This window comes from Salinibacter sp., assembly GCF_036626415.1.
Taxonomy (GTDB): domain Bacteria; phylum Bacteroidota; class Rhodothermia; order Rhodothermales; family Salinibacteraceae; genus Salinibacter.
Genome location: NZ_JAZKRW010000007.1, coordinates 1 through 48157, shown reverse-complemented (window position 1 = coordinate 48157; position 48157 = coordinate 1). Strand labels below are relative to the sequence as shown.

The following is a 48157-nucleotide window of genomic DNA, read 5'->3' as shown; positions in this document are numbered from 1 at the left end:
CGAAATACTCGGGAACGCCAGTGCCCCCTTCCCACCACCCGTTTCGTAGTCGTTTGGCAACCTCCCCCCTGTGTTTTTGCACGAAATGGAAGAAGTCTCATATGAAGGTACGAACCTCCATCCGGTCTGAATGTACTTATTGAATGGTGTTCATCCGCGCTCAACTGATCAAAAACAGCTAGTCTATGCCGACTGCTCGAAAGAAGAAGACGGATGTGAAAGATCAACTCCGTGCCCTGGTCCGGCTCCAACATATTGACAACCGGATCGACCAAATCCAGAAGCTCCGCGGCGACCTCCCCGCCGAGATCCGCGACCTGGAGGACGAGAAGGCAGGCCTCGAGACGCGCCTCGACAACTACGAGGAGGAGGTACAGGAGCAGAAGGTGGCCAAGCGGCAGGCCGAGCTCGACATCAAGGAGGCGGAAGGCCTCATTGACAAGTACGAAGAGCAGCAGCTCGAAGTCCGCAACAACCGCGAGTTCGACGCGCTCACCAAGGAGATTGAAAGCCAGGAGGAGCGCATCGCCGAGGCCGAGGAGACGATCGAGGAGGCCGAGGAGACAATCGAGTCGAATGAGGGAGCCATCGACGACACGCAGGAACGCCTCGACGAGCTCGAAGAGCTTCTCGACGAGAAGCAGGACGAGCTTGAGGAAGTCGTCGAAGATACGGAAGACGAGGAGAAAACCCTCGAGGAACTCCGAGAAGAGGCCGCCGAGAAGGTGGATAGCCGCTACATCAAGGCCTACTCGAAGCTCCGCGACCGCCTCCGCGACGGCCGGGCCGTCGTGCCCCTCAAGCGAGGCGCCGCCGCCGGCTTCGCCGTCCCGCCGCAGCGACAGGTCGAGATTCGGAAGCGAAAGACCGTCGTCGCCTGCGAGCACACCGGACGCATCATCGTCGACCAGGATCTCTACAACGAGACGGTCGACGAAATGAAGGAAACGCTCGACCTTTAAAGCGCAGCTGCCCGCCGAGGCCGCTGCGCTTTTTTGCGTGGCCCCCGGGGTGCCAGCGCGAGCGGGACCTTCCCCCGCCGGCACGGATATACATTAAAGGATGTGCGAATCGGGCCATCGCTCCGTCGCGTCCCGGCTGTACGCTGCTGGGCCGGCGGTGAGGAAAGTCCGAACACCACAGGGCGCCGCACTTCCTAACGGGAAGGCGTGCCGACGGTCCTCGGCACGACGGCCTGTGCAACAGAGAGCAGTCCCGCCCCGACAGCCGTTGGGGTCAGGGGTGCAAGGGTGCGGTAAGAGCGCACCGGCGCTTCGGGCGACCGGAGCGGCCCGGCAAACCCTGCGGGGTGTAAGGCCAAGCAGCACCAGCCCCGGCCGTCGGGGCAGAGGTTGCCCGCCTCGTTGGTGCAGGTAGGCCGCTTGAGGCGACCGGCGACGGTCGTCCCAGATAGATGATGGCCTCGTCGTCCTCCGGCCACGGTGCCGGGGACGAACAGACCAAATTCGGCTTACAGATTTGCACGATCCGCCGGAATACGAGCGGCAGTCCCGGCCTGGGACTGCCGCTTTTTGTTTTGACGAGCCGCCCGCGGCCATACAAAAACGGCGAGGGGAGCGATGTCCCTCGCCGTTCTGTCACATCGGTCTTGGTCGCAGGGTGCCGGGCGGTCAGTTTCCGCCGCCCCCACCGCCGCCTTGGCCACTACCGCCCTGGCCTCCACCCTGACCGGGAAGAGGGGCGGCCCCGTCTCCCTGGCTTGGAGGCGTCTGCTCTTGCTGGGCCGGATTGTCCTGGGCCCGCTGCTGGATGACGCTCTCCTGCTCACCGGTGTCGATAAAGAAGTTGGTGATGACACACAGGGAGATAAAGACCGCCGCGAGGGTCCACGTCGCCTTCTCAAGCATGTCGGGGGCCTGACGCGTGCCGAGCACCTGCCGCGTGGCGCCGCCGGAGGCGATGCCCGAGAGGCCCTGGCCCTGGCCGCTCTGCATGAGGATGATGAGAATGAGAACGGCCGCGATCAGCGCGATGAGGACGACCATGAAGGAAAACATGTGAACCCGTCCGCTTTGTCAAAAGGGCGTCGATGGCGTGGGGATTTGAGGACCACAGCAACGCCATACGCTACGAGGCCGCGGATGATTCGTTCTGGTGCGCCGCGGCGTATACGAGCGCCGTCACTGTTTTCATGTCTTTTAGGTCTCCGCGGCGGGCCCGGGCGAGCGCCTCTTCGAAGTCCATCGCGACGGCCTCCACGAACTCGCCGTCCGCGAGGGCCTGGGTGCCCCGTTCCAGGTCGTGCGCCGTAAAGACGTGAATGCGCTCGTTGCTGTACCCGATGCACGGGTAGGCGGCCCCCACGTGCTCGAATCGACCGGCGCGCCACCCCGTCTCTTCCTCCAGTTCCCGCGCGGCCACCTCCTCGGGCGGCTCTCCGGGCACGTCCAGCTTGCCGGCCGGCACCTCCAGAAAGGTGCGCCGGGGCGGGTACCGGAACTGTCGGACGAGGAGCGTGCGGCCGTCCTCAAAGATCGGCACGATGGCGGACGCGCCCGGATGATCGATCCATTCGCGGACCGAGCTCTCGCCGTCGGGCAGCCGCACCTCATCGCGGAAGGCCTTCAGCAACACGCCATCGACGAGTCGTTCGGAGGAAAGTTGGGTTTCGGTCAGGTCGCACATGGGCGATGTGTAGCTTTCGTGGTCCAGAGGTGTTGCTGGTCCTTGGGAGACGTGATGAGTGATCCGTGATGCGCGAGAAAAATTGCCCGCAATCACACCTCAGGGTTTCCGCTTCACGAATCACATTCCAGGCTACGGGCCGTCGGGGACTATGCTCCCTTCCGTTCTGGCCATCACGAATTTCCCCCCACAAGTTGGGCTCTCCGCCTCCACGCGGTCACGGCTCTTCAGCCATTCTGGTGCGCGTCTACGACAGCATGAAGCGCCGCGAGCCCGGCCGTTTCGGCCCGCAGCCGACGCGGCCCAAGCGACACGGGCGCACATCCGTTTGCCCGAGCCGCCTCGACCTCCGGGGGCGCGAAGCCTCCCTCCGGCCCCACGAGCACGAGGGCCGATGCGGCCGGCCCCGCTTGGCCCATCGCCCGCTGGATCGGCACGGACGCGTCTCCGGCGTGGCACACGAGCCGCACGTCGCCCCCCGACTCAGCGAGCAGATCCGCCGTCGACTGCGGGGCCGCCAGGGCTGGCAGCCGGCTGCGACGACACTGCTTCATCGCGGCCACCATCACGTTGCGGAGCCGCTCTTCTCGGATCGACGCGCGCTCGGCTCGGCTCGTCCGCAGTGGCACGATGCGCCGTACGCCGAGCTCGACCGCCTTCTCCACGAACGTCTCGAAGCGGGTGCGCTTCTTGAGAAGTCCGAGGGCCACGGTTGCGTCGATCGCAGGCTCGCCGACGTTGTGCCGGCGCTCCACGATCGTTCCTACCACCTGCTCGTCTCCCACGTGGTCGATCCGTGCACGGTACCACCCCCCGTGTCCGTCGACCACCGTCATCTGGTCGCCCTGCTTGCCCCGGAGGACCGTTCGCAGGTGCCGTGCCTCGTCCTCCGGCAGCACGACGCGGCCGGCCCGAATGGCGGAGGGCGGAGCGTAGAAGTTTGTGGTCATCACGTGTGTGACGTCTGTGGGGGTCATGTTCCGCCGTTTCACCAAATGCGACACGGCAAGCGACGGTTCTATGCGGGGAGGAACGCCCTTCAAAGCCCGACCGAGAGCCCCAGGTGCACCCGCCCGTCGGCCGGACTCTGCACCTCCGGATTGAGGGCATAGGTGGCCGAAATGCGCCCGAGGGCCGTCTGCAGCTTCACCCCCAGGCCGTACCCCGGATGCCAGCCCTCCGTGCCCGTCGCGGCGTCCAGCGCCGGACGCGCGGCATACCCGAGGTCGAAGAACGCATGGGCGTACGAGGCGCGGTCGAGTTGCAGCCGGTACTCGACGAGCGCGCGCGCCACGACATTTCCGAGGAATCGGTCTTCGTCGTAGCCCCGGAGCGAGGTCGCCCCCCCGAGCCGAAACAGGTCGCTCCGGTCGTAGTCGCGGCTGAGCAGCACCGAGCCCTCACCGCCCACGGCCAGCACCTGCCGATCAAAGAGCGGAAGATACCCCCGCACGTGCCCCTGGAGACGCTCCTGTCGGAACGCATCGGCAGTTTGCGTCGTGTCCCCGCTGGCCTTGATGCGCTGACGCCGGCGCTCCTTGCGGCCCTGGGCAACCTGCACGTCGACCGAGAGGCCCCGCCGCGGGTTCTGGGAGCGGTCAAGCTGGTCGTAGCGCACGCCCGCCCCGTAGAACAGGGTGGTAGACCGAGGAATCTGCTGGCGGGTGTCGACGAACTGCGTGCCTGCCGGGCCGGGGCGCACCACCTCACGGCTCAGGGCGGCCGTCACCTCCAGTCCATTGCCCAACCGGTACCCGGCGTCGAGCTCGTAGACCCGTTCGCCGTATGTCGAGTCGCGTTGCTCGCCCCGAAAGTGCCCGCCGATCCGCAGCGGGAGGCCGAACAGGTACGGGTCCGAGAGAGACACGTCGAAAATGCTCGTGCGTCCGGGGCGGCGGTCGAGCGTGAACTCGGCCGTGCGCCCGCCCCCAAACAGATGCTTCAGGAGCAGGTGGCCGCTGCCGACGAGCTGCCCGGTGTCGCGGGCCCGGGACGGGGGCAGGTAGCCCAGGACCGCATCGAAGGCCCCCGGCGCAGCCTCCTCGACGGGAATGTGGAGGACCGCCCCGCCGTCGTCCGCGACGCGAAGCTGAGGCGCCTCCACCCGCTCGAAGAGGTCGTCGTGCTCTTGGAGCCGGCGCTGAATGGCGTCGGGGTCGTAGCCGCGCAGGGACTGCCCCCCCTCCAGGCCGGCCAGGTGTGCCAGGAGCTCCGCGGTGGTGCGGGCGTCGTCCGGGGCTTGCACCCGTTGGAGCCACAGGGCAGGCCCCTCCTCCACCTGGAGGGTGACCCGGAGGGCGGCGGGCTGGCCCGGCGAGAGCCGCGTCTCTGTCACGCGAATTTGAGCGAGCGGACGGCCGATCTCTTCGTACCGATCGAGGAGCCGCTGGATGTCTGCCTCCAACCGGGGGGGGCGAAGAGGGGCGCCCTCTTCGGTCTTCATGAGTGCCCGCAGTTCGGTCGCCGCCACGGCACTGTCTCCTTCGATGCGGAGCTTGCTGACTTGCACCCGCGGCCCGCGGCGGGCGTAGAACCGAACACCGCCCCCGATGCCGCTCGTGTCGACGGAGACCGAATCGAGTGTCGCGTAGTAGTATCCGTTGCGGCGAACGTGCCGCAACAAGGATCGACCCACTGCTCGTACGCGGTCAGGGGGCCCCATGGCTACCGTATCGGGCCATGCCACGCGCGTCCCGTCCAGGACAAGCCGCCACTGTTCCGCCGTCGGGGCAGGGCTGGACGCCGACGTCTGCGCCCGGGCGGACCGCTGCGGCCCGACGCAGAGCAGCCCCCACAGGACGAGCAACACCGTCCCGGCCATTGGGTATATGATGTGTCGCCGGTGACTGCTCATTGTGAGGCGCTGCGCCATGACGCTCCTTCATCGCGTCCTCCTCCCTGCCCTTGCGGCCGGATTGCTCGGCGGGGCAGGACACGAGGGTGCTTCCTCATCAGCGTTTCTCCAACCCGAAAGCGCTCCATGGGTTGCGCCGGGGCCCCGTTCCGTGCCCGACACCGTGCGCACCGCCACCCGTACCGGCACGCCCCTCACCCTCTCTCTCCCGGACGCCTTGGATGGACGCTCGGTGGCCCGCTACTCGCTCCTCCGCGGCCCGGCCCTGAGCGGCGTCGCCGGCCGCTCCTTCACCTGGATCCCCGAGGGCACCGCCCCCGGCGTACACCACGCACTGCTTCGTGCCGAGTCCACAAACACATCTCCCGACACCCTCGTCGTCCAGATTCGTCTTCGGCCGTAGCGCCCGGCCCGAACCCCCGCCCGTACTCTCGCATTCCCCCGCTTCTACACTCCCATTCCGACGCTTCCCCTGTCCCCCACCGACCGCCAGCGCCACGCCTTCCGCGACGAGCTTCTCGACTGGTACAGCGAGCACAAGCGGTCGATGCCCTGGCGCGAGACGGACGATCCGTACCGCATCTGGGTCTCGGAGATTATGCTCCAGCAAACGCGGGTCGACACGGTGCGCGACTACTATCACCGCTTCCTGGAGGCGTTTCCGACCGTCGACGCCCTCGCGGACGCCGAGCGAGACACGGTGCTCAAGCACTGGGAGGGCCTCGGGTTCTACGCCCGGGCCCGTCATCTCCACGAGGCCGCCCGGCACGTCGTCGACGAGCACGACGGAACCGTCCCCGACACGATGGACGCGATCAAAGACCTGAAGGGCGTGGGCCCGTACACGGCGGCCGCGGTGCTCTCGATTGCGTACCAGAAGCCCCACGCCGTCCTTGACGGCAACGTGACGCGCGTGCTGAGCCGCGTGTTTGCGGTGGACGAGGACGCCACCACGAGTTCTGCCCAGGGCCACCTCCGCGACCTTGCCAACGCGCTCCTCGCCGACGAGCGGCCCGGCGACTTCAACCAGGCCCTGATGGAGCTCGGCGCGCTGGTCTGCACCCCGAGCACGCCCCACTGCGACCGGTGCCCCCTCAATGCAGTGTGCCGCGCCCACGACGCCGGCACGGAGGAGGACTACCCCATCACGCCCGAGTCGGAGCCGGTGCCGCACAAAGACATCGCCGTGGGCCTCGTGTTCGACGAGCGCGACCGACTCCTCATTCAGCGCCGCCCCGACGAGGGCTTGCTCGGCGGCCTCTGGGAGTTTCCGGGCGGGAAGCAGGAGGGCGACGAATCGATGGAGGCGGCGTGCCGGCGGGAAGTCGAGGAGGAGCTCGGCGTCGGGATGACAGACGTGGAGCCCTTCTACACCCTCTCCCACGCCTATTCTCACTTCAAGATCACACTCCACGCCTTCCGCGGCCGCCTCGCCGACGGCCCACCCGAAGCCCGCGAGGACCAGCCGTTCCGCCGGGTGAGCGTCGACGAGCTGGACGACTACGCCTTTCCCCGAGCCAACCGGCGGCTGATCGAAGAGCTGGAGCGGCGGCAGACCGAGCCCTCCCTTTTCGACTGAGCTTTCAACTGAGCGGGACGGGCCTACTCGTCCACCACGTCGGCCTCGACGGTCTGCGCGGCTCCGGTCCCACCCGCCTCGTCGCCTCCGAACAGTGTGGTCCCCAGGGCGCCCCCGATGGCCCCGAAGACGGCAAACACGACGACGTTCAGCAGCAGGAGCGCAATCCCCGTCGCGGACAGCAGGCCGGGCGCGTCCCCCTGCATCTGCTGCATCATCTCCGGGGACATCCCCTGCTCGCCCATGCTCCGCATGAACTGCTCCTGTATGTTCTGCTGAACCGCCTGGGAGTCGAGCCCGAGCGGGCGCAGCATCACGTCGAAGAGGGCGGAGAGCACGGCCCCGGCCGCCCCGGCAGACGCCCCGAGCACCGCCCCGTCCCCCGACGCAATGGCGCCGGGGCTGTAGGCGGCGTACTGCTGCGTCGTGACTAGGCCGCCGACGATGACGCCGAGGCAGCAGATGGTGTTGATGAGCCCGAGGTAGGACGTGCTGAGGATTCCGGTGACGACGGCACCAACCAGGATCGACTGCTGTCGGGGGGTCATGGGCGTCAAGGAAATCTGTTGTCCAGATGAGCGAACGGGGCCCTGCGAAGATGCTACGTGCCCCGGAGAAAGGTCGCACGAAAATACACAGAAGTGCCGCCAACCGAAAGGACAGCGCGCCTACTTGGGACCACCCGCGCCGGAGGCGCGTGCCTTCCGACGGAGCAGCCGGATCGTGACGTAGCTGGCCGCGACGATCCCGAAGAGAAGCCCCGTGAGAATGCGACTGGCAGGGCCGTTTTCCCACAGATGCAAAAGCGGCCCCGCCCAGTCGAGTCCGACGGGGACGATCGCCCCGAGGAAGACGTACCGACCGTAGGCCCCGATCATGCCCCACAGGTCGCTCCCCCAACCGGTCCCGGCCACGCCCAGCACGAGCCCAACATAGATTCCGGTGCACCGGTCACACAGCGCGACGGGGACGCCGCCGACATGGAGCGAACGTGCCGGCATCTGATGGCACACCGGGGCAAAGCCGTCCCGGACCACGGCCTGAAGCGGGGCCGACAAGACGGGCGGGAGCATTGCGAGGGCCAACACTCCGCTCGTGATTGCCAGCAGGCCGTACCAGACGAGCCGAACGCGGCGGCGGTTCGTTTCCATTGCGGGCAGTGAAGCAGCGTCAGGACTGAGCTTTCTTCCAAGCAGGAGTTGCTTCACACTTCAGTCCGCCCCGGATGTTCGGCGCCGCGATCCACCGCAGGTCTCGTCCCGCGAGGGTCGCTAGACGATCTTCACCCGCATCCACCGCCCCTCCAGGAACACAGATTGGGGGGCTGTGTTAGCTGGAGTGAAGTTATTATCACTCGCCATCGGTGAGTGATAACAGTTTCCGAAGCCTCATCTACACATCCCTCACAAGGCATTCCGAACAAATCATGACGAGCATCAAACCTCTCGGCGACCGCGTCGTCGTCCAGCCGAAACCGGCCGACGAAAAGACCGAAAGTGGTCTCTACATCCCGGACTCGGCGAAGGAGAAGCCCCAGGAGGGAACGGTCGTCGCGATCGGCCCGGGCCGTGTCGAAGATGGCACCCGGATCGACATGACGGTGGAAGAGGGCGATGACGTCCTCTACGGCAAGTACGCCGGCACCGAGGTGACGCTTGACGGTGATGAGTACCTCATCATGCGCGAGAGCGACATCTTCGGCGTCGTTGAAGGATAACGACCCGGCCGTTTCCGTGGCGCTCGACGCTGCGGTTGCACGACCGACTTCCACTCCCGAACGAATTCCCCGAACGAAACCCTTTATACGCAACCATGGCGAAGCAGATTAAATTTGATTCCGACGCACGAAGCGCCCTCCAGGAGGGCGTGGACCAGATGGCGAAGGCCGTCAAGGTCACGCTCGGCCCCAAGGGTCGCAATGTCGTGCTGGAGAAATCCTTTGGCGCCCCGACGATTACGAAGGACGGCGTCACAGTCGCAAAAGAAATTGAATTGGAGCAGCGCCTCCCGAACATTGGCGCTCAGGTGCTGAAGGAAGCCGCGTCGAAGACCAACGACGACGCAGGCGACGGCACGACGACGGCCACCGTGCTGGCCCAGTCCGTCATCAACGCCGGCATGAAGAGCGTCACGTCCGGCGCCAACCCGATGGACGTGAAGCGCGGCATTACCGCGGCGGCCGAAGAGGTCGTGACGCACCTTCGCAACCAGAGCGACCCGGTCGAGGGCAAGGACCGCATCTCGCAGGTCGCGACGATCTCGGCCAACAACGACGACGCGATTGGCGACCTGATTGCCGACGCGTTTGAGCGTGTTGGGCAGGACGGTGTGATTACCGTTGAAGAGGCCCGTGGCATCGAGACGTACCTCGACGTGGTTGAGGGCATGCAGTTTGACCGCGGCTACCTCTCGCCCTACTTCGTGACCGACTCCGAGGAGATGGAGGCGGTGCTCGAAGATGCCTACATCCTCATCTACGACGACGAGGTTGGCAACATGCAGGACCTGCTGCCGATCCTCGAGAAGGTCAGCCAGACGAACAACCCGCTGCTGATCATCGCCGAGGACGTGGAAGGGGAAGCCCTGGCCACGCTCGTGGTGAACAAGATGCGCGGCACGCTGAAGGTGTCCGCCGTAAAGGCGCCCGGATTCGGCGACCGTCGCCAGTCGATGCTCGAAGACATCGCTGTCCTGACCGGCGGCACGGTCATCAGCGAGGAGAAGGGCTACCGCCTCGAGAACGCCACGCTCGACTACCTCGGGCAGGCCGACCGCATCACCATCGATCAGGACAACACCACGATCGTTGGGGGCGAAGGCTCCGAGGAGGAGATCGAGGCCCGGGTCAACCAGATCCGGCAGCAGATCGCCAACTCTACCTCCGACTACGACCAGGAGAAGCTGCAGGAGCGCCTCGCGAAGCTCGCCGGCGGTGTGGCGGTGCTGAACGTGGGCGCCGCGACCGAGCCGGAGATGAAGGCCCAGAAGGCGCTCGTGGAGGACGCACTCAGCGCAACCCGCGCGGCCGTCGACGAAGGCGTGCTTCCGGGTGGCGGTGTGGCCTACCTCCGTGCCCTTGAGTCCATCGAAGAGGTGGAGGTCGAGAACGAAGATCAGGAGATCGGCGTCTCCATTGTGCGCGAAGCCCTCGAGGCTCCGCTGCGCCAGATCGCCGAGAACACGGGCCACGAGGGCTCGATCGTTGTCCAGAAGGTGAAGGAAGGCGAGGGCGACTTCGGCTTCAACGCCCGCTCGGAAGAGTACGGGGACCTTCTCGACGACGGCGTGCTCGACCCGACGAAGGTCACGCGCTCCGCGCTCGAAAACGCTGCGTCCGTGGGCGGCATGCTGCTGACCACCGAAGCTGTGATCGCCGACCTCGAAGATGAGGACGACGACGACGGCGGTGGCGGCGGTGGCGGCGGCGGAATGCCCGCTGGCGGTGCCGGCGGCATGGGCGGCATGGGTGGCATGGGCGGCATGGGTGGCATGATGTAACGCCCCTCTGCACGCTCGCGCCCATCGGCGCGCGCCCCTGCAACCGAAAACCAAAAGGCTGCTCCTTCCCAATGTGGGAGGGGGCAGCCTTTTTTCTTTGTCGCCTTTATTTGTCCCCTCCAGTTCTCGCGTCGGGAGGGCCTTCCCCCCGGCCTAACGAGAGCCCCCGTCAGAGCGTTTTTACGGCCTGTACCATTTCGCGACCGTCGCCCCGCACGAGCTCGAAGCCAAGCTTCTCACAGACCCGCTGCATGGCGTGGTTCTGCTGCAGGATGTCGGCCGTGATGCGGTTAAGGCCCTCGTTCTCCCCCACCTCCACGAGGCGACGGAGCAATTCGGTCCCAATGCCTTCCCCCTGGTACTCGTCGACCACGAGCATCGCAAACTCCGCTTCGCTGCGCCCGGGCTGCTGGGTGAGGCGTCCGACCCCAATGATTTGATCGTCCCCCTCGTCCGTGGGCCGTTCGGCCACCAGCGCCATCTCGCGGTCGTAATCGATAAAGCAGATGCGAGCCAGTCGCTCGTGGGCCACCCGCTGCCCCAGCTTCATCAGGTTGGCGTAGCGCAGGTACACGCTCCGCTCAGACAGCCGCTCGTGGAAGGTCACCAGCTTGGGCTCATCCTCGGGACGGATGGGACGAATCGTCACCGCGTCGCCGTCGGCCATCGCGTGTGTGCCGACATACTGCCGCGGGTAGGGGCGGATCGCGGGCGTCGGCAGCTCCTCATCGTCCTTCGTGTACGGGTGCAGCACCACCCGGGCATCGAGGGCCAGGAGGCCGTCGTCCCCGGGCCGGGCCAGCAGCGGGTTCACGTCGATCTCCTTCACGCGCGGCTGTTCCACCACCAGCTGGCTAAAGCGAACCAGCAGGGTCTCCAGGGCATCGAGGTCCACCGGCGCACGGCCCCGCACGCCCTGAAGCGCCTCGTAGATCTGGGTCTGCTCCATCATGCGGCGGGCCAGGGTGCGGTTTAGGGGCGGCAGGCCGAGGGCGCGGTCCTTGTAGACCTCCACCAGTTGGCCCCCAGAGCCGAAGAGCAGCACGGGCCCGAACTGATCGTCCATGCTGCTGCCAATGATGAGCTCATACCCGTCGCTCCGGTCGATCATGGGCTGCACCGTCACCCCGTCGAACCCCTCCCCCACGTTGCTCTCAATCTGGGTGAAGGCGGACTCGACGTCCTCCTCGCTCGTGAGGCCGAGGTGCACGCCGCCCACATCCGACTTGTGCGTGATGGAGGTGGAGTGCAGCTTCACCACCACCGGATATCCGATCTCTTGCGCCGCCGCCACCGCCTCGTCAGCGGTCTCCGCCACCGGCGACTCGACGGTGGGGATGCCGTAGGCCGCAAGCAGCTCCTTGGAGGCGTGCTCGGTCATCAGCACGCGGCCGGACTCGTGGGTCTCCTGCACGATGCCGGCGGCCGCCTCGCGGTCGGGAAGCCCGGGCTCGTCCTCCGGCAGGCTCGGCGTCTCGTAGAGGGCGCGCAGGTTGTAGCTGTAGCGCCACATGTGGTTGAACACGCGCGCCGCGGTGTCCGGGTACGCAAAGGTCGGCAGGCCGCTCTCGTTGAGAATGTTCTCGCCGGAGGCCACCGCGTCGCCCCCCATCCAGCTGGCCAGGATGGGCTTGTCGTTGTCGCGGGCGTAGGGCCGCAGGTGCTCGGCCGTCTTCGTGGGCTCGGTCATGGCCTGCGGCGTCAGCACGACCAGCAGCCCGTCGCTGTTCTCGTCGTTGGCCGCCACCTCCAGGGACTCCGCGTAGCGCTCCGGGTCGGCGTCGCCCAGGATGTCGACGGGATTGCCGTGGCTCCAGGCCGGCGGGAGAATCTCGTCGAAGTCCCCCATCGCGTCCTCGGAGATCGGCGTCAGCTCGCCGCCGCCCCCAATCAGGGCGTCGGTCGCCAGCACGCCGGGCCCGCCCGCATTGGTAAGGATGGTGAGGTTGCGTCCCTCCGGACGGGGCTGCTTGCTGAGCACCTCGGCCATGTAGAAGAGGTCGTTGATGTCGTCGACCCGCAGCACGCCGCTGCGGCGGAAGGCCGCGTTCAGCACGGCGTCGCTGCCGGTGAGGGTGCCGGTATGGGAGGCCGCCGCCTCGGCCGCCGCCTCGGTGCGCCCCGCCTTGATGACGATGATGGGCTTGCTCTGCGCCACGTCCCGCGCCGCCGACAGGAACGACCGCGCGTTCCCAATCGACTCCATGTAGAGCACGATGCTTTCGGTCTTCGGGTCGTCGCCCAGGTACTCAATCATGTCGCCCCAGTCGACGTCGAGCATCGAGCCGATGGAGACGAACGAACTGAAGCCGACGTTCTCGCGGAAGCTCCAGTCGAGAATTGAGGTAAGGAGCGCGCCGCTCTGGCTGACGAACGCCACGTCGCCCTCGTTGGCCATCGACCCGGCGAAGGTGGCGTTGAGGCCGTTGGGCGGTCGCATGATGCCCAGGCAGTTGGGCCCCACGATGCGGATGTCGTGCTCCCGGGCAATCTCTTTGATCTCGCGCTCGAGCTCGGCCCCCTCCTCGCCCACCTCGCGGAAGCCGGCGGAGACAATGACGAGCCCCTCCACGCCTGCTTCGCCGCACTGCTCCACGATGCCAGGCACAGTGGGGGCGGGGGTGGCGACGACGGCCAGGTCCACGTTCGCCTCTACCGCCTTAATGTCCGTGTACGCCTCAATGCCGAGCACGCTGTCCCGCTTCGGGTTGACCGGAAAGACCGTGCCGCCGAACGGGTTGCTCACAAGGTTCCAGAGGAGGGTGCGCCCCACACTGCCGGGCGATTCACTGGCCCCGATCACCGCGACGTTCTCCGGTTCGAAGATGGCGTCGAGCGGCTGGCGGCGGGAGCCTACGAGGTCATAGGATGGGTCGCTCGTGGGAGTGGTGTCAGGAGAGACGTTCGACGAGTCAGGCATAAGACAGAAGGGACATCGTTGGAAAAGGCATTCCCCCGTACAAGCGAGGCCGGGACTACCGAAAGTACGAGCACGACCGGGTCGTTTCAACTCGAGATATGCCCCGTCTCGATTTCGTCCAAACTCCGCATCTTGCGCTCTTTCCTCTCGTCTGTCTTTTTCTGTTTTGGAAACGATTCGGGCGGCCTACACGCCTGGCACACTGTTTGTTGTAATTGAAGACAGAGCAAGATTTCCACAAAACACCGCCCACGGTGCCCTTCTGGTTTCCCTTTTGACCCAACCTCCCTTCTGCCATGAATGACCGTCTGCCGTCCCTTTCCGTTGAGGCCCGAGAGCGCCACCCCTATCGCAGCCTCTACGCCGCCCTCTTGCTGCAGAGCTTCCAAGATGCCGTTTCCGACGCACTGACGGAGGACTCGTCGGGCAGCGACGATGGAGCGGCGGCGCTCTCGGAGACGCCCGCTTCTGCCGTCTCCCAGCCGTCGATGCGCCGGGCATAGCCCTCCATTTGTGCAGTCCCGGACGGGGTGTCCACTGTGATCGTCCGGTGTGCTCCGTTTTGGACGGCGTCCCGGCCTCCGCACAACTCACCGGCCGCGGGTTGAGACGTCCGTAGTGGGGTTCCCCCCTTGAGTAACCCCGCTAATTTGTTTAGTAGAAGAGGTCTTCCATCTCTTCGTCCGGGTCGTCGTCTCCGTCGGCACTTCTCGTCGCCGGGTGAGTGCGGAGCGCGTCGTAGAAGTCCTGGTCGTAGGTGCGCGTCTTGACGACGATGGGCATGGGCACGGCGTGACCGAGCAGGAGGGCCTGCTGTTTCGCGTCGAGGGAGGCAAGGATTTCGCGGAGGGACGACGCGTCGCTCGTGCCCACGAGGGCCGCGCCAATGTCTTTGTCGTCGCTCAGCTTGGCGACCATCTTGGTGCCAATCTGGCTGAGCACCTCTTCGTCGATCGCGCTGGGCCGCTGGTCTACCACCAGGAGGCTGACGAAGAACTTCCGCATCTCGCGCGCAATCTTGCCGAACGGCGTCTCGTGCGCGATGTCCGGCGACAGGAATTTGTGCGCCTCCTCAATCGTGATCATGAGGGGCTGGGGCTTGTCGGCCTCGTTCTGGGTCTGCCGGTAGCGGTTCGTCTTCTCCTCGTAGGCCCGCCGGATGCGGCGCGTGAGGGCGTTGGCCACCAGCAGGTACACCCGCAGGTCGTCGTACTGTCCAAATTCGAGCACGACAGACGTGCCCGAATCCAGGGTTTCGAGAAGCGCATCGAGGACGTCGTAGTCGTCGGGCGACGGCTGGGTGGTGAAGAAGTCGTACTCCTGGAACGGGGCGAGCTTGCGGCGCAGCGCTTCGATCGAGTTTTTGTGGGCGCCGGTCTCGCCGGCCAGCCGCTCAAAGTCGTCGCCGCTCTGGGCCTCCAGGAGGGTCGTAAGCCACTGGTCGCCGTACTGGTTTTTGAGGAGGTAGCTGCTCTCGGCGGCAGTGGCGTTGAGGTTGAGCGTGTCGCGCAGCGGGAGGATGTCGGCCGGCTGGATCTGGTCGGCGTGCAGATGCACCTCGTAGTCCGGCGTGTGGCCGCGCTGGCGGGTGGTGGAGGGGTCCAGCGAAAAGAGGCTCACCCGGCTTGGGAAGAGGTCCCGCAGCCCCTTCACGAACTGGGCCTGCCCGTTCTCTCCCTCCGCCTGGCTCCCGTAGCCGTACTCGGAGTGCATGTCGAACACGAGGTTCACGGCCCGTCCGGTCACGATCGTCCCCGCCAGCAGCAGGCGCGTAAGGAAGGTCTTGCCCGTCCCCGTCTTGCCGAAGATCGCGTTCGAGCGCTCGGCAAACTTCGACAGGTCGACGCACACCGGGCTCTCCTCCATCCCGATGGGGTGGCCCACGTGAAAGTACGTCTGCCCGCCCTCCAAGGCCTCGTCGCCAAAGACCCGCGCCACGTCGTCGGCCGCCGCCGGCGCCACCGGCGAGAAGTGGGCCGGGATGGTTTTCACCGACGCCGGCTCCTCGTCCGTCAGCTCCGGATGGTCGGCGTTCGGCATCATGAGCATCGGCTTCAGCTGCACGGTGACGTAGGTGCCGGAGCCCTGCATCACCTCGCGCAGCAGGTCGTCGGACGGGCCCGGCGGGTGGAGCAGGATCTGCTCGTTGGCCGCCTCGATCTCGATGTCCGTGATCATGCAGAAGAAGTCGTGCTTCTCCCCCTGAATCACGACGAACGTCCCGGCCACCACGTCCTCCACGGACTCCGCCGAGTCGAGCTTCATCTCGATGCCCTCGTTCAGCGACCCGTGCGTGATGACGCCGAGCCGTTCCGGTCGAACGCTCGTCTCTTCGAACATGGCAGGGGGAGATAATGCGCGATCGCTTCGAAAATCAATCGGCCCCGACGGCCCGGCCGCCACGAGCAAATCGCTACGGGGCCGTGTCTCCTTCATGGCCTCCCGGTTCTCCTGCACGCCCGGTTCGGCGCCTCTTCTCCCCGGACGCGGTGTCTCCGGACGTGGGGCCCTCGGTGGCCCGACGGGTGAGGAAGAGCCCGAGGGCAACGAGCAGAATTTCGCCGATGAGTCCGAAGAGGAAGCGGCGCGTCATGCTTTTCAGCACGCGCGGCAGGAGCCGGACGGCGGCGTAAAAGCCGAGGATGCCGAGGAGCCCCTGCACGAGGCGGGTGAGCCAGCCAGGCGTGTTGGAAGAAGAGACCATGGCCAGAAGCGGAATAAACGGTATGGACGTGCGGTGGATCTTGAGGGTCGCACAGCGTGAGGCCGTCCGCCGGCCTTTCGCGTCTTTTCGCGTGCACCCTGGCCCCCAACCCTCTACTCTCGATCTTCGTCGTTGGCCAGCTGCCCACACGCCGCGTCGATGTCCTGCCCGCGGCTGCGGCGCACCGTCACGGTCACCCCTTCCTGCACGAGCACCTGCACGAAGCGGTCGAGCTGCTCCTCGGACGTGCGCTCGAAATTCAACCCTTCGACCGGATTGTACATCAGCAGGTTCACCTTGCTCGGCGCCCAGCGGCTCACTTCGGCGAGGTTGCGGGCGTCGGCTTCGCTGTCGTTGACGCCGCGGAACAGGCAGTATTCGTAGGTAATCTGACGACCGGTTTTCTGAAAGTAGTACCGGAGCGCCTCCTTCAGCGCCGGGAGGCTCGTCTTTTCCGCCTCGTTCACCGGCATGATGCGGCTGCGCGTCTCGTTGTCCGGCGCGTGCAGCGAGACGGCCAGGTTGGTGCGGAGCTGGTCGTCGGCCAGGTCCTTGATGCGGCGGGCGAGGCCGACGGTGGACACGGTGATCTTCTGGGCCGACAGGTTGAGGCTGTCCTCGTCGGTGAGAATCGAGATGCTGTCGAGCACCGCGTCGTAGTTGAGGAGCGGTTCGCCCATGCCCATGAACACCACGTTCGTCACCGGTCGCCCGAAGCGCTCGTGGGCCACCTCGTTCATGTGCCACACCTGGTCGAAGATGGCCCCGGGCGTCAGGTTCTCGCGGAAGCCCATGAGGCCGGTCGCACAAAACTCGCACCCCATTGCGCACCCGACCTCACTCGACACGCACACCGTGAGGCGGCGCGCCTCCCCCCGCTCGTCGATGGCGGGGATGAGCACCGTCTCCGCCTCGCGCCCCGACGGCAGCTCGAAGAGCGCCTTCACGGTCTGGTCGGCGGCCTGCTGCTGCTCGACGACCTCAATGCCCTCGACCGTCGCGTCGCGGTGCAGGCCGCGCCGCATGCGCTTCGGGAGGTTCGACATCTGCTCGAAGTCGGAGACGCCCTTCCCGTAGATCCAGTTGAAAAGCTGGTCGCCGCGGTAGCGGGGCGCGCCGTGCTCGGCCACGAAGTCTTTCAGGGCCGCGCGGTCCATCGTCTTGAGGTCCACGCGGTCCCCAGCGGTGCCAACGGTATGAGAAGCAGTCTTGACATCAGGCATATCAAAAGGTCGAACGCTACACACGAGCCGGACGTTTCGGCGATGCCTCACTGAGAACCGCCTCCAGCCTGTTATCCGACGCCCTCACCTTCGATCCCTTAACCTTCCGACCTTCAACGTTCCAACCTTCCAACGTCCACCGGAAAACATTCCCCCCGCTCGAAAATAGACCTACCCGTCTGATTCGAATACCACACACCTCCGACATTGATGATCCCACTCATCACGCCCGACGACACCGCCCGCCTCGACGCCATCATGAGCCGGGGCGGCACCTTTAGCGACGAGGTCGACGCCACGGTCGACGACATCCTGGCCCGGGTCCGCACGGAGGGCGACGCGGCGCTGCTCGATCTGACCGAGACGTACGATGGGGTGCGGCCGGACCCCGTCAAGGCTCCCGCGTCGGCCCTCGAGGGGGCGGCCGATGCGCTCGACGCGGATCTCCGAGGCGCACTCGAGGAGGCCGCCGCCAACATCCGCCGCTTCCACGAGAAGCAGGTTCGGGAGTCGTGGTTTACCGAAGACGGCGACGGGGTGGTGCTGGGCCAGCGCGTGGTACCGATGGAACGGGCCGGGCTGTACGTGCCGGGCGGCACGGCCTTCTACCCGTCCAGCCTGCTGATGAACGCGATTCCCGCCCAGGTGGCCGGAGTCGACGAGATCCACCTTGTCTCGCCGCCGCAGGCGGACGGGCGCCCGCACCCCCTCGTGCTCGCCACCGCCGCCCTGCTGGGCCTCGAGCACATCTACGCCCTGGGGGGCGCCCAGGCCGTCGGGGCGCTCGCGTACGGCACCGAATCGGTCCCGGCGGTCGACACGATTGTGGGGCCCGGCAACGCGTACGTCGCCGCCGCCAAGAAGAAGGTGTTCGGGCGGGTGGGCATCGACTCCGTCGCGGGCCCCAGCGAGATCGGCGTGCTGGCCGACGCCACCGCCGACCCCGAGTTTGTGGCCGCCGACCTTCTCTCGCAGGCTGAACACGACGAACGGGCCTCCGCGATCCTTCTCACCCCTCACCGCCCGCTCGCCGAGGCCGTCCAGACGCACGTCGAGCAGATGGTTCCCGGCCTTCCGCGGGCCGACGTCATCGAACGGTCGCTGGCCGACTACGGGGCCTGCATCGTGACCGACACGATGGACGCGGCAATCGACCTCATGAACGAGCTCGCCGTGGAGCACCTGGAACTTCACACAGACGATCCGTGGCGAACCATGACCCGCATCCGCCACGCAGGGGCAATTTTCCTGGGCGAGCACTCCTCCGAGCCCGTGGGCGACTACTTCGCGGGCCCCAACCACGTGCTGCCCACCGGCGGCACGGCCCGCCACGCCTCGGCCCTCGGGGTGGACGACTTCGTGCGCACGCAGTCCGTCCTCTCCTACTCGCAGAAGCGCCTGAACAAAACCGGGCCGCAGATTGCGACCATCGCCGAGGCGGAGGACCTGCAGGCCCACGCCGAGGCGATCCGGACACGACTCGACCGCGGCACCGACGATGGACCGGGTTCGAAAAAGCCGTGACCCCGGAGACATTGTGCCTGCCCGCTGGTACTTTGGTGCCCCTTGTTCGCTTTTCCCTTCGGTTCGCTGTTCCCTTCGATACGTCCCGCCGGGCCCATGGCCGTAGACCCTGACTCTCCGTCCCTCGACGACGTGCTCCAGCACATTCGGCCGGCCGTACGGGCCCGGAGTGAGTACATCGTGGACATGCCGGAGGGGATTGACGTGAAGCTCAACCAGAACGAGAGCCCCTTCGACCTTCCGGAGGGCCTCAAGGAGGAGCTGCTCGACGCACACGCGCAGGTGGCAATGAACCGCTATCCCTCCGAACAGCCGGAGGACCTGCGCCACGCACTCGCGGAGTACGATGGGGTCGCCCCCGATCAGATCCTCGTCGGCAACGGCTCCAACGAAATCACCTACACCTTCGGCCTTGCCTTTCTGGACGCGGGCGATCCGGTGGTCCTGCCCCGCCCCATGTTCTCTCTCTACGAAAAGGTGATGCGCCTACAGGAGGCCGACCTTACCATCGTGCCTCCCCGAGACGACTTCGGGTTCGACGCAGATGCCCTGGCCAGGGCCGCGGCGGAGACCGACGCCGTTCTTACGATCCTCACCACCCCCAACAACCCGACGGGGCTGGCCATGACGCTCGACGAGCTCGAGCAGGTCGTGACGGCAAGCTCCGGATTCGTAGTCATCGACGAGGCGTACGTCGAGTTCAACCCGGAAGGCACCGCCCTCGACCTGCTCGACCGGCACCCCAACGTACTCATTCTTCGCACACTCTCAAAAGGGTTCGGGCTGGCGGGCGCACGGCTCGGGTATCTTCTGGCCCACCCCGCCGTGGTGACAGAGCTCATGAAGGCGCGCCTGCCCTTCATGGTGGATCGCTTCGCTGAGCAGACGGCCCTCGCGGTGCTCCAGCGTCCAGACCTGATTGCAGACCGTGTGGCGCGCATCGAAACGTCGATCACACGTCTCACCGAGGCCCTCCAAGCCCTGGGCGCGGTCGAGGTGGTGCCGTCGGCGGCAAACTTCGTGATCTTCACAACGCCCGTGCCGGCCGATACGCTGCAGGAGCACCTGGCCAACCGCGGCGTCCTGGTCCGCAACATGGGCGGGTACCCGGAGTTGGACGGGTATCTGCGCGTCAGTGCGGGGACCGAAGAAGAGAACAACGCGTTTTTGGACGCGTTGGAAGTGTCGCTTGAAGAGGCGGGGGTCGTCTCCAGCAGGTAATCCCCTCCTGCAGATCGGCGAGGGGCGCCGGCGCTTTACTTTCGGGCATTGAGCACTCTCTCCGAATTCACTGAGTTCGCGATGGATTTTACTCGTGTAGATATCATTGGTCTCTCCACCAGCCCTTCCAGCGGAGGGGCCTACGCCCTCGTCTTGGGGGAGGTGGAAGGCAATCGACGCCTGCCGATCATCATCGGGGCGTTTGAGGCCCAGGCGATCGCGCTGGAGCTGGAAAAGATTCAGCCCCCGCGCCCGATGACGCACGACCTGCTGCGCGACTCCTTTGAGGCGGTGGACGTGGACGTGACGGAGGTCGTCATCGACGAGCTCCGAGAGGGCACCTTCTTCGCCAAGATCCGATACCGCCACGACGGGGAGGAACACCAGCTCGACTCCCGGCCCAGCGACGCCGTGGCGCTCGCCGTCCGGGTGGATGCCCCCATCTTCGTCGCCCCGGCGGTGTTGGACGAGGCCGGGATCGTCGCCGAGGACGAATCGGACATCTCCTCCCTCGCTGAGCAGGCGGAAGAAACGTCCTCCTCGGAGGAAGAAGAGGGGACCGAGCTCGAACAGATGCAGAAGCAGCTTGAGGAGGCCGTCGAACAGGAAGACTACGAGCGCGCCGCCGAGCTCCGCGACGAAATCCAGCGCCTGGAGCAGGAGCAGCAACAGAACCAGAATTGACGCCTCCTGGTCGGCCGTTCGCTCCTGGCGAAGCCCTGCGGGATTTGTGCCCGCGGCTTCGCCTTTTTTATTGCCCGTCGTTCCCCCTTCCCATCGCGCATCTGCTCTCCGCACCTCCGGGCCCCCGCCTCACTCTGACCATCGCCGCTCGCCCGCATGCCGTCCTCCATCGACACCGCCGCTCGCCGGGTCTCCCCAGCCTCCCTCGGCGCCTTTCCCGACCTGTTCATCGACTACTGTACCGACTTCGACGCCGTCGCGGACTTCTACCCGGGCGACTGGCAGTCCCGGACGGCCCGGCGGACAGCCGCGGAATCCGCCGCCCAGCGCCCCGCGGACCGCGACGTGCTCGCCGAGACACTGCTCGCCCAAAACGAGCGCTGGGGCCTCGACGCCAGCACCCGCTCTCACATCGAAGCGCTACGGGACCCGGCCAGCATCGCCATCGTGACGGGGCAGCAGGTGGGGCTGTTCACGGGGCCGCTCTACACCATCTACAAGACCCTCACGACGCTCCAGTTGGTCGAGGAGTGGGCCGACCAGACGGGGCGCCCCGTCGTCCCGGTCTTCTGGGTGGAGGGCGAAGACCATGACTTTGAGGAGATCGCCGCGGCGCACGTCCTCCACCGCAACGAGGTCGTGCCGCTCTCCTACGCCCCTGACGTGGAGGACAATCCCGGGGCGGTCGGGCGACTCGCCCTGACCGACGGAATTCACGACGTGGTCGACCAGCTCGACGAGGCCCTGCCGCCCTCCGACTTCAAGCCGGCGGTGATGGAGCACGTGCGCGCCGCCTACAGGCCCGGCACCCGCCTCGAGGATGCCTTCGCCCAGCTGATGCGCTCTTTCTTCGCGGACGACGGGCTCGTCTTCATAAACCCGGACGATGCGCGGCTGAAGGCATTGAGCCGCCCCCTCTTTCGGCGCGAGATTGAGTCCCCACAGGCCTCCGCCGCGCAGGTGGGCGCGGCCAGCCGAGCGCTCCGTGATCGGGGCTACCACGCGCAGGTGACGGCCCGTCCGACCAATTTGTTCTGGCTCGGCGACGACAGCCGCCGGGCGCTCGACTGGGAAGAACACACCTTCCGGCTTCGTGGCACGGACCGCACGTTCTCCCAATCCGAGCTGCTTGATCATCTCGACGAGACCCCCGAACGCTTCAGCCCCAACGTCGTCTTGCGGCCGCTGATGCAGGACCACCTCCTCCCCACGGCCGCGTACGTGGCGGGCCCCGGCGAGGTCTCCTACTTCGCCCAGTACGGCGGCGTGTACGAGTGGGCGGGCCTGGACATGCCCCTCATCCATCCGCGGGCGAGTGTCTCCCTCGTGGAGGGAAAGGTGCAAACGGTGCTCGACAAGTACGACCTGACGGTTGCGGACTTCCAAACCAACCTGGACCCACTCTTCCAAAATGTGGTCGTCGACACCATGGAGGTCGACGTGGACGCCCTCTTTTCGGAGGCCCTGCCGCAGCTCCACCAGACCCTCAATGCCCTGAAGCCCGAAGTGGAGGCCGTAGACCGGACGCTCGGCGCCTCAACCGAAGCGGCGCGGTCGGCCATCATGGACGAGATGGAGTCGTTGAAGCAAAAGGTCGTGCGGGCCGAGAAGCGACAGCAGGACGAGGTTCGGGCGCAACTCCGAAAGGCCCACGTCAACCTTCGCCCGGCCGGGACGCTCCAGGAACGCATGATCAACGTGCTGTACTATCTCAACAAGTACAGTCCCGCCCTGCTCAACGACCTGCGGCACGCGCTCCAGACCGACACCTCTGCCCACCAGGTCGTGGAAGTATAGCGGGACGAACGCCCGCCGCGACCGCCCGCCGATCGTACCGAACAGACCCGCTCCCCCCTTTTCATGGAGGAAGACTCACCCTCGGAGGCCCTCTTCAGCCCGCTCATCGAACACGCCATCGAGCTATCGGCGCAATGGCACGACGGCACCTACCGAAAGGGCGTCTGGCGCGACCCGGCGTTTGAGGTGCCCGAGGGCGAAGAGATTCAGATTCCGGTCATCGCCCATCTCGCCGCCGTAGCGTCCATTGTGCGCCGGGCGGGGTGGGGAGAGGTGCCCGTGGCCGCCGCCTACCTGCACGACGCGATTGAGGACATAAACCAGCACGGCCAGCGCCTGCGACGCAAGCAGCTCCGGGATGCCGTGGGGGCGGAGGTGGCCCGGCTCGTGGCGCAGGTGTCGGAGCAGAAGCTCGACGACGATGGGGAGATGCGGCCCTGGCGGGCCCGCAAGGAGGACTACCTGGACAGCATCCGCACGGGCTCCCCGGACGCCGCCGCCATCAGCCTGGCCGACAAGATCCACAACCTGTGGTCCATCACCCAGAGCCTGGAGGCCGGCGAGGATATTTTTGCGGCCCTGAGCGGCGCCCCCGAGGCACAACAGTGGTTTCACGGAGCAGTCCTCGACGCCTCCACGCACCACGACGATCCGCGCCTCGATCCGATGCGCGAGCGCCTGCAGACGGAACTCGATCGGTTCGACACCGCCCTCCGCCGCGCGGAGTAGGTCAACGGGAAACCGGTTGGAGCAAGGATGCCCCTCTCCTCTACAGGGCTCTCTCTTACTCGTCTGCCACCCGTACGATGCCCCGCACCAGCTCCATCAGGTCTCCCCGCACCCGCTCACTGACTTCCAGCACCTCGTCGTGGTCGAGGGCCCCAGCGGCCAGGCCCGCTGCCGGGTTTGTGATGGTGGAGAGGCCGAGCACCGTCATGCCGAGCCGGTGCGCCTGAAGGACCTCTGGCACCGTACTCATCCCTACTGCGTCGGCGCCCAGGTGCTCCAGCGCCCGCACCTCTGCCTTGGTCTCATAGTTGGGCCCCAGCGTCCAGGCGTAGGTGCCCCGCCGGGCCTCCAGGCCCAGGTCAACCGCCACCTGCTCGGCCCGGGTCGTCCACGCCGGGTCGTAGAACGCCGCCGCGTTCTCGTGCGCTCGGGCCGGCTCCGCCCCGGCGCCAACCCCCGGACTGGCAAACGCCATGTTGAGGTGGCCGGTGATGAACATGAGCGTGCCGGGCTCGAAGGTGCGGTTGATGCCGCCGGCCGAGTTGGTAACGAGCATGCGATCGGCCCCGAGGGCGTGGACGAGCCGCACCGGCATCGCAACTTGCTGCACCGGATAGCCCTCGTAAAGATGCACCCGCCCCTGCACAAAAACGACCCGGGACGCCTCCAGCGTCCCAAACACGAGCGTCCCACTGTGCCCCTCTACGGTCGACGTGGGGTAGTGGGGGATGTCGGTGGTGGAGACCACCGTCGTGTCGTGCGCCGCCTCTGCCAGGCGCCCCAGTCCCGACCCCAGAATGAGCGCCATCTCGGGGGCCCAGCCGACCTGATCTCGGACCGCGGCCACCGCGGCATCAAGATCTTCGGCGTCGTGCACGGTGGCGTCGGAGCGCAGAGCGGCGGCGGTTGAGCGGGACATGGACGGAGCGATGGGGGCGAGAGAAACGACAACGACACTTCGAAAAACGCCTCGGGGAGGTCCTCGATCCTGTAGGCCTAGCCGGCCCGCAAAATACGGTAGTTGCGGAGGCTCCAGAGCAGCTGCTCCACGATCACGCGCAGCGTCGTGGTGAGGGGAATCGCCATTAGCATCCCCACGATGCCCCCCAACTGGGCCCCCGCCAGCACCACGAAGAGAATCACGAGCGGATGGGTTTGGGCGGCACGCGAGAAAATGAGGGGTTGGAGCAGCACGTTATCGGCCAGCTGGGTGAGGGCCATGGCGAGGGCCACCCCCGGCACGAGCGACACGTCTCCCGTCTGGGCAATGCCCACGAGCGTCCCCGCCAGGAAGCCCAGGAAGGGCCCAAAATAGGGAATGGTGTTGGCCAGGCCGGTAAAAATGGCGATGGCGATGGCCCCCCGCAGGCCGACGATCCACAGGAGGATGGAGGCAATGATCGCAATGGCCGTCCCTTGAACCAGCAGGGCCCGAAAGTACCGGCCAATGTTCATCTCCACCTTCGCAAGGATGGACAGGGTCACCTCAAAGTACCGATTGGGGACGAGGTGGAGCAGACTCCGCCGAATTCTAAGCTCGTCTTTGAGCAGGAAAAACGTGACGAACGGCACGATGACGACGGCGTACACGATGTTCGTGAAGACGCTCACGACGGAGCCGACCGTCTCGGCGACCTGTTGTCCCTCCACCAGATCGCCCCGCATGAGCGATGTGGCCACCTGGCGGACATTTTTTTCCAGTACCCCTTTCTCCAACGGAACGACGCCCTGGACCTGTGCCTCAATGAGATTGGCAACGTACGCGGCCGTATCGACGGTGATGAGCTGCGACAGGTCCTGCACCTGGCGCGTGATGAACGGCACCACCGACGTGACCACCACCACGATCACCCCCAAAAAGACCGTGAACGCCATCAGAATGGCCGGCACCCGTCCTACGCCGAGCCCCTGAATGTAATCGACAGGGGGCCGAAGCACATACGCGAGAAGCCCGCCGACGATGAGATACAACACGATCCCGGCGAAGTACCAGAGCATCCACCCGGCGGTCACAACGGCCGTGGCCCCCAGCAAAAAGCGGACAATTTTGTCGAACGTGAAGGTCCCGGACGCCTCGCCGGGCGGACGTGACGCACCCGCGCGGCCGCCCCTCCGAGGGGAAGAGGGCGTCCGGTCGGAAAGGGCCGTCGATGTCTCCGAGGACGACGGCGCTCCCCCATCGGTGCGTGGGGGCTCGTCGGGCGCAGAAGAAGACGGATTGGATCCGTCGGGCATACGGGCGGGCGAGCCGTGTCGAAGAATACCGTGTCGAAGAAAGGAGTCGCCGGACAGAGGCAACCACGTCGTTCCCGTCCCTGGGTCCCTGGCTACACGGGGGGGTGCCCCCCGTCCCGTTCGAGCTCATCAAGGATGGGCCGGATGGTCTCGGACGTAAAGCCGCGCCGGCGAAGGTAGCGGTACATTTTCTGCCGGCGCCGGCGCGGATCGTCTTCGTCGGCCAGGCGTGGCCACCGGGACTCGGCGTGCTCCCAGGCCGCGGCGGTTGCGTCTTCATCCGCAAAAAGCGTGTCAACCGCCACGTCGGCCAGGTGCCGGTCGATGCCCCGTTCCTCTAGCTCCCGCCGGATGCGCACGGGGCCGTACTTTTTGCTGGAAAAGCGGTTGTGGGCGTAGTCGTGCGCGTAGGCCTCGTCGTCGAGGTACTCCAGTTCGTACAACCGGGCAATCACGTCGTCGATCACGGGCGCCGACACGTCTTTGCGCTTGAGCTTTCGCCGCACCTCTGTCTCCGTACGGGGCTTGTGTGCGAGGTAGTCGAGCGCCGCTTGCTTGGCGTTCACGTACTGCTCATCGGCCTCGATGTCACGTACGTCCTCGGGAGCAAGGGTCATTCCCACCGTCAGGCCGTGCTTCACGACGATGTCCTCGTGCACCCCAAACGCAAACTCCTCGTCCAGAAAGACCGACACCCGGTCTTCGTTGTTGACTTGGGGGTCGAGGCGCGTAATTGTTCTCTCTGGCATCCCCTCAGACATGCGACGGAGTCGGGTTGCGGGATAGCATACACACTGGATGGCCTTCTGTCGGCGTATGGCCACGGTCGTTGTATGCCCGGTCTCCGGTCTGGATTCTCCGCGGTTCCTCTCTTCTACAAACCCTTTTACGGAACGTAGCACTGCTGCTCTCCTGCCGACGTGACCGAACGGCGCAACGAGTCGATCGCGACCGCCGTGGCAACCCCGAGCCCCCCCTCTACGTTTGAAATGGGCTCACGCCGCTCGGGGTCGTCTCGACTCCGAGCGAACGCCGCGAATGCGGTATCGCCCCGGGTAAGCGTTGCGGTAAGATCGTGCCCGGGAAACGCTGAGGTGCTGTCTTCGACGGGCACCGCATAGACCCCCCGCCACGCTCGTTGCCCGTTTTGGGTTCGGAACTGATCCTCCCGCCGCACATCCACCGGCTCCAGGAAAAAGTTGATAAAGCGAGACGAAGACTCGGTGGTGTCCGGGTTGAGCTGTGGCCGTACCCAGTGGGTTGTATCCGCCCTTTCGGGCCCCGTCCCATTCGGCCACGTCAACGATACATCGACTGGATAAAGGTATCCCCGCTCCGCAGGAATGTCGAGCGAGTCGCGGCGCAGCGAATCAACACGGACGGCCTGCACCGGGGCCTCCGGCACCTCCACGCACACCTCCTTCAGATCGATGGGCGGCGGCGTCCGCCCCTGCGCCCGTGCAACCTCGCCCCGCCACCGAGCCGTGAGGGCCCAGGAAACCCCCGCGGGGACCGTCTCCGGGGTCCTTCCAGGAACGTACCGTCCCGGACGCGAGTCGTCCGCCTCGTAGACGACCGTCCGGTTGCCCAGCACAAGCTCAACGGTCGCCCCCTGCGCCGCCTTCTCGTCCCGACGGCCCGGCGCGTCAAGCGGACGGGTCCGCCGAAGCGTGATTGCAGGAAGGGGACGGTCGGTTTTTAGAAACGCCTCGACCACAAGCGGCTGCGGCTCTGTGGGCTCCACCAGGTCGCACCGTCCCAGAATCAGGAAAAGTCCTACCGTCAGGAGCACGCCCCCGAGGGCCCGCAGTATGTGGGTTCCGGTCTCTCGTCTCATCAAAAGACAGTTTGCGCGCTTGATGCCGAGCAGCTCTGCGGCGACCCCTCGTGTCTGGCCAGCGCACACCGTGACAAGCGTGCCATCGGCCTGTCATGTGCACCCGCCCCGTCCACGAACGCCCTACAGCTCCATCTTCAGCTCCAGAAGGGGAAGAATCGGCAGCCCCCGCCGGCGGTTGACGTTGATGCCAGTCTCGGTCGGCCGGTACGTCTGATCCTGAATGTTGTCGCGGTTGAGGACATTGAAGATGTCCGCCGTGGCGGTCCAGTCCGCGGACAGCAATTGGAACTGGTAGCCCACGGTCAGGTCCACTCGCAGGTACGGCGGGAGCCGCCCGTTGTGGATCTGCGGGCGATGCAGGTAGGTGGTGGCGGCGGGGGCCGTGGGGTCGCCCAATTCATAACGCGCCTCGGGGACCGTCACCGGATACCCACTGCGCAACTCCGCAGCCACCGTGGCCCGCCAGTGGTCCCCATCCCACCCAAGCGTGCTGCGGACCGACACGGGCACGTCCAGTCCCGATGGGCGCCAGCGGAGGCCCGATCGGGCCGGGGCCCGGACGAAGGTCCGCCCCGTATTCATCGAGAACCGTGCCCGCCACGGGCCCTGCTCGTAACGCGTGCTGACCTCGATGCCGTAGGCACGCTCGGCCCCCGTCACGTACTGTCCGAGCAGTGCCCCGAGTTCAATGCCGGGGCCGTCGATGCCCTCTTTCTCCTGAAACACGTCGGCCGGGACGAGGGTGTGGCGCGTCTCTCGGGCGTATGCGTCAAGCTCCAGGGTCCAGCCGGGCCGCAGCTGCGTGAACGTTCCGAGGCCCAACTGCCCCCCCGTCGCGGGGCGCACGCGATCGCTCGCCGGGATCCAACGGCTTGACACCAGATCGTACGCCAACGAATACCGGTCGCGGAGGCGCTGCAGGTACTGTACGTGGAGGCCCGCACTCCCCTCAACAACGAGCCACCGCGGATGCACGACATGCTGCACGCTAAGCCGAGGGGAGAGGTGCGCGTAGTTGCCCCCGCTAAAATAGCTGGCCCGCACCCCTGGCTCCACCGTCCACCGCGGCGTCGGGGTCCACGTGTCCTGCACGTATCCAGCCACCTTCGCAGCGGAGACTCGGCTTTCCTGCTGGCGACGGGTGGACGTCCCACTCGACCGCTGCAGATCGCTGTCGAGGGTGCTTTCAAATTGAAGCGTGGAGACCTCCAATCCTGCAGTCAGCTCATGGCTCACCGAGTGGTGATAGTCGGCCTGCACCGTCACCCCTGCGTCGGCGAGCTGAACCCGATAGTCAGACGTGAGCGACGCGGTCGTGGTCGGTTGCACGAGCGACGCCTCCTGGGCCCGGTACCCGGAGTAGTAGCCCGTGGTGGTGACAAACACATCGTCGCCGGCAAGATACCGGTGCTGGCCGCTGACAACCTGATTTTCCCAGTTCTGAGCCACCTCAAACAGAAGGTCGGCCGGGCGAAGCCAAGAGGAGAAGTCCAGGGACAGGTCAAACGGAAGGCGAAGGTCTAGGTCGTCACGCCCGCGGTAATAGCTGAACGAGAGGCGGTGGTTGGGCCCGAAGCGGTGCGTGAGCTTCGCGCTGGTGTCGAAAAAGTAGTATCCTGTGCGGAGGGTGTCGCGGCGTCCATTGTCTCCCGTGACTGGATGCTGCCGCCCGATGAGCTTATCGAGGTACGAGCGCCGCCCCGAGACCATGAATGAGGTCGAGCTCGTGAGGGGCGACTCGACCCGAAACCGTCCACTCAGCACACTGAGCGCCGCCACCGCCTTCGGCTCACGTCGGCTGCCGTCCTTCATCTGTGCGTCGAGCACAGCCGACAGGCGCCCCCCATGCTCCACGGGGAAGGTCCCGCGGTAGAGGTCCGTCGAGCGAAGGGTCTGGGTTTGGAACGTCGAGATCAGGCTGAAGGCATGCCACGGATGGTAGACCGGAGCGCCGTCCAGGAGGTAAAGATTCTGGTCGGGCTTGCCCCCCCGAACACTGAGGCCGCCGCTCGTCACACCCGACTTTCGGATGCCCGGGGTCCACTGGAGGGCGCGGAAGAGGTCCGGCTCCCCGAACGAGGGCAGCCGGTCAAGTCGATTCAGGGCAACCGACTGCATGCCCGGGAGGCGGTCATTGTCCTTGAGGCTCGTGGATCCGGCCTCTACGACGACGCCCTCCGATTGGATGGACGTGCCCGACAGTGAGATGCGGACGGGCTCGGCCCCGGCCGTGAGCGTGGTATCCACCGACCGGTACCCAAGGTACGAAATGCGCACTACGTAGTCCTCCGGGGGGAGGCTAGACAAGACAAAATAGCCGTCCTGGTTCGTCGTCGTCCCGGCCTTAAGCTGCGTAAGGTACACGTGTGCCCCCGGCAACCGCTCGCCCGTCTTTGCGTCCACCACATATCCCTTGAGCGAGGCGCGCGGCGCGGCCTCTTCGCGCCCCTCATCAGAATTCGCCACGAGCACGTACTGCCCGCGGCGCACCCGCTCGGCCCGGACGCCCGTGCCGTCCAGCACACACCGGAGGGCCGCTTCCCGATCCGAGCCGGCATACGAACAGCTCGTCGTACGTCCCTGCACGAGCCGCTCAGCGTAGACGAGGTCGAGATCCGTTTGGGAGCGCACCTCTTCGAGGGCCTCCGTTAAGGAAGCGCCGGGCACGCGGACATTGATGGGCTCTTGCGTCTGGGCCTCCGCCTCACACACGCCCCCCCATACCACCAGGACCCCAATGACGACGTACAGGAAGCGCGGCACAGTCCTCGCTGGGATGAACCTAAAGGGACAGGCAAGGACTGTCCTACTTTCGACAGGGGCCTTCGTTCAGCGACCTCCATATTCGCCGGCCTCTTCAAGAGGGGTGCCCCCCCACGCGCCCTCCCACAAAGACGCTCAGGAAGCGGGTTCGAGCTGGTAGGCGTCCTCTTCCCTGCGCACGTCTGCACCCAGCGTACGGGCGATCGTGTTAAGCACCTGCTCGACCGGCTGGCCCCGCTCAAAGGTCCCCGTTACGGGCTCGTTGGCCAGGGCCGGTGCCACGGTGATGGACACTCCGTAGTGATCACGCAACTGCTCCGCAATGGCGCTCGTGGGCACAGCCCGAAAGACAAAGAGGCCGGTCCAGTCCAGCGTCGCGGTAAGGTCCACCGGGGTCGGAGAGGTGGGGGCGTCTCCCTTTCGGACCATGCTGCGCTCGCCGGGGGCCAGCACCACCGGTTCGGCTTCGTCTTCCTCGTCCGGCCCCACGCGAACTTGGCCATCTACGAGCACAACCTCCGTGGTGTCGGTGCCGGCCGCAACCCCAAATTGCGTTCCGAGCACCTCCGTGCGGGCCGCGGGCGTGGTCACCACAAACGGAGCGCCGTCTCGAGAGACCACGTCGAAGTACGCACGCCCCCGCGCCAAAGTGACGCGACGCTCCTCGGCCGTGCTCATGTCGGGGCTGTAGGACAGGGTGGACGCCCCCACAAGCCGGACCGTCGACCCATCTCCGAACTCCACCTGTCGCTGCTCACCGGCCTCGGCCGTCACGGTCATCCGATTTCCCTCTTCTGGCCCGTAAAAGACGGCCAGCACGGCGGCACCGAGCAGGAGAGCCGCAACAGTGAGGCGCCACACCCAGCGGCGCTCAAGTCCTTCTCCACGGGAGGCGGCAGACCGTCGAGGGCCTCGTTCATTTCGGTCCGACGACACGCGACGCTCCGCACCGGCCCCTGCGTCCCGAATCTCTTCACGGTGTTGCGCCCACACCGTCTCGAAGTCGGCCCGTTCGTCTTGAATCCGCTCCACCACCTGTTGGAGTGCTGGAACAGCGTCGATGGCGTCGGCAATGTCGTCGCGGGCCGCGTCGAGGGCCTGGGCCTCTTCAGGGGTAAGGGGCCCTTCCCCCTCATCGTCCAAGGCATACAAGACGAGAAGGCGCCGGTCGGGAAGAGCCTCCTGCAGATGCTCACGCAGCCGAGCGCGCACCTGTCGCCAGCGCGCCCATCCCTCAGCCAGGGCCGGATCGTCCTCGAGTCGCTCCCGCAGCTCCGCCCGCTGCTCGGGCGAAAGGGGTTCTTCAAATAGAAGGGGAGCGTACGTGTCGTCCATGGTCCAAAAATCATGTCCGTCAGCAAAAGAACCGACTCCGAGGGCGGCCGCCGCACGGGGCACTTCTCCCCCTCGGATTTGTCCACATGTAGTCAGCCGCCGCCGGCACGGGGAAAGTAACAGACCCGGAATTTTGCCTAGAGGCCCAGAACCCACAGAAGAGGGAGCAGCACGCTCAGAGCATCCTTCATGGTCTCGAAGGCGCGCTTCACTTGCATCTTCACCGCCGCCTCGGTGGTGTCCAGCATTTGGGCAATCTCGCGGTACAGGTATCCGTACTCGCGCAGCTCCATAATCCGACGCGCTTTGGGGGTCAGGGTATCGAGGGCCTTCTCCACGTCCACGTGGGCACTCCGGTCCTCCGGATCCGTCGACTGCCCCAGGGGAAGCTCCGGATCGCGGAGGCGCTCCTTCATGTCGTACCGTCCGCGGTAGTAGTCCTGCAGTTCAAACAGGGCCGCCTTCATGGCGAACGACTTCAAACTCCCTGGCTTCTTCAGGTCATCGAGGCTTTCATGAATGCGCACCAGCGTATTCTGGACCAGATCATCGACATCGGTCTCGTCCCCGATGCGCTTGATGAAATAGCCCCGCAAAATGGGCTCCAGGCGACGGAGAAGCCCGTTCCGGGCCTCCTCGTTGCCGGCCTGGGCCTCGCGCACATGATCCGGATCGAACGCAGACTCAGGCATGGCCAGGAGGGAATACGGCAAACGGGCAGGAACGGCGGCAGCGCACACCACTTTTCTCGGACCGAACGGGCGTGGAGCCGCTCCGGCGAACCGATGGGGCCCCGCGTCGTATAAGTGATGGTTCTACCGAGGTCATGGGAGTTGTCAATTCGAAGCAGATGCCTCGACGTTTATGCCATGCTGATTGTCCGGTCGTGCCTTCCGATTTACCCTCCTCTGGACACGACACACGGCCGGACGGCACACGCTCCCGCACCGCATGTCTCGCACACACTGTCCTACCTAAACTCTCAGCACGACTATGAGCCTGTACGACCTGCACGACGCGACGCTTAACGACATGGACGGAGAGGGGTTCGCCTACTCGGAGAAGACCGTCTACGGCAAGGCCTACAAAGGAGTCTTCTTTGGGGAAAACGAAGAGAAAATCGAAGACCTCGCCAGTGAAGAGGACGACGCCACCTTTGAGGGCATTCTCTATGATCGGAGCCGCGAGCGCGAAAAGAGCTTCTCGGTCGAGGTCACGGACGTGGTGAGCACCCCGTCCGGTGAGCGGGCCGACTTCGTGGCAACAGAGAAGCCGTAGGACGCCCGTCGGGTCCATCCGTCGTGTGATGTCCGAACACGGAGGCCGCGCCCGCCAGTCGGGTCGGCCTCTTTTTTATCTCTCGCCTTGAAGATCCGCAAGCACGTCCACCCATCGGCTACCATCCGGCGTTCGGCGGTTCCGGGGGCGGGGGGGACGCCTCCGACGATTCTTGGGCCGAGGGGGCTGTGCCTGTCGGGTACGAGACGACCTCTAGCCGCACCTCCGCAAGCCCATCACGAATCATGTCTAGGCGCCCGGCCGCCGTCTTTGAGAGGTCGATGATGCGGCCCCTCTTGAACGGCCCTCGGTCGTTGATGCGCACGACGACGGACGGCTGAGCAGGGGCGTCGAGTCGGGTAGCACGCACGCGAGTGCCAAACGGCAGGGTGCGGTGGGCGGCCGTGAGTCCCTCGTGCTCGTAGACTTCTCCGTTGGCCGTCGTCCGGCCCACAAACTTGTCGGCGTAGTAGCTGGCGATTCCTTCCACGTCGGGAAGCCCCCGCTCGCCCACGTGCTGCGTCGACCCACACCCTACCAGCAGTCCGCACAGCAGAAGCAGCGCCCAGCGGGGCCCCAGACGGGTCTCCTCTGCTGCTAGACGCGGTCGAATCCTCATGAGAATTTGGGCAAGACGGACACTCAAGGCACATCGTCGTCCATCGGAAAGCAGTGACGGATCCAAGGTTCCTCGTCACGAGTGGCCCCCTCCGGGCCCGAATGCTCCAGGGTCGACGCAACGGGCCGTTCCGCCTTCCTGCCACGCTCGTTCGTTGAAACGTTCGCGTACTAATTTGAAGCGCTCCCTCAAACGCGGTGTGGGACGGAACCGAGCCCACCTCCGCATTTTCAAGAGACTCCGCGTTCTCGCCCAGTTTATTTGCGCGTCTTCATGCTTGGCACGATCGGCGAGTTTCTTCTTCTGAGCGCGTTCGCAGCGTGCGGCGTGTCGGCCGTTGCCTTCTTCTGGGCCGCCCGGACCGACGAAGAAGACCTGCGCGCAGCGCGCACGTGGAAGCAGGCGGGCCGCTGGGCCTGGGGCGCCATGAGCACGGCGGTGGGGGCTGCGTCTGGGGTGCTCTGGTACATGCTTCTCACGCACCAGTACCAGTACGCCTACGTCTACCAGCAGTCGTCCAACGACCTCCCGGGGCACTACCTCTTTTCCACGTTCTGGGCGGGGCAGGAGGGCTCGTTTCTCTTCTGGGTCCTCATGATGTGCGTCGTGGGAGGGCTCCTCATTGGTTATGTCCAGCGAGAGTACGAAACCCCGGTGATGGCCATCGTGGGCCTGTGCCAGATGTTTTTGCTGTCGATGATCGTGGGCCTTCAGTTCGGCCCGGTCGAGATCGGCTCCTCGCCGTTCATGACACTCCCGGAAAAGTTTGCCGACGCGCCCATCTTCCAGCAAAACCCTGGCTTCGTGCCGGCGGACGGGCAGGGGCTCAATGACCTGCTCCAGAATCCCTGGATGACGATCCACCCGCCGGTCCTCTTCCTGGGCTTCTCGGCGATGGTGGTTCCTTTTTCCTTTGCCCTCGCGGCCCTCTGGAAGAAGCGCTACACGCAGTGGGTGCGCCCGGCCCTGCCGTGGACGCTCTTCGCTGTCATGGCGCTGGGCGTGGCCATCGCCATGGGCGGGTACTGGGCCTACGTCACGCTCTCATTTGGCGGATACTGGGCCTGGGACCCCGTCGAAAATTCGTCGCTCGTGCCCTGGCTGCTGGGCGTGGCCGCCTTCCACACAATGCTGGTGCAGAAGAAGAGCGGATCGAGCCAGAAGGCCTCCCTCCTCCTCTCCATCGCCGCGTACCTGTTTGTCATCTATTCCACGTTCCTCACGCGGAGCGGCATTCTGGGAGACGTGTCGGTGCACTCGTTCGTGAGCCTCGGCCTCTACAACCAGCTGCTGCTCTGGATCGTCGTGCTGGGCACCCTCGGCGGGGGCCTGTTTGCGTACCGGTACGGCGAACTGCCCGTGCCCGAGGAGGAGCCGCGCTTCCTCTCGCGAGAGTTCATGATCCTTTGTGGGGCGCTGCTGCTCACCGCCACGGCCGCCGTCATCATCCTCGGCACCAGCGCCCCCATCTTCGGCCAGATCTTCCGCGACAATCCGTCGGCCGTGCCCCAGTCCTTTTACAACCAGTGGACCCTTCCCCTGGCGCTCGGCTTCGTCTTCCTCGCCGGCCTCGGCCAGCTCTTTTGGTGGAAGAAGATGGACGTGGCAACGGTGAACCGCGTTCTGCTGAAGCCGCTCGCCCTGGCCACGGCGAGCACCATCGCTGTGCTGATTCTGACCCCGTTCGCGGAGCAGGCCCTCGTCGTTCCGGCCGGCACCGGGGGCGCCCCCCAGACCGCCTCCGCCAGCCTCACGGGAAGCCTGGCGGACTTCTGGGCGGCGTACGGACAGGCCCTGCAGATGCTGCTCCTGCTCTTCGTGGGCTTCTTCTCGCTGTTCGGCAACGGCGCCGTGCTGTGGCGCATCCTTCGGGGCAACCCCCGCATGGCCGGCGGGGCGCTCTCACACGTCGGCTTTGCCCTCATCATTCTGGGCATCATCGCGTCCAACGGCTTCGATCAGGCCCTGCCCCGCATCGGCGAGCCGACGACTGCGAACGAGGACCAGATGCCGCGCGAGAACTTTGTGGTGGCAAAGGGCCAGACCCGCATCGTGAACGGGTACCAGGTCACCTACGAAGACAAGACGACGACCGACCGGGGCCGCGGCCAGTACCTCCTCGACGTGCGCGACCCGCAGGGACGCACGCACACGTTCGCGCCGGTGGCCTACCAGGGCAGCAACGACCAGTGGTTCAAGCACCCGGACGTGAAGGCGTTCTTGGAGAAGGACCTCTTCGTCGCCGTGACGCCCAAGGAGGCCACGGGCGTCGCGGAGGAAGACGGACCGCCCGGCGGGGAATTTCAACTGGCGGAGAACGACTCGACCACCCTTGGCGACCGCGAGTACGCGGTGGCCTTCCACGGATTCGAGGTCTTGAAGGGGCCGGACGGGGCGATGCAGACGACCGCCTCGGATCCACGCGTGCCGAGTGACGCGCAGATGGCCGTTGGGGCGCGCCTCCGGGTCACGAACCTCAGTACTCAGGAGACCCGGTCGCTCATGCCCATCTACCTCGTGATGAACGACAACTCACAGCAGTACATCGAAAACCGGATCTCGGACTGGGACCTCCGGATGAGCTTTACCGAGATGGACGCAAACAATGGCGAGGCGACCTTCGCCGTAGAGGGGGTCGACGTAATGCCCGACGACTGGGTGGTGGTGCAGGCCTACACGAAGCCGCTCATCAGTGTCCTCTGGGCCGGCATTATTGTGCTCACGCTCGGCTTTGTCGTCTCCATCGGACGTCGCGTGCAGGACATCCGGTTTCGCCGATAAATAGAAAAGGCCGGCCTTCCACCGAGGTCCGATCTGAGACGACACACGTCCGTCTGCATCTGGACCCCCTTGCGCACGGGGCCCCGCCGTCTCCCCATGGCACGCGCAACACCACGGCACGCGCGCCAGGAGAATGGTGCCCCACCTGCAAAGACTCGTCTCGATCTCCTGCAAATCTGTTGAGGGAATAGCCCCCTCCACCGAGCATGGTCACTGTCCGCGAGCACATCGATCTCGACGTCCCGGTGGGCCGGGTGTTTGATTTTATGGATGCGCCCGCCCGCCAGGCCACAATCACGCCGAGCCTGCAGGAGTCCACCCTTCTCGAACGACTGCCCAACGGAGGAGCTCGGGCCCGCTACACCTACCGAATCCTCGGACTGTCATTCTCCGGCGAGGTCCGCGCGACCGACTACGTGCCCGAAGAGCGCATCGTGTGGAGCATGACAGGCGGGTTGCAGGGGACCCTTCGATGGTACTTTGCGCCCATCAACGAAGAGGGGTGCCGATTCACCTACGCGGCAACGTATCAAATCCCCGGCCCGTCCCTGATTCGGCCGTTGGCCCGGTCGCTTGTCCAGCGCTACAACGAGCGCGAGGTCCAAGCCCTCCTGCGCAACCTTCGAAGTCGGGTCGGGGCGTAGTAGCATACCCGTCGTCCCGTCGGACACCAGCGACTTCCCCCCTGCCGCTCCTCTTCAGGCCCCCGTATATGATCATACCATGAATTTAAATTTTCCTTCCATCTTTTCGGGGCAAATTTTTGGGAACCGCTGGGGACTCTGCGAAAAACGTTCGCCTCCAGTTCATCTCTGCTTGATTTTCTTTCTTTCGGAAGCGCTTCTCATCAGAGCATCTTCCGTCTTTGTGCCCCCCTCTTGATTTTCTACGCAGCCCTTGACAGGGAGCCCCGCGTCCTCCTAGTTGGGGGCAGCCTTCAACGGACGACCCATCTGTCATCATGACGTTTCCTGTTCTGCCCACCAGTGTGGCACTCGGCCTGAACCGGTCTCCGGTTCGGAACGGCCGGGTTCTGACGGGTCGTTCAAGCACATTTGAAGGGATGGTCGTGACGAGACGGGTGCCGGATGGACTTCGGATTTCGGCGCTCGTCCTTGTTCTTATTGCGATTCTTGCGGACTGACAACCGACGGCCAATCCCTTCTAAACGATGACACCAGGCATCGTGCGACGCCGAGGGGGTTGGCCCCTCGCACACTCCCCGATGCCCGACGCTTCTTCGACCGTCATCGTGTCCCCCCTTGTGTCCCACGGGATTCGTGTAGGCCGGCCCTTCCTTTCACGGGGAGGTACGGCCTCGGTCCGGGCCGTGAACGTGCCCGTCTGTTCCGCACCGTCCTCGTTGCTCCACACCGCGTTCCCACACACTTGGCCGACCAGCACCGATGCCCACCGACACCCTACAGTCTCCCGACTCCGCGACACCGGCGACAAACGGCGCCCCCGACGCCCCCGTCCTCAAGGGATCTGAGATTTTTGTCCGTGCCCTCGAGGAAGAGGGAGTGGACCGCATCTTCGGCCATCCCGGCGGGGCGGTCATCAAAATCTACGACGCGATGGAGCGCCTCCAGCCGTCGTACGACCACGTGCTCGTCCGCCACGAACAGGGCGGCACGCACGCCGCCGAGGGCTACGCGAAGGCCACCGGCCGCGTGGGCACCGTGCTCGTGACCAGCGGCCCCGGGGCCACCAATACCGTCACCGGCATCGCGGACGCCTATCTCGACTCGGTGCCCATCGTCGTCTTCACCGGCCAGGTGCCCACCCACCTGATTGGGAACGACAGCTTCCAGGAGACCGACACGACGGGCGTCACCCGCAGCATCACGAAGCACAACTTCCTGGTGCGGGACGTGAACGAGTTGGCCTCAACGGTCAAGCAGGCCTACCACATCGCCCGTACCGGACGGCCCGGCCCGGTCGTCGTCGACCTTCCGAAGGACGTGCAGATGAGTGAGGCGCCGTTCGTGTACCCGGAGGAGCCGGGCCTGGATGGCTACTCGGTGCCGGGGGCTGCGGCCCCATCGCAGGTGGACCGCGCCGCGCAGATGATCGAGGAGGCCGAAAAGCCACTCCTTTACTCCGGAGGCGGGACGATCAATGCCGACGCCCCGGAGGCCCTCACGAAGCTCGCCCGTACGGCCAACATTCCGGTGACCACCACCCTCCACGGGCTGGGTGCCTTCCCGGAGACCGACGACTTGGCCCTTGGGTGGCTCGGCATGCACGGCTTTTACCACACCAACATGGCCGTGCAGAACGCGGACCTCATCATCGCCTGCGGCGCGCGGTTCGACGACCGCGTGACGGGCGACGTGGACGAATGGGCACCCAACGCCCAGATCATCCACATCGACATCGACCCGTCGTGCGTCTCCAAAAACGTGTACGCCGACTGCGCCTTGATCGGCGACGCGCAGGAGGTCCTGGAGCAGCTCCTCCCAAAGGTGGAGCCGAAAGACACCGACGACTGGCTCGCACAGATTGACGCGTGGCGGGACGAGTGTCCGCCGTACGAGTACGAAGGGTCCGAGGACGACGAGATCGCCCCGGAGTCCGTGGTGGAGGCGCTCTACGAGAAGACGCAGGGCGACGCGGTGATGGTGACGGACGTGGGGCAGCATCAGATGTGGGTCTGCCAGTACTACAAGTTCGGGCAAACCCGCTCGCACATCAGCTCCGGCGGCCTCGGCACCATGGGCTTCGGCCTCCCCGCGGCGATGGGCGCGGCGTTCGGCATGCGCGAGGGGCGCGACCTGGACGTCGTCTGCGTGAGCGGGGACGGCGGGTTCGTGATGAACGCGCAGGAACTGAGCGTGGCGGCCCGCCACGGGCTGCCCCTCAAGATCGCCGTGCTCAACAACAACTACCTCGGCATGGTGCGGCAGTGGCAGTCCCTCTTCCACGAGGACCGCTTCAGCCACACGGACCTCAAGCCCACGAATCCCGACTTCGTGAAGCTCGCGGAGGCGCACCATTGCGTCGGCCTGCGCGCCCGTTCGCCCGACGAGGTGGGCGACGTGATCGACGAGGCGTGGACGATCGACGACCGACCCGTGGTGATGGAATTTCAGGTGCCAAAGGAGGAGATGGTCTTCCCCATGGTCCCCGCCGGCGCCGCCAGCGACGACATGCTCACGGAAATGTTCAACAAGGAGAAGATGGCGGAGAAGTGATGCGTCTATTGCGTATTTCGTGTTGCGTATTTCGTCGATCAAACCCTGAGATACGCGACACGCAATACGCAATATTCTGCCCCACCTTGGCACTCTGCTCAGCACTACCTCCCTCGCACAATTTAGGCTCCCCATGTCCGAAGAAACGCTGACTCGCCAACAGATCCGCCGCAAACGCAAGTTCGGCGAGCCGATCCTGCCCGAAGAGGAGGCCGAGACCGAGCAGGAGCACCGGCACATCATCGCCGTGACGCTCGAAAATACGATCGGCGCGCTCAACCGCGTCACGAATCTGTTCTCGGCCCGCGGCTTCAACCTGGAGAGCGTCGCCGTGGGCGAGACCGACGAGCCGTCTGTCGCCCGCCTCACGCTCGTCACGGTGGGCAACGACCGCATCGTGGCCCAGATCACGCGCCAACTCGACAACCTCGTGAACACCTACGACGTCACGGACCTGACCGACGCGGAGCACGTGGAGCGCGAGCTCTGCCTGCTGAAGGTGCAGTACACCTCCGAGACGCGTCCGGAAATCCTCGACATCAAGGACATCTTCCGGGGGCGCGTGGTCAATGTGACGCCGGAAACCATGATTTTAGAGGTGACTGGCCCCACGAAGAAGATCACGGCCTTTGTCGGCATGATGGAGGAACACGGGATCGAGGCGGTGGCGCGGAGCGGACAGGTCGCCATGCACCGCGCGCTCGAGTACGAGGCCCCCAATCCCCTCGCCTCCACCGACGCTGCCCAACCCGAAAATGGCTCCGCCGAGACCTGACCCGCGATCATTCTCCCCCTTGCCTTTTCCCTCTTCCCCCTTACCTCCTACTGAACAGATGGACGTACACTACGACGCCGATCCGTCTCTCATCCGCGACACACAGGTCGCCGTCATCGGCTACGGCAGCCAGGGCCACGCTCACGCGCTCAACCTGCACGACAGCGGGGTCGACGTGGCCGTGGGCCTGCGCCCCGGGTCGTCTTCTCGCTCGAAGGCCGAAGACCAGGGCCTCCCCGTGATGAAGGTCGACGAGGCCGCCGCCTGGGGCGATGTGGTGATGCTCCTCATCCCGGACCAGCACCAGAAGGACGTATACGAGGAAAAAATCGAGGCGCACATGACGCCCGGTACGGCCCTCGGCTTCGGCCACGGCTTCAACATTCACTACGGCCGGATCCAGCCGCCCACGGAGGCGGACGTGTTCATGGTGGCGCCCAAGTCGCCCGGCCACCTCGTCCGCCGCACCTATGCGGACGGGAGCGGCGTGCCGTGCCTCGCGGCGGTCGACCAGGACGCCTCTGGCGACGCGATGGACCTGGCCCTTAGCTACGCCGACGCCATCGGGGGCACGCACGCGGGCGTGATCGAGACCACCTTCAAGGACGAGACCGAAACCGACCTCTTCGGCGAGCAGGCCGTGCTCTGCGGCGGCTCGCAGGCCCTCATCCAGGCCGGCTTCGAAACGCTGGTCGACGCCGGCTACCCCGAGGAGCTGGCCTACTTCGAGTGCCTGCACGAATTGAAGCTGATCGTCGACCTCTACTACGAGGGCGGCCTTAAATTCATGAACGAGTCGGTAAGCGACACGGCCGAGTACGGCAACCATACGCGCGGCCCCCGCGTCATCGACGAGCGGGTGCGCGAGGAGATGACGGACATCCTGGACGAAATTCAGTCCGGCACGTTTGCCGATGAGTGGATTGAAGAGTACGAACGGGGCGCGCCGCGGCTTCAGAACGAACGCGAGGCCTTGACAGAGCACCCGATCGAGCAGGTGGGCAAGACGCTCCGTGGCATGATGCCGTGGCTGGAGGGCGAATCGTCGTCGGACGATGGCGAAGTTGCCGCTGACCCTGGGACGGACTCGGCCTGACTTTTGCTCGACGTGTACTGGCGGCGTGTAAGCGGGCAGAAGGGCCGTCTCGTTTAGCGCCCCTAGATCCGGCGGCCGCCCGCTGAATTTCCGACGCGAAACACTCTCCCCAAATCACTCCGGCCCGGAATGGAAGACACGAACACGTACGAGTTTGCTTGGCTCCCCGGAGACGGCATCGGCCCCGAAGTGACGCGAGAGGCGCTGCGCGTGCTCGACGCAGTGGCGTCGGCCCACGGGTTTGCCTTCACCGCCGAGGAGCACCCCATGGGCGGGGCGGCGCTTGACGCGGCTGGCGTGCCGTTCCCGGATGCGACCCGAACGGCCTGCCTCGAAAGCGACGCCGTTCTGCTGGGCGCGGTCGGCGGACCGGCGTGGGACGACGCGACCAGCGACCGCCGCCCCGAGAGCGGCCTTCTGGCTCTCCGCGAGGCCCTCGGTGTCTACGCCAACCTGCGCCCCGTCATTGTGCCGGAGGCGCTGGCCGACGCCTCGCCCCTGCGCCCCAACCGCGTGGGCGGCACCGACATTCTGTTCGTCCGCGAGCTGACCGGCGGCATCTACTTCGGCATCCCCGAGGGCCGGGCCGACGACGGTGCCCGCAGCACGATGGTCTACTCCGAAGACGAAATCGAACGCATCGCCCACGTCGCCTTCCAGCGCGCACAGCGGCGCGACGGGCACGTGACGTCCGTCGACAAGGCCAACGTGCTGGCGGTCTCGGAGCTGTGGCGGGAGGTCGTGACGCGAGTGTGCGACGACCACTACCCCGACGTGGACCTCCGTCATCTCTACGTCGACAACGCCGCGATGCAGGTCGTCCGCGACCCAAAACAGTTCGACGTGCTCCTCACTGGCAACCTCTTCGGCGACATCCTGTCGGACCTCGCCGCGGCCCTGCCCGGCTCGCTGGGCCTCCTCCCGTCCGCCAGCGTCGGGGGCACGGTGGGCCTCTTCGAGCCGGTCCACGGCAGCGCGCCCGACATTGCCGGCCAGGACGTTGCCAATCCCATCGGCACCATCCTCAGTGCCGCGCTCCTGCTCGATGAAGTCGGAGAACCCGAGGCCGCCGACGCGGTCCGGCACGGGGTCGACGCGGCCCTCGACGCTGGACTCCGCACTGCCGACCTCGCGACGCCCGATGAGGAGCCTGTATCCACGTCTACCTTCGGTCGAGAGGTCGCCACCCGCGCCGCCGACCACACCCACCAGAATGCCTCGGCTTCCCTCTCATGACAGGTACTCGAAGGCTCGAAACAACCTCCATCTTCTGAATCAGATTCCAAATGGCCTTGAAGAAATCGGCGTCTCGGCGATCCCGAAACCGAAACGATCGAAATTCGGCATGTTTGAGCACGCTGACTGAAAGGAAGAGCGTGAGTTCGCCGAATTTCAGCGCCCTGACCGAAGGGAAGAAGTAGTCCCTGGGCTGTGGAGGTCGAGGGAGCTCAGCCGACTTCTTCACAGCCTTGACCTTTTCGTCCATTTTGGGTCAAGCCAAAATGGACACTACACCCAGGATAAAAAGGAAGACCTTCGAACCTGCTCCAGAGCAGAAGAACAGAAGTTCGGTTACAGTTCCGAACACCAGACCAGGCCCCTGTGCCATGAAGTACCCTCTTCCCCTTGACGCACCCTTCCCGGAGACCCGCCGTCTCCGAGGACGGGTCAGCCTGCGCCTTATCGAGCGTCCGGACGTGAGAACCAACGCGGCGTCTGGGCGCAGCCTCACGTTGCTTCCTTGCCGCGGTCAGGACGCCCCTCCGACCTCTTTTTCCTTCCGACGACCTGCATTCAGCCCCCAACCACTCCGATGAGCGACCCCATCACGATTTTCGACACCACCCTGCGCGACGGCGAGCAGGCGCCCGGCGCGTCCATGACCATCCCCGAGAAGGTCCGCATCGCCCGGAAGCTGGCGGACCTGAACGTGGACGTGATCGAGGCGGGCTTCCCCATCTCGTCGCCCGCCCAGACCGAGGCCGTCACGCGCATCGCCACGGAGGTGGACGGCCCCGTCACCTGCGCCCTCGCCCGCACGACGGCGGACGACATCGACGCTGCCGGCGAGGCCCTGGCGGACGGGACCGACACGCGCCTCCACACCTTCATCGCCACGAGCGACGTGCACATCGGGGCGAAGTTCGACGCCCTCGGCGACACGATGGCGGAGAAGCGGGAGGCCATCATCCAGCGCGCCGTCCGCGCCATCAAGCAGGCCCTCACCTACACCGACAACGTCGAATTCAGCGCCGAGGACGCCGGGCGCACCGACCGGGCGTTTCTCTGCGAGATCGTTCAGGCGGCGGCCGAGGCCGGGGCGACGACGATCAACATCCCCGATACGACCGGCTACTGCACCCCCTCGGAGTACGCCGAGCTTCTGGGGTCGGTGGTCGACTGCCTGCCAAATCCGGACGCGATCACCCTCTCCACCCACTGCCACGACGACCTCGGCCTCGCGACGGCAAACACGCTGGCCGGCGTGCGGGCCGGGGCCCGTCAGGTGGAGTGCACGATCAACGGCATCGGCGAGCGGGCCGGCAACGCCGCCCTGGAGGAAATCGTGATGGCGCTCACGGTCCGCGCGGATCAGTTCGACGTGGAGACGGCCGTAAATACCAAGCATCTGACGCCCACCAGCCAGCTCGTGTCCGCGGCGACCGGCTTCCCGGTGCAGCCGAACAAGGCCATCGTGGGCAGCAACGCCTTCAGCCACGAGGCCGGCATCCACCAGCACGGCGTGCTCAAGGAGCGGACGACCTACGAAATCATGTCCGCCGCGGACGTAGGGCAGGACGCCGAGCAGATCCGACTGGGCCGCCACTCCGGCCGCCACGGCCTTTTCAACCGGCTGGACGCCCTGGGCTACGAGGTGCCCGACGCCCACCGCGACGAGATTTACCAGCGCTTCCTTGACCTGGCCGACCGCAAGAAGGAGGTCTTCGAGGAGGACCTGGAGCAGATGATGGAGACCTTCGGTTCCGACGCGGTGGCGTCGGCGAAGGGCCTCGCCGACAACGGCGCCGCAACCAACGGCGGTACGCCGGCCTACCGCCTCCATCACCTCTCCGTACAGATCACCACGGACGAGGAGCCACAGGTTTCGGTGCGCCTCCGCCGCGACGACGGCTCAGTGCGCGAAGAGGAGGCCACGGGCGAGGGACCGGTTGAGGCGGTCTACCGGGCAATCGATCATGCGGTGGACGAGCCCCACACCCTGGTCGACTTCGCCCTCCAGGCCATCAGCGAGGGGGCCGACGCGCAGGGAGAGGTCGAGGTGCACGTGCGGTACGGCGAAAACGAGTTTGTGGGCCATGCCCGAGACACCGATGTCGTGCGCGCCTCGGCCGACGCTTACGTTAACGCGCTGAACCGCCTCGCCGCCGCCCGCACCAACGCCGAATCTGTCGAGTTCGTGCGGAACGGCATTATGACTGCGTACGGGGAGTGAGTATTGCGTAGTGCGTATTGCGTATCGAAGCCTACGATCGGGGCAGCCCTTACGGAATACGCAATACGAAATACGCTTCATCAGCACGCCGCCCCTCGTAGCTTCCTCCTTTCAAATACGACTCCCTCCATGTCCACCGGCACCCTCTACGACAACGTCTGGAACCAACACACCGTCCGCGAGCTTCCCACCGGCGAGACGCAATTGTTCGTGGGGCTGCACCTGATCCACGAGGTGACCAGCCCGCAGGCGTTCGGCATGCTGGAGGAGCGCGACCTGTCGGTGGCGTTTCCGGACCGGACGTACGCCACGACGGACCATATCATCCCCACCGCCGACCTGGAGCGCCCCTTCCGCGACGACCAGGCCGAGACGATGCTGCAGGTGCTGGAGGAGAACACCGCGGAGTACGACATCACGTTCTTCGACCCCACCTCCGGCGCGCAGGGCATCGTGCACGTCGTGGGGCCGGAGCAGGGCCTCACCCAGCCCGGCATGACCATCGTCTGCGGCGACTCGCACACGAGCACGCACGGGGCCTTCGGCAACCTGGGGTTCGGCATCGGGACGAGCCAGATCCGCGACGTGCTGGCGACGCAGTGCATCGCGATGGAGAAGCAGGACGTGCGACGGATTCAGGTGAACGGCTCGCTGGGCGAGGGCGTCTACGCGAAGGACATCATTCTCAAGATCATCGGCGAGCTGGGCGTGGAGGGCGGCATCGGGTACGTCTACGAGTACGGCGGCCCGGCCATTGAAGCGCTCAGCATGGAGGGCCGGATGTCGATCTGTAACATGAGTGTGGAGGGGGGCGCCCGCGCCGGCTACGTGAATCCCGACCTTGCGACGTTTGAGTACATGAAGGGGCGGCCCCACGCCCCGAGCGGCGCGGCCTGGGAGCGGGCGATCGACTGCTGGCAGCAGATTCAGTCCGACCCCGGCGCGACGTACGATGACAAAGTGACCTTCGACGGCTCGGCCATCGAGCCGATGGTAACATGGGGCATCACGCCGGGCCAGGCAATCGGCATCTCGGAGCCGATTCCCGATCCCGACCGGATGGACTCCGGCGACCGGGCCACGGCCGAAAAGGCGCTCGACCACATGGATCTACGTCCGGGCCGCACGATGGAGGGGGTGAACGTAGATGTCGCATTCCTCGGCTCCTGCACGAACGCCCGCATCACCGACCTCCGCGAGGCGGCGTCGCTCCTGGAGCGCCTCGGGCGCCCGGTGGCCGACGACGTGCGGGCGATGGTCGTCCCCGGCTCGCAGGGCGTCAAGAAGCAGGCCGAGGACGAGGGCCTGGCGGAGATCTTCCGGAACGCCGGCTTCGACTGGCGCGGCGCCGGCTGCTCGATGTGCCTCGGCATGAACGAGGACCAGCTGCAGGGCCGCGAGCTCTGCGCCTCCTCCTCAAACCGCAACTTCATCGGCCGCCAGGGCAGCAAGGATGGGCGAACGGTGTTGATGAGTCCTGCAATGGTTGTAGCCGCTGCCGTAAAAGGAGAGGTTACCGACGTTCGGCGATTGATGCGTGAAACGTGAGGCGTGATAACGTGAGGCATGAGAATGCGATCTCCCCAATCACGTATTACGTTTTTACGCTGCTAACGGCGCACTACGAGGCAAGAGGAATCTCTTCAGGAAGCTCCTTCTCACTGTACCCAGAAGCACGATACTGCGGGTCCGGCTCCCGAATTTCTCCGCCTCGCTGATCGGGCACCATCACGAGAAGAAGCCGAATGATCTGCGTCATAAAGTCAAGACGATGAGCAACGACGTCCTCGCCGATGACAAACCGACTTTTGTAATACCAGTCTCGACTCTCTCGTGCTGATCCGAGAGCATATTCGTAGAAGCGGGCACGGTCTTTTCCCGTCCCGCGTGAGTAACCCTCCGCGATGTTCGAACTGATCGACCCAACCGCCCGATAAAGTTGATCCGCAAGCGAATACATCTGCGACTCCTCGTGGAGTGTACGGGTGTCCTGCCAGCATACGTCGGATGCAAACAGACCCAGCCGATAGGCTTCTACATCCCAAAGGGTATCCTCCCGGATTGACGGAGGGACTTGATCCTGCCAGTCAGAAAAATTCATCGCTCAGGGAAAGGCGGCCTTACGATTCACGTTTCACGCATCACGAACCTCATCATGAGTGCCACAAAAGACAAAGTTGTCTCCCAGGTTCAGGGACCGGGCGTCCCTGTCCGGGGAAACGACATCGACACCGACCAGATCGTCCCCGCCCGCTTCCTCAAGGAGGTGACGTTCGACAACATGGGCGAGTACGCCTTCTACGACGTGCGCCGCGACGACGACGGCAGCCTGAACAACCACCCGTTCAACCGCTACCCGAACGCCAATATCCTGGTGGTGAACGAGAACTTCGGCTGCGGCTCCTCCCGCGAGCACGCCCCGCAGGCCCTCATGCGCTGGGGCATCGACGGCCTCATCGGCGAGTCCTTCGCCGAAATCTTCGCCGGCAACTGCCAGGCCCTCGGCCTCCCCACCGCCACCGCCGACCACAACACCGTCGAATGGATCATGGAGCAGGTGACGGCCGACCCGGCGCTCGAACTCACCATCGACGTCGAGACCGAGACGGTCACCGTCGGCGACGAGACGGTCGACGTGACCATCAGCGACGCCCAGCGCGAGGCGCTCCTGCAGGGCATCTGGGACACGACGGCTCTGATGAAGAGCTACATGGATGAGGTGGAGCAGACCGCGGATGCGGTGCCGTATCTGAACGAATTTGCGAACTGCTGACAGCGCCGGACGCCATTCATAGCGTATTGCGTGGTGCGTATTTCGTATCTTTTCAGAGGCTGTCTCGCCCGCTCCACGAGATACGCAATACGAAATACGCAATAGATCCACTTAAATCCCCACCGCCCCCGTCCAGAAATGCCTTCTACCTCTAAAAACGGCCACTCCGACAAAATCCAAAGCCAAGACGTCACTGAGGGCCTCGGGCGCGCCCCGGCCCGGGCGATGTTTCGGGCGATGGGCTACGACGACGAGGACCTCGCCCAGCCGCTCGTCGGCATCGCCAACCCGGCGGCGGACGTGACCCCCTGCAACGTGCACTTGGATCGCATCGCCGACGCGGCGCGGGAGGGCCTTGACGCGGCGGGCGGCACGCCGATCGAGTTCGGCACCATCACCGTGAGCGACGGGATCTCGATGGGGACGGAGGGCATGAAGGGATCGCTCATCTCCCGCGAGGTGATCGCCGACTCGGTGGAGCTCGTGGCCTTCGCCGAGCGGCTCGACGGGCTCGTCGTGATGGGGGGCTGCGACAAGAACATGCCGGGCATGATGATGGCCGCCATTCGCGCCGATCTGCCGAGCGTCTTCCTCTACGGCGGCTCCATCATGCCGGGCCATCACCGCGGGCA

General features: G+C 65.6%; 41 protein-coding genes and 1 other RNA gene. 23 read left to right on the top strand and 19 right to left on the bottom strand.

The features are described 5' to 3' along the window. The first annotated feature begins 185 nt into the window (after window positions 1-185). Both V5A20_RS02045 and rnpB read left to right on the top strand, forming a co-directional pair. Window positions 186-962 carry a zinc ribbon domain-containing protein gene (locus V5A20_RS02045; protein ID WP_332314836.1) on the top strand — a complete coding sequence of 259 codons (777 nt, stop codon included), beginning with the start codon at window positions 186-188 and terminating at the stop codon, window positions 960-962. Between the two features lie 101 nt (window positions 963-1063). Beyond that, an RNA gene (gene rnpB, locus V5A20_RS02040) (RNase P RNA component class A) lies at window positions 1064-1490 on the top strand. Window positions 1491-1631: 141 nt separating this feature from the next. On the opposite strand, the gene secG is transcribed toward rnpB, so the two are convergent. The 4 genes from secG to V5A20_RS02020 all read right to left on the bottom strand — a co-directional run bounded on the left by secG (window position 1632) and on the right by V5A20_RS02020 (window position 5518). Then, window positions 1632-2018 carry a preprotein translocase subunit SecG gene (secG, locus tag V5A20_RS02035; RefSeq protein WP_332314837.1) on the bottom strand — a complete coding sequence of 129 codons (387 nt, stop codon included), beginning with the start codon at window positions 2016-2018 and terminating at the stop codon, window positions 1632-1634. A 70-nt stretch (window positions 2019-2088) separates the two neighbouring features. After that, the gene (locus tag V5A20_RS02030) at window positions 2089-2646 is read right to left on the bottom strand and encodes an NUDIX hydrolase (RefSeq protein WP_332314838.1); all 558 of its coding nucleotides are present in this window, start codon (window positions 2644-2646) and stop codon (window positions 2089-2091) included. A 227-nt stretch (window positions 2647-2873) separates the two neighbouring features. Next, window positions 2874-3623, bottom strand: a complete 750-nt coding sequence (locus V5A20_RS02025) for an RsmE family RNA methyltransferase (protein WP_332326615.1) — start codon at window positions 3621-3623, stop codon at window positions 2874-2876. 62 nt (window positions 3624-3685) lie between these two features. After that, window positions 3686-5518: a BamA/OMP85 family outer membrane protein gene (locus tag V5A20_RS02020; protein WP_332326614.1), complete on the bottom strand. Its 1833-nt coding sequence runs from the start codon at window positions 5516-5518 to the stop codon at window positions 3686-3688. Between the two features lie 133 nt (window positions 5519-5651). Here V5A20_RS02020 and V5A20_RS02015 point away from each other — a divergent pair, with 133 nt between their 5' ends. Both V5A20_RS02015 and mutY read left to right on the top strand, forming a co-directional pair. Next, window positions 5652-5903 carry a hypothetical protein gene (locus V5A20_RS02015; protein ID WP_332314841.1) on the top strand — a complete coding sequence of 84 codons (252 nt, stop codon included), beginning with the start codon at window positions 5652-5654 and terminating at the stop codon, window positions 5901-5903. 54 nt (window positions 5904-5957) lie between these two features. Further along, on the top strand, window positions 5958-7079 hold the full coding sequence (gene mutY, locus V5A20_RS02010; protein WP_332326616.1) for an A/G-specific adenine glycosylase: 1122 nt from the start codon (window positions 5958-5960) through the stop codon (window positions 7077-7079). A gap of 23 nt (window positions 7080-7102) precedes the next feature. Here the strand turns inward: mutY and V5A20_RS02005 are convergent, their stop codons facing one another. Both V5A20_RS02005 and V5A20_RS02000 read right to left on the bottom strand, forming a co-directional pair. Then, on the bottom strand, window positions 7103-7627 hold the full coding sequence (locus V5A20_RS02005) for a hypothetical protein (RefSeq protein ID WP_332314842.1): 525 nt from the start codon (window positions 7625-7627) through the stop codon (window positions 7103-7105). Window positions 7628-7747: 120 nt separating this feature from the next. Beyond that, the gene (locus V5A20_RS02000; RefSeq protein WP_332326613.1) at window positions 7748-8230 is read right to left on the bottom strand and encodes a DUF2085 domain-containing protein; all 483 of its coding nucleotides are present in this window, start codon (window positions 8228-8230) and stop codon (window positions 7748-7750) included. 275 nt (window positions 8231-8505) lie between these two features. On the opposite strand from V5A20_RS02000, the gene groES reads away from it, so the two are divergent. Both groES and groL read left to right on the top strand, forming a co-directional pair. After that, on the top strand, window positions 8506-8796 hold the full coding sequence (groES, locus tag V5A20_RS01995) for a co-chaperone GroES (protein ID WP_332314844.1): 291 nt from the start codon (window positions 8506-8508) through the stop codon (window positions 8794-8796). Window positions 8797-8891: 95 nt separating this feature from the next. Then, window positions 8892-10577 carry a chaperonin GroEL gene (gene groL, locus V5A20_RS01990; protein ID WP_332314845.1) on the top strand — a complete coding sequence of 562 codons (1686 nt, stop codon included), beginning with the start codon at window positions 8892-8894 and terminating at the stop codon, window positions 10575-10577. A 169-nt stretch (window positions 10578-10746) separates the two neighbouring features. Here groL and V5A20_RS01985 read toward each other — a convergent pair whose 3' ends face one another. After that, on the bottom strand, window positions 10747-13497 hold the full coding sequence (locus V5A20_RS01985; RefSeq protein WP_332326612.1) for a bifunctional acetate--CoA ligase family protein/GNAT family N-acetyltransferase: 2751 nt from the start codon (window positions 13495-13497) through the stop codon (window positions 10747-10749). Window positions 13498-13793: 296 nt separating this feature from the next. On the opposite strand from V5A20_RS01985, the gene V5A20_RS01980 reads away from it, so the two are divergent. Further along, complete coding sequence (locus V5A20_RS01980) at window positions 13794-14000, top strand: hypothetical protein (protein ID WP_332314847.1); 207 nt, start codon at window positions 13794-13796, stop codon at window positions 13998-14000. A gap of 151 nt (window positions 14001-14151) precedes the next feature. Here V5A20_RS01980 and V5A20_RS01975 read toward each other — a convergent pair whose 3' ends face one another. The 3 genes from V5A20_RS01975 to rlmN form a co-directional block, all read right to left on the bottom strand. Further along, window positions 14152-15837 (bottom strand): ATP-binding protein, encoded by a 1686-nt coding sequence (locus V5A20_RS01975; protein ID WP_332314848.1) that lies wholly within the window; start codon window positions 15835-15837, stop codon window positions 14152-14154. Between the two features lie 73 nt (window positions 15838-15910). Further along, window positions 15911-16201, bottom strand: a complete 291-nt coding sequence (locus V5A20_RS01970) for a hypothetical protein (RefSeq protein WP_332314849.1) — start codon at window positions 16199-16201, stop codon at window positions 15911-15913. Window positions 16202-16314: 113 nt separating this feature from the next. Then, window positions 16315-17424 (bottom strand): 23S rRNA (adenine(2503)-C(2))-methyltransferase RlmN, encoded by a 1110-nt coding sequence (gene rlmN, locus V5A20_RS01965; RefSeq protein WP_332314850.1) that lies wholly within the window; start codon window positions 17422-17424, stop codon window positions 16315-16317. Window positions 17425-17682: 258 nt separating this feature from the next. Between rlmN and hisD the strand changes: the two genes are divergently transcribed. The 5 genes from hisD to V5A20_RS01940 all read left to right on the top strand — a co-directional run bounded on the left by hisD (window position 17683) and on the right by V5A20_RS01940 (window position 23379). After that, the gene (hisD, locus tag V5A20_RS01960) at window positions 17683-18948 is read left to right on the top strand and encodes a histidinol dehydrogenase (protein WP_442978421.1); all 1266 of its coding nucleotides are present in this window, start codon (window positions 17683-17685) and stop codon (window positions 18946-18948) included. A gap of 96 nt (window positions 18949-19044) precedes the next feature. Next, on the top strand, window positions 19045-20169 hold the full coding sequence (hisC, locus tag V5A20_RS01955) for a histidinol-phosphate transaminase (protein WP_332326610.1): 1125 nt from the start codon (window positions 19045-19047) through the stop codon (window positions 20167-20169). An 81-nt stretch (window positions 20170-20250) separates the two neighbouring features. Further along, complete coding sequence (locus V5A20_RS01950) at window positions 20251-20853, top strand: bifunctional nuclease family protein (protein WP_332314853.1); 603 nt, start codon at window positions 20251-20253, stop codon at window positions 20851-20853. 156 nt (window positions 20854-21009) lie between these two features. Further along, window positions 21010-22650 (top strand): bacillithiol biosynthesis cysteine-adding enzyme BshC, encoded by a 1641-nt coding sequence (bshC, locus tag V5A20_RS01945; protein WP_332326609.1) that lies wholly within the window; start codon window positions 21010-21012, stop codon window positions 22648-22650. Between the two features lie 63 nt (window positions 22651-22713). Continuing rightward, window positions 22714-23379 (top strand): HD domain-containing protein, encoded by a 666-nt coding sequence (locus V5A20_RS01940; RefSeq protein ID WP_332326608.1) that lies wholly within the window; start codon window positions 22714-22716, stop codon window positions 23377-23379. Between the two features lie 55 nt (window positions 23380-23434). Here the strand turns inward: V5A20_RS01940 and V5A20_RS01935 are convergent, their stop codons facing one another. The 7 genes from V5A20_RS01935 to V5A20_RS01905 all read right to left on the bottom strand — a co-directional run bounded on the left by V5A20_RS01935 (window position 23435) and on the right by V5A20_RS01905 (window position 32244). Next, complete coding sequence (locus tag V5A20_RS01935) at window positions 23435-24298, bottom strand: purine-nucleoside phosphorylase (protein WP_332314856.1); 864 nt, start codon at window positions 24296-24298, stop codon at window positions 23435-23437. Between the two features lie 77 nt (window positions 24299-24375). Beyond that, a complete protein-coding gene (locus V5A20_RS01930; protein WP_332314857.1) occupies window positions 24376-25614 on the bottom strand; it encodes an AI-2E family transporter in 1239 nt (412 codons plus the stop codon). A 92-nt stretch (window positions 25615-25706) separates the two neighbouring features. Next, window positions 25707-26363: a RecX family transcriptional regulator gene (locus V5A20_RS01925; RefSeq protein WP_332314858.1), complete on the bottom strand. Its 657-nt coding sequence runs from the start codon at window positions 26361-26363 to the stop codon at window positions 25707-25709. A gap of 137 nt (window positions 26364-26500) precedes the next feature. Next, window positions 26501-27451 carry a DUF4249 family protein gene (locus V5A20_RS01920; RefSeq protein ID WP_332314859.1) on the bottom strand — a complete coding sequence of 317 codons (951 nt, stop codon included), beginning with the start codon at window positions 27449-27451 and terminating at the stop codon, window positions 26501-26503. A 123-nt stretch (window positions 27452-27574) separates the two neighbouring features. Continuing rightward, on the bottom strand, window positions 27575-30217 hold the full coding sequence (locus V5A20_RS01915; RefSeq protein WP_332314860.1) for a TonB-dependent receptor: 2643 nt from the start codon (window positions 30215-30217) through the stop codon (window positions 27575-27577). 135 nt (window positions 30218-30352) lie between these two features. Continuing rightward, window positions 30353-31552, bottom strand: a complete 1200-nt coding sequence (locus tag V5A20_RS01910; protein ID WP_332314861.1) for a FecR domain-containing protein — start codon at window positions 31550-31552, stop codon at window positions 30353-30355. A 137-nt stretch (window positions 31553-31689) separates the two neighbouring features. Next, window positions 31690-32244: an RNA polymerase sigma factor gene (locus V5A20_RS01905; protein WP_332314862.1), complete on the bottom strand. Its 555-nt coding sequence runs from the start codon at window positions 32242-32244 to the stop codon at window positions 31690-31692. Between the two features lie 301 nt (window positions 32245-32545). Between V5A20_RS01905 and V5A20_RS01900 the strand changes: the two genes are divergently transcribed. Further along, entirely contained in the window at window positions 32546-32830 is a 285-nt protein-coding gene (locus tag V5A20_RS01900) for a hypothetical protein (protein ID WP_332314863.1), read from the top strand. Window positions 32831-32948: 118 nt separating this feature from the next. Here V5A20_RS01900 and V5A20_RS01895 read toward each other — a convergent pair whose 3' ends face one another. Then, window positions 32949-33449 (bottom strand): septal ring lytic transglycosylase RlpA family protein, encoded by a 501-nt coding sequence (locus V5A20_RS01895; protein WP_332314864.1) that lies wholly within the window; start codon window positions 33447-33449, stop codon window positions 32949-32951. A gap of 273 nt (window positions 33450-33722) precedes the next feature. Here V5A20_RS01895 and V5A20_RS01890 point away from each other — a divergent pair, with 273 nt between their 5' ends. From V5A20_RS01890 to leuC, 8 genes are all read left to right on the top strand, one after another. Then, window positions 33723-36230 (top strand): heme lyase CcmF/NrfE family subunit, encoded by a 2508-nt coding sequence (locus tag V5A20_RS01890; protein ID WP_332314865.1) that lies wholly within the window; start codon window positions 33723-33725, stop codon window positions 36228-36230. 206 nt (window positions 36231-36436) lie between these two features. Then, a complete protein-coding gene (locus V5A20_RS01885) occupies window positions 36437-36874 on the top strand; it encodes an SRPBCC family protein (protein WP_332314866.1) in 438 nt (145 codons plus the stop codon). Between the two features lie 762 nt (window positions 36875-37636). Next, window positions 37637-39427, top strand: coding sequence for a biosynthetic-type acetolactate synthase large subunit (ilvB, locus tag V5A20_RS01880; protein ID WP_332326607.1), 1791 nt, complete (start codon window positions 37637-37639; stop codon window positions 39425-39427). Window positions 39428-39560: 133 nt separating this feature from the next. Continuing rightward, window positions 39561-40202, top strand: coding sequence for an acetolactate synthase small subunit (gene ilvN, locus V5A20_RS01875; protein WP_332314868.1), 642 nt, complete (start codon window positions 39561-39563; stop codon window positions 40200-40202). A 58-nt stretch (window positions 40203-40260) separates the two neighbouring features. Further along, a complete protein-coding gene (gene ilvC, locus V5A20_RS01870; RefSeq protein WP_332314869.1) occupies window positions 40261-41298 on the top strand; it encodes a ketol-acid reductoisomerase in 1038 nt (345 codons plus the stop codon). Window positions 41299-41427: 129 nt separating this feature from the next. After that, window positions 41428-42534, top strand: coding sequence for a 3-isopropylmalate dehydrogenase (gene leuB, locus V5A20_RS01865; protein ID WP_332326606.1), 1107 nt, complete (start codon window positions 41428-41430; stop codon window positions 42532-42534). A 577-nt stretch (window positions 42535-43111) separates the two neighbouring features. Beyond that, complete coding sequence (locus V5A20_RS01860) at window positions 43112-44752, top strand: 2-isopropylmalate synthase (protein WP_332326605.1); 1641 nt, start codon at window positions 43112-43114, stop codon at window positions 44750-44752. 129 nt (window positions 44753-44881) lie between these two features. Beyond that, window positions 44882-46300, top strand: a complete 1419-nt coding sequence (gene leuC, locus V5A20_RS01855) for a 3-isopropylmalate dehydratase large subunit (RefSeq protein ID WP_332314872.1) — start codon at window positions 44882-44884, stop codon at window positions 46298-46300. Between the two features lie 73 nt (window positions 46301-46373). Here leuC and V5A20_RS01850 read toward each other — a convergent pair whose 3' ends face one another. Next, window positions 46374-46853 (bottom strand): four helix bundle protein, encoded by a 480-nt coding sequence (locus V5A20_RS01850; protein ID WP_332314873.1) that lies wholly within the window; start codon window positions 46851-46853, stop codon window positions 46374-46376. A 54-nt stretch (window positions 46854-46907) separates the two neighbouring features. Between V5A20_RS01850 and leuD the strand changes: the two genes are divergently transcribed. Next, window positions 46908-47525 (top strand): 3-isopropylmalate dehydratase small subunit, encoded by a 618-nt coding sequence (gene leuD / locus V5A20_RS01845; RefSeq protein WP_332326604.1) that lies wholly within the window; start codon window positions 46908-46910, stop codon window positions 47523-47525. Between the two features lie 138 nt (window positions 47526-47663). Beyond that, on the top strand, window positions 47664-48157 hold a 494-nt coding region (locus V5A20_RS01840), incomplete at its 3' end, for a dihydroxy-acid dehydratase domain-containing protein (protein ID WP_332326603.1).

Bases quoted from the DNA above. Each gene is read 5' to 3' on its own strand.
- V5A20_RS02045 (WP_332314836.1), top strand. From the start codon at position 186: ATGCCGACTGCTCGAAAGAAGAAGACGGATGTGAAAGATCAACTCCGT.
- secG (WP_332314837.1), bottom strand. From the start codon at position 2,018: ATGTTTTCCTTCATGGTCGTCCTCATCGCGCTGATCGCGGCCGTTCTC.
- V5A20_RS02030 (WP_332314838.1), bottom strand. From the start codon at position 2,646: ATGTGCGACCTGACCGAAACCCAACTTTCCTCCGAACGACTCGTCGAT.
- V5A20_RS02025 (WP_332326615.1), bottom strand. From the start codon at position 3,623: ATGACCCCCACAGACGTCACACACGTGATGACCACAAACTTCTACGCT.
- V5A20_RS02020 (WP_332326614.1), bottom strand. From the start codon at position 5,518: ATGGCGCAGCGCCTCACAATGAGCAGTCACCGGCGACACATCATATAC.
- V5A20_RS02005 (WP_332314842.1), bottom strand. From the start codon at position 7,627: ATGACCCCCCGACAGCAGTCGATCCTGGTTGGTGCCGTCGTCACCGGA.
- V5A20_RS02000 (WP_332326613.1), bottom strand. From the start codon at position 8,230: ATGGAAACGAACCGCCGCCGCGTTCGGCTCGTCTGGTACGGCCTGCTG.
- groES (WP_332314844.1), top strand. From the start codon at position 8,506: ATGACGAGCATCAAACCTCTCGGCGACCGCGTCGTCGTCCAGCCGAAA.
- groL (WP_332314845.1), top strand. From the start codon at position 8,892: ATGGCGAAGCAGATTAAATTTGATTCCGACGCACGAAGCGCCCTCCAG.
- V5A20_RS01985 (WP_332326612.1), bottom strand. From the start codon at position 13,497: ATGCCTGACTCGTCGAACGTCTCTCCTGACACCACTCCCACGAGCGAC.
- V5A20_RS01980 (WP_332314847.1), top strand. From the start codon at position 13,794: ATGAATGACCGTCTGCCGTCCCTTTCCGTTGAGGCCCGAGAGCGCCAC.
- V5A20_RS01975 (WP_332314848.1), bottom strand. From the start codon at position 15,837: ATGTTCGAAGAGACGAGCGTTCGACCGGAACGGCTCGGCGTCATCACG.
- V5A20_RS01970 (WP_332314849.1), bottom strand. From the start codon at position 16,201: ATGGTCTCTTCTTCCAACACGCCTGGCTGGCTCACCCGCCTCGTGCAG.
- rlmN (WP_332314850.1), bottom strand. From the start codon at position 17,424: ATGCCTGATGTCAAGACTGCTTCTCATACCGTTGGCACCGCTGGGGAC.
- hisD (WP_442978421.1), top strand. From the start codon at position 17,683: ATGAGCCGGGGCGGCACCTTTAGCGACGAGGTCGACGCCACGGTCGAC.
- hisC (WP_332326610.1), top strand. From the start codon at position 19,045: ATGGCCGTAGACCCTGACTCTCCGTCCCTCGACGACGTGCTCCAGCAC.
- V5A20_RS01950 (WP_332314853.1), top strand. From the start codon at position 20,251: ATGGATTTTACTCGTGTAGATATCATTGGTCTCTCCACCAGCCCTTCC.
- bshC (WP_332326609.1), top strand. From the start codon at position 21,010: ATGCCGTCCTCCATCGACACCGCCGCTCGCCGGGTCTCCCCAGCCTCC.
- V5A20_RS01940 (WP_332326608.1), top strand. From the start codon at position 22,714: ATGGAGGAAGACTCACCCTCGGAGGCCCTCTTCAGCCCGCTCATCGAA.
- V5A20_RS01935 (WP_332314856.1), bottom strand. From the start codon at position 24,298: ATGTCCCGCTCAACCGCCGCCGCTCTGCGCTCCGACGCCACCGTGCAC.
- V5A20_RS01930 (WP_332314857.1), bottom strand. From the start codon at position 25,614: ATGCCCGACGGATCCAATCCGTCTTCTTCTGCGCCCGACGAGCCCCCA.
- V5A20_RS01925 (WP_332314858.1), bottom strand. From the start codon at position 26,363: ATGCCAGAGAGAACAATTACGCGCCTCGACCCCCAAGTCAACAACGAA.
- V5A20_RS01920 (WP_332314859.1), bottom strand. From the start codon at position 27,451: ATGAGACGAGAGACCGGAACCCACATACTGCGGGCCCTCGGGGGCGTG.
- V5A20_RS01910 (WP_332314861.1), bottom strand. From the start codon at position 31,552: ATGGACGACACGTACGCTCCCCTTCTATTTGAAGAACCCCTTTCGCCC.
- V5A20_RS01905 (WP_332314862.1), bottom strand. From the start codon at position 32,244: ATGCCTGAGTCTGCGTTCGATCCGGATCATGTGCGCGAGGCCCAGGCC.
- V5A20_RS01900 (WP_332314863.1), top strand. From the start codon at position 32,546: ATGAGCCTGTACGACCTGCACGACGCGACGCTTAACGACATGGACGGA.
- V5A20_RS01895 (WP_332314864.1), bottom strand. From the start codon at position 33,449: ATGAGGATTCGACCGCGTCTAGCAGCAGAGGAGACCCGTCTGGGGCCC.
- V5A20_RS01890 (WP_332314865.1), top strand. From the start codon at position 33,723: ATGCTTGGCACGATCGGCGAGTTTCTTCTTCTGAGCGCGTTCGCAGCG.
- V5A20_RS01885 (WP_332314866.1), top strand. From the start codon at position 36,437: ATGGTCACTGTCCGCGAGCACATCGATCTCGACGTCCCGGTGGGCCGG.
- ilvB (WP_332326607.1), top strand. From the start codon at position 37,637: ATGCCCACCGACACCCTACAGTCTCCCGACTCCGCGACACCGGCGACA.
- ilvN (WP_332314868.1), top strand. From the start codon at position 39,561: ATGTCCGAAGAAACGCTGACTCGCCAACAGATCCGCCGCAAACGCAAG.
- ilvC (WP_332314869.1), top strand. From the start codon at position 40,261: ATGGACGTACACTACGACGCCGATCCGTCTCTCATCCGCGACACACAG.
- leuB (WP_332326606.1), top strand. From the start codon at position 41,428: ATGGAAGACACGAACACGTACGAGTTTGCTTGGCTCCCCGGAGACGGC.
- V5A20_RS01860 (WP_332326605.1), top strand. From the start codon at position 43,112: ATGAGCGACCCCATCACGATTTTCGACACCACCCTGCGCGACGGCGAG.
- leuC (WP_332314872.1), top strand. From the start codon at position 44,882: ATGTCCACCGGCACCCTCTACGACAACGTCTGGAACCAACACACCGTC.
- V5A20_RS01850 (WP_332314873.1), bottom strand. From the start codon at position 46,853: ATGAATTTTTCTGACTGGCAGGATCAAGTCCCTCCGTCAATCCGGGAG.
- leuD (WP_332326604.1), top strand. From the start codon at position 46,908: ATGAGTGCCACAAAAGACAAAGTTGTCTCCCAGGTTCAGGGACCGGGC.